Source organism: Paucidesulfovibrio gracilis DSM 16080 (assembly GCF_900167125.1).
Classification (GTDB): Bacteria; Desulfobacterota; Desulfovibrionia; order Desulfovibrionales; family Desulfovibrionaceae; genus Paucidesulfovibrio; species Paucidesulfovibrio gracilis.
On record NZ_FUYC01000007.1, the window covers coordinates 1 to 56,732 of the forward strand.

General features: G+C 57.5%; 57 protein-coding genes and 1 tRNA gene (1 of these 58 running past the window's edge). 22 read left to right on the forward strand and 36 right to left on the reverse strand.

The features are described 5' to 3' along the window. Window positions 1–75 (reverse strand) — tRNA-Gly (locus B5D49_RS08640). Between the two features lie 208 nt (window positions 76–283). Between B5D49_RS08640 and dksA the strand changes: the two genes are divergently transcribed. Then, window positions 284–646 (forward strand): RNA polymerase-binding protein DksA, encoded by a 363-nt coding sequence (dksA, locus tag B5D49_RS08645; RefSeq protein WP_078717296.1) that lies wholly within the window; start codon window positions 284–286, stop codon window positions 644–646. A 21-nt stretch (window positions 647–667) separates the two neighbouring features. Further along, on the forward strand, window positions 668–2,206 hold the full coding sequence (locus tag B5D49_RS08650) for an NFACT RNA binding domain-containing protein (RefSeq protein ID WP_078717297.1): 1,539 nt from the start codon (window positions 668–670) through the stop codon (window positions 2,204–2,206). Window positions 2,207–2,212: 6 nt separating this feature from the next. On the opposite strand, the gene B5D49_RS08655 is transcribed toward B5D49_RS08650, so the two are convergent. Next, complete coding sequence (locus B5D49_RS08655) at window positions 2,213–3,316, reverse strand: AI-2E family transporter (RefSeq protein WP_078717298.1); 1,104 nt, start codon at window positions 3,314–3,316, stop codon at window positions 2,213–2,215. A 24-nt stretch (window positions 3,317–3,340) separates the two neighbouring features. Continuing rightward, on the reverse strand, window positions 3,341–3,550 hold the full coding sequence (locus tag B5D49_RS08660; RefSeq protein WP_078717299.1) for a hypothetical protein: 210 nt from the start codon (window positions 3,548–3,550) through the stop codon (window positions 3,341–3,343). Between the two features lie 177 nt (window positions 3,551–3,727). Here B5D49_RS08660 and B5D49_RS08665 point away from each other — a divergent pair, with 177 nt between their 5' ends. The 6 genes from B5D49_RS08665 (at window position 3,728) to B5D49_RS08690 (ending at window position 7,739) form a co-directional block, all read left to right on the forward strand. Further along, window positions 3,728–4,711, forward strand: coding sequence for a nucleoside recognition domain-containing protein (locus B5D49_RS08665; RefSeq protein WP_078717300.1), 984 nt, complete (start codon window positions 3,728–3,730; stop codon window positions 4,709–4,711). A 2-nt stretch (window positions 4,712–4,713) separates the two neighbouring features. After that, complete coding sequence (locus B5D49_RS08670) at window positions 4,714–5,106, forward strand: Rid family detoxifying hydrolase (protein ID WP_078717301.1); 393 nt, start codon at window positions 4,714–4,716, stop codon at window positions 5,104–5,106. A 221-nt stretch (window positions 5,107–5,327) separates the two neighbouring features. Continuing rightward, complete coding sequence (locus B5D49_RS08675; protein WP_078717302.1) at window positions 5,328–6,140, forward strand: 2-amino-3,7-dideoxy-D-threo-hept-6-ulosonate synthase; 813 nt, start codon at window positions 5,328–5,330, stop codon at window positions 6,138–6,140. 247 nt (window positions 6,141–6,387) lie between these two features. Continuing rightward, window positions 6,388–6,768, forward strand: coding sequence for a chemotaxis response regulator CheY (locus B5D49_RS08680; RefSeq protein ID WP_078717303.1), 381 nt, complete (start codon window positions 6,388–6,390; stop codon window positions 6,766–6,768). 233 nt (window positions 6,769–7,001) lie between these two features. After that, entirely contained in the window at window positions 7,002–7,433 is a 432-nt protein-coding gene (locus B5D49_RS08685) for a periplasmic heavy metal sensor (RefSeq protein WP_078717304.1), read from the forward strand. Window positions 7,434–7,445: 12 nt separating this feature from the next. Next, window positions 7,446–7,739 carry an SHOCT domain-containing protein gene (locus tag B5D49_RS08690; protein ID WP_078717305.1) on the forward strand — a complete coding sequence of 98 codons (294 nt, stop codon included), beginning with the start codon at window positions 7,446–7,448 and terminating at the stop codon, window positions 7,737–7,739. Between the two features lie 402 nt (window positions 7,740–8,141). Here the strand turns inward: B5D49_RS08690 and B5D49_RS08695 are convergent, their stop codons facing one another. From B5D49_RS08695 to B5D49_RS08705, 3 genes are all read right to left on the reverse strand, one after another. Then, window positions 8,142–8,495, reverse strand: a complete 354-nt coding sequence (locus B5D49_RS08695) for a hypothetical protein (protein ID WP_078717306.1) — start codon at window positions 8,493–8,495, stop codon at window positions 8,142–8,144. Between the two features lies 1 nt (window position 8,496). After that, complete coding sequence (locus B5D49_RS08700; RefSeq protein WP_078717307.1) at window positions 8,497–9,102, reverse strand: hypothetical protein; 606 nt, start codon at window positions 9,100–9,102, stop codon at window positions 8,497–8,499. A gap of 83 nt (window positions 9,103–9,185) precedes the next feature. Then, window positions 9,186–10,775, reverse strand: a complete 1,590-nt coding sequence (locus B5D49_RS08705; RefSeq protein ID WP_078717308.1) for a glycosyltransferase family 9 protein — start codon at window positions 10,773–10,775, stop codon at window positions 9,186–9,188. 372 nt (window positions 10,776–11,147) lie between these two features. On the opposite strand from B5D49_RS08705, the gene acs reads away from it, so the two are divergent. From acs to B5D49_RS08745, 8 genes are all read left to right on the forward strand, one after another. Beyond that, window positions 11,148–13,130 (forward strand): acetate--CoA ligase, encoded by a 1,983-nt coding sequence (acs, locus tag B5D49_RS08710; protein WP_078717309.1) that lies wholly within the window; start codon window positions 11,148–11,150, stop codon window positions 13,128–13,130. A 71-nt stretch (window positions 13,131–13,201) separates the two neighbouring features. Beyond that, a complete protein-coding gene (locus tag B5D49_RS08715; protein WP_078717310.1) occupies window positions 13,202–13,456 on the forward strand; it encodes a DUF4212 domain-containing protein in 255 nt (84 codons plus the stop codon). Between the two features lie 40 nt (window positions 13,457–13,496). After that, window positions 13,497–15,308: a sodium:solute symporter family protein gene (locus tag B5D49_RS08720; RefSeq protein WP_078717311.1), complete on the forward strand. Its 1,812-nt coding sequence runs from the start codon at window positions 13,497–13,499 to the stop codon at window positions 15,306–15,308. Between the two features lie 108 nt (window positions 15,309–15,416). Next, the gene (locus tag B5D49_RS08725) at window positions 15,417–17,336 is read left to right on the forward strand and encodes a putative nucleotidyltransferase substrate binding domain-containing protein (protein ID WP_078717312.1); all 1,920 of its coding nucleotides are present in this window, start codon (window positions 15,417–15,419) and stop codon (window positions 17,334–17,336) included. A gap of 70 nt (window positions 17,337–17,406) precedes the next feature. Continuing rightward, entirely contained in the window at window positions 17,407–18,132 is a 726-nt protein-coding gene (locus B5D49_RS08730; protein ID WP_078717313.1) for a 3'-5' exonuclease, read from the forward strand. Between the two features lie 14 nt (window positions 18,133–18,146). Beyond that, window positions 18,147–18,524, forward strand: a complete 378-nt coding sequence (locus B5D49_RS08735) for a hypothetical protein (protein WP_078717314.1) — start codon at window positions 18,147–18,149, stop codon at window positions 18,522–18,524. Window positions 18,525–18,606: 82 nt separating this feature from the next. Beyond that, window positions 18,607–18,957, forward strand: a complete 351-nt coding sequence (locus B5D49_RS08740; RefSeq protein WP_078717315.1) for a hypothetical protein — start codon at window positions 18,607–18,609, stop codon at window positions 18,955–18,957. 78 nt (window positions 18,958–19,035) lie between these two features. Further along, entirely contained in the window at window positions 19,036–21,609 is a 2,574-nt protein-coding gene (locus tag B5D49_RS08745; RefSeq protein WP_078717316.1) for a TIGR03960 family B12-binding radical SAM protein, read from the forward strand. An 83-nt stretch (window positions 21,610–21,692) separates the two neighbouring features. Here the strand turns inward: B5D49_RS08745 and B5D49_RS08750 are convergent, their stop codons facing one another. From B5D49_RS08750 to B5D49_RS08765, 4 genes are all read right to left on the reverse strand, one after another. Next, the gene (locus B5D49_RS08750) at window positions 21,693–22,100 is read right to left on the reverse strand and encodes a hypothetical protein (protein ID WP_078717317.1); all 408 of its coding nucleotides are present in this window, start codon (window positions 22,098–22,100) and stop codon (window positions 21,693–21,695) included. Beyond that, window positions 22,100–23,800 (reverse strand): FAD-dependent oxidoreductase, encoded by a 1,701-nt coding sequence (locus tag B5D49_RS08755; RefSeq protein WP_078717389.1) that lies wholly within the window; start codon window positions 23,798–23,800, stop codon window positions 22,100–22,102. The genes B5D49_RS08750 and B5D49_RS08755 overlap by 1 nt, the downstream gene beginning before the upstream one ends. Before the next feature lie 178 nt (window positions 23,801–23,978). Continuing rightward, window positions 23,979–25,163, reverse strand: coding sequence for an aminotransferase-like domain-containing protein (locus B5D49_RS08760; RefSeq protein ID WP_078717318.1), 1,185 nt, complete (start codon window positions 25,161–25,163; stop codon window positions 23,979–23,981). A 231-nt stretch (window positions 25,164–25,394) separates the two neighbouring features. Further along, window positions 25,395–25,739: a DVU0772 family protein gene (locus B5D49_RS08765; RefSeq protein WP_078717319.1), complete on the reverse strand. Its 345-nt coding sequence runs from the start codon at window positions 25,737–25,739 to the stop codon at window positions 25,395–25,397. Window positions 25,740–25,822: 83 nt separating this feature from the next. On the opposite strand from B5D49_RS08765, the gene B5D49_RS08770 reads away from it, so the two are divergent. Further along, the gene (locus B5D49_RS08770) at window positions 25,823–26,584 is read left to right on the forward strand and encodes an SAM-dependent methyltransferase (protein ID WP_078717320.1); all 762 of its coding nucleotides are present in this window, start codon (window positions 25,823–25,825) and stop codon (window positions 26,582–26,584) included. A gap of 393 nt (window positions 26,585–26,977) precedes the next feature. On the opposite strand, the gene B5D49_RS14960 is transcribed toward B5D49_RS08770, so the two are convergent. From B5D49_RS14960 to B5D49_RS08795, 6 genes are all read right to left on the reverse strand, one after another. Continuing rightward, entirely contained in the window at window positions 26,978–27,148 is a 171-nt protein-coding gene (locus tag B5D49_RS14960) for a hypothetical protein (protein ID WP_200806784.1), read from the reverse strand. 90 nt (window positions 27,149–27,238) lie between these two features. After that, entirely contained in the window at window positions 27,239–27,790 is a 552-nt protein-coding gene (locus tag B5D49_RS08775) for a Fe-S-containing hydro-lyase (RefSeq protein ID WP_078717321.1), read from the reverse strand. Then, on the reverse strand, window positions 27,790–28,626 hold the full coding sequence (locus B5D49_RS08780; RefSeq protein ID WP_078717322.1) for a fumarate hydratase: 837 nt from the start codon (window positions 28,624–28,626) through the stop codon (window positions 27,790–27,792). Before B5D49_RS08780 ends, B5D49_RS08775 begins: the two co-directional genes overlap by 1 nt. A gap of 15 nt (window positions 28,627–28,641) precedes the next feature. Beyond that, complete coding sequence (locus B5D49_RS08785) at window positions 28,642–29,391, reverse strand: fumarate reductase iron-sulfur subunit (protein ID WP_078717323.1); 750 nt, start codon at window positions 29,389–29,391, stop codon at window positions 28,642–28,644. Continuing rightward, entirely contained in the window at window positions 29,392–31,311 is a 1,920-nt protein-coding gene (locus B5D49_RS08790; RefSeq protein ID WP_078717324.1) for a fumarate reductase flavoprotein subunit, read from the reverse strand. It abuts the gene before it with no gap. Between the two features lie 10 nt (window positions 31,312–31,321). Beyond that, window positions 31,322–31,978: a succinate dehydrogenase/fumarate reductase transmembrane subunit gene (locus tag B5D49_RS08795; RefSeq protein ID WP_078717325.1), complete on the reverse strand. Its 657-nt coding sequence runs from the start codon at window positions 31,976–31,978 to the stop codon at window positions 31,322–31,324. Window positions 31,979–32,183: 205 nt separating this feature from the next. Between B5D49_RS08795 and B5D49_RS08800 the strand changes: the two genes are divergently transcribed. Both B5D49_RS08800 and B5D49_RS08805 read left to right on the forward strand, forming a co-directional pair. After that, entirely contained in the window at window positions 32,184–34,859 is a 2,676-nt protein-coding gene (locus B5D49_RS08800) for a M16 family metallopeptidase (RefSeq protein ID WP_078717326.1), read from the forward strand. A gap of 127 nt (window positions 34,860–34,986) precedes the next feature. Beyond that, complete coding sequence (locus B5D49_RS08805) at window positions 34,987–35,322, forward strand: hypothetical protein (RefSeq protein WP_078717327.1); 336 nt, start codon at window positions 34,987–34,989, stop codon at window positions 35,320–35,322. 19 nt (window positions 35,323–35,341) lie between these two features. Here the strand turns inward: B5D49_RS08805 and B5D49_RS08810 are convergent, their stop codons facing one another. The 7 genes from B5D49_RS08810 to aroL form a co-directional block, all read right to left on the reverse strand. Further along, window positions 35,342–36,835, reverse strand: a complete 1,494-nt coding sequence (locus B5D49_RS08810; protein ID WP_078717328.1) for a sensor histidine kinase — start codon at window positions 36,833–36,835, stop codon at window positions 35,342–35,344. Continuing rightward, a complete protein-coding gene (locus B5D49_RS08815) occupies window positions 36,835–37,536 on the reverse strand; it encodes a cobalamin B12-binding domain-containing protein (RefSeq protein WP_159447183.1) in 702 nt (233 codons plus the stop codon). The genes B5D49_RS08810 and B5D49_RS08815 overlap by 1 nt, the downstream gene beginning before the upstream one ends. Next, entirely contained in the window at window positions 37,526–38,026 is a 501-nt protein-coding gene (locus B5D49_RS14865; RefSeq protein ID WP_159447184.1) for a hypothetical protein, read from the reverse strand. The genes B5D49_RS08815 and B5D49_RS14865 overlap by 11 nt, the downstream gene beginning before the upstream one ends. A gap of 62 nt (window positions 38,027–38,088) precedes the next feature. Next, window positions 38,089–39,156: a chorismate synthase gene (gene aroC / locus B5D49_RS08820; RefSeq protein ID WP_078717330.1), complete on the reverse strand. Its 1,068-nt coding sequence runs from the start codon at window positions 39,154–39,156 to the stop codon at window positions 38,089–38,091. 4 nt (window positions 39,157–39,160) lie between these two features. Further along, window positions 39,161–39,817, reverse strand: coding sequence for a potassium channel family protein (locus B5D49_RS08825; RefSeq protein ID WP_078717331.1), 657 nt, complete (start codon window positions 39,815–39,817; stop codon window positions 39,161–39,163). 39 nt (window positions 39,818–39,856) lie between these two features. Next, complete coding sequence (locus tag B5D49_RS08830; protein ID WP_078717332.1) at window positions 39,857–41,221, reverse strand: TrkH family potassium uptake protein; 1,365 nt, start codon at window positions 41,219–41,221, stop codon at window positions 39,857–39,859. Window positions 41,222–41,252: 31 nt separating this feature from the next. Then, window positions 41,253–41,771 carry a shikimate kinase AroL gene (gene aroL / locus B5D49_RS08835; RefSeq protein WP_078717333.1) on the reverse strand — a complete coding sequence of 173 codons (519 nt, stop codon included), beginning with the start codon at window positions 41,769–41,771 and terminating at the stop codon, window positions 41,253–41,255. A gap of 128 nt (window positions 41,772–41,899) precedes the next feature. On the opposite strand from aroL, the gene B5D49_RS08840 reads away from it, so the two are divergent. Further along, a complete protein-coding gene (locus B5D49_RS08840) occupies window positions 41,900–42,910 on the forward strand; it encodes a DUF933 domain-containing protein (protein ID WP_078717334.1) in 1,011 nt (336 codons plus the stop codon). 229 nt (window positions 42,911–43,139) lie between these two features. Here the strand turns inward: B5D49_RS08840 and B5D49_RS08845 are convergent, their stop codons facing one another. After that, window positions 43,140–44,036 carry a LysR family transcriptional regulator gene (locus B5D49_RS08845; protein ID WP_078717335.1) on the reverse strand — a complete coding sequence of 299 codons (897 nt, stop codon included), beginning with the start codon at window positions 44,034–44,036 and terminating at the stop codon, window positions 43,140–43,142. Between the two features lie 173 nt (window positions 44,037–44,209). On the opposite strand from B5D49_RS08845, the gene B5D49_RS08850 reads away from it, so the two are divergent. Together B5D49_RS08850 and B5D49_RS08855 are read left to right on the forward strand one after the other, a co-directional pair. Next, on the forward strand, window positions 44,210–45,055 hold the full coding sequence (locus tag B5D49_RS08850; protein WP_078717336.1) for a glycine betaine ABC transporter substrate-binding protein: 846 nt from the start codon (window positions 44,210–44,212) through the stop codon (window positions 45,053–45,055). A 387-nt stretch (window positions 45,056–45,442) separates the two neighbouring features. Beyond that, window positions 45,443–45,652 (forward strand): ferredoxin, encoded by a 210-nt coding sequence (locus B5D49_RS08855; RefSeq protein ID WP_078717337.1) that lies wholly within the window; start codon window positions 45,443–45,445, stop codon window positions 45,650–45,652. A 181-nt stretch (window positions 45,653–45,833) separates the two neighbouring features. Here the strand turns inward: B5D49_RS08855 and B5D49_RS08860 are convergent, their stop codons facing one another. The 12 genes from B5D49_RS08860 to B5D49_RS08915 all read right to left on the reverse strand — a co-directional run. Further along, complete coding sequence (locus B5D49_RS08860; RefSeq protein ID WP_078717338.1) at window positions 45,834–46,412, reverse strand: type I restriction enzyme HsdR N-terminal domain-containing protein; 579 nt, start codon at window positions 46,410–46,412, stop codon at window positions 45,834–45,836. Between the two features lie 113 nt (window positions 46,413–46,525). After that, window positions 46,526–47,953: an NADH-quinone oxidoreductase subunit N gene (locus tag B5D49_RS08865; RefSeq protein WP_078717339.1), complete on the reverse strand. Its 1,428-nt coding sequence runs from the start codon at window positions 47,951–47,953 to the stop codon at window positions 46,526–46,528. A gap of 12 nt (window positions 47,954–47,965) precedes the next feature. Beyond that, window positions 47,966–49,504 carry a complex I subunit 4 family protein gene (locus B5D49_RS08870; protein WP_078717340.1) on the reverse strand — a complete coding sequence of 513 codons (1,539 nt, stop codon included), beginning with the start codon at window positions 49,502–49,504 and terminating at the stop codon, window positions 47,966–47,968. 26 nt (window positions 49,505–49,530) lie between these two features. After that, window positions 49,531–51,318, reverse strand: a complete 1,788-nt coding sequence (locus B5D49_RS08875; protein ID WP_200806785.1) for a Na(+)/H(+) antiporter subunit D — start codon at window positions 51,316–51,318, stop codon at window positions 49,531–49,533. Then, on the reverse strand, window positions 51,302–51,571 hold the full coding sequence (locus tag B5D49_RS08880; RefSeq protein ID WP_078717341.1) for a hypothetical protein: 270 nt from the start codon (window positions 51,569–51,571) through the stop codon (window positions 51,302–51,304). Before B5D49_RS08880 ends, B5D49_RS08875 begins: the two co-directional genes overlap by 17 nt. 10 nt (window positions 51,572–51,581) lie before the next feature. Next, complete coding sequence (locus tag B5D49_RS08885; protein WP_078717342.1) at window positions 51,582–53,072, reverse strand: monovalent cation/H+ antiporter subunit D family protein; 1,491 nt, start codon at window positions 53,070–53,072, stop codon at window positions 51,582–51,584. A 2-nt stretch (window positions 53,073–53,074) separates the two neighbouring features. Next, a complete protein-coding gene (nuoK, locus tag B5D49_RS08890) occupies window positions 53,075–53,383 on the reverse strand; it encodes an NADH-quinone oxidoreductase subunit NuoK (protein WP_078717343.1) in 309 nt (102 codons plus the stop codon). Then, a complete protein-coding gene (locus tag B5D49_RS08895; protein WP_078717344.1) occupies window positions 53,380–53,889 on the reverse strand; it encodes an NADH-quinone oxidoreductase subunit J family protein in 510 nt (169 codons plus the stop codon). The genes nuoK and B5D49_RS08895 overlap by 4 nt, the downstream gene beginning before the upstream one ends. 5 nt (window positions 53,890–53,894) lie before the next feature. Beyond that, entirely contained in the window at window positions 53,895–54,485 is a 591-nt protein-coding gene (locus B5D49_RS08900; protein ID WP_078717345.1) for a 4Fe-4S binding protein, read from the reverse strand. Between the two features lie 17 nt (window positions 54,486–54,502). After that, window positions 54,503–55,474: an NADH-quinone oxidoreductase subunit NuoH gene (gene nuoH / locus B5D49_RS08905; protein WP_078717346.1), complete on the reverse strand. Its 972-nt coding sequence runs from the start codon at window positions 55,472–55,474 to the stop codon at window positions 54,503–54,505. A 9-nt stretch (window positions 55,475–55,483) separates the two neighbouring features. Next, window positions 55,484–56,656 carry an NADH-quinone oxidoreductase subunit D gene (locus B5D49_RS08910; RefSeq protein ID WP_078717347.1) on the reverse strand — a complete coding sequence of 391 codons (1,173 nt, stop codon included), beginning with the start codon at window positions 56,654–56,656 and terminating at the stop codon, window positions 55,484–55,486. Window positions 56,657–56,676: 20 nt separating this feature from the next. Then, on the reverse strand, window positions 56,677–56,732 hold the 3' portion of the coding sequence (locus B5D49_RS08915; RefSeq protein ID WP_078717348.1) for an NADH-quinone oxidoreductase subunit C. 478 nt of this gene lie beyond the right edge of the window; 56 of the gene's 534 nt are visible here — the last part of the coding sequence; its start codon lies off the right edge, out of view — the gene reads right to left on this strand; it ends in the stop codon at window positions 56,677–56,679.

A 56,732-nucleotide genomic window follows, 5' to 3' on the forward strand; every position in this document is an offset into this window, starting at 1 on the left:
TGGAGCGGGAAACGGGATTTGAACCCGCGACTTCAACCTTGGCAAGGTTGCACTCTACCACTGAGTTATTCCCGCTCAGTGAAGGGACACTCTGTTTACTCGCGCCGCCCTTACCTGTCAACCCTTTCATTTCACTTTTTTCTAGAATAAAAATATCCGGTATCATTCATCATATTCTAGAGCTTTACTTTTGACATTTTTCTGTTATATCCACACACTTCATTCATTCTCGGTGTGGTGTACGCACCAGAACAGCGAATCATCCCCGCAGGAGTAGTCTCAGATGGATGCCAAAGATATCAAGTATTTCCGCGAAGTGCTCGAAGGTCTGCTCAATGACATCATGCAAAAAAGCCAAGAGACCATTGAGGATATGACCGAGTCCGGGGAGATCTATGCCGACCCCGCGGACAGAGCCACAGCCGAATCTGACCGCGCCTTCACTCTGCGCATTCGCGATCGCGAACGCAAACTTGTGCGCAAGGTCCAGCAGGCGTTGCAGCGTATTGATGACGGCGAATTCGGGCTGTGTTCCGAATGCGGCGAGGAAATAGGCACGGCACGGCTCAAGGCGCGCCCCATGACCACCCTCTGCATCCAATGCAAAAGTAAACAGGAAGAGGACGAAAAAGTACGGGGCGACTAGCAGTCAACTCGCGGCAAAACAATGGAAGCCAACTTTTTTCGCCACCTGGTCCAGGAGGCCGGGGAGGTGCTCCTCGGGCGACGGATCGAAAAAATCCAAGCCCCTGACGAGAATGTGTGGACCGTCCGCCTGGACGGTCCGCTTGCGACAAGACACCTTCTCTTTCGTCCCGCCAAGCATGGGGGGCTGTTCTTCTTTTCCGAACAAAAACCGGCCAACCCGCTGGCTCCGCCCGCCCGCGTTATGTGGCTGCGAAAGCGCATCCAAGGGCGACGCATCATTGCATGCCATTCGGACTGGTCCCGCTTGCGGCTGGCTCTTGAGTTGACGCCGTCCCGCCGCCAAGGAGCCGCCCGATTCGTATTGCTGGACCTGCGCACAGGCATCCGGCTGTCTGACGAACTGCCTGCAGATTTTTCGGACCGCATTTCCTGGCCAGACCTCAAATCAATTCAGAATGATCCCAACATCTGGCGGGGGCACCCCCAGATATCGCCACCATTACGCCGTCGTCTCACGGCTCTGGATGAGGAGGATGCCAGGGAGCTGTACGAACTGGTTACCTGCGCGCAACGACCGGTCCGATTTTACGTTCCACAATATGCCGATGGTCCGGGCATGCCGTTGATTTGGCCTGTTTCCGGTCAAAACCAAACTTTTCCTTCTGCTCTCAAAGCAGCCCAGGCCTGGGGTGTTCCCACGCTTTTTCCCGAGCTTGAAGCCCGGGTCGAACGGCCGGAACAGGTCCAGCGCAAACGCCGAACAAAGAAAATTCTTCGTGCTCTGGAGAAACTCGACCAGGAAAAAGCACGGTTGCAACGTCTTATGGATTTGCGCCAACAGGGAGAGATCATCAAGGCCAACATGCATCTGCTGGCGGAGTATCACCCGGAGACCAGCCCCCTGCCGAAACAAATGAAGCTGTCACACCCGGAACACGGCGAGGCAGTACTTGATTTTGATCCACGACGTTCGCCTTCAGAAAACATGGAGCAATGCTTTCGGCTGGCGGACAAAGGCGAACGGGGCTTCGTGCATCTGGCCCGACGCCGCAACGAGCTGGGCCGGGAGCTGGCCCGAGTGGAGCAGGGAAACATTTCCGCCCAGGATGCCCCGCCGTCTGCCAAAGAAGCAACGGCCCCCGCTCCGTTACCGAAAAAATGGCAACAGCTTGCCGTCCACCTCTTCACCACCTCGGACGGCTTTACCGTGGCGCGCGGCAAAAACAAAAAAGCCAACCACGAGATGCTCTCAAAGGCGGCAAGTCCCTTTGACTACTGGTTCCATGCCGCCAACGGTCCCAGTTCCCATGTCATTCTGAAACGGGATCATCCTGGGCAGGATGTACCCCGCCGGTCTCTTGAGGAGGCTGCGGCGCTCTGTTCGCTAAAAAGCGCCTTCAAGGCCGACGGCAAAGTGGAGATCATGTTCGCCCTTGTTAAGGACGTGCGCAAGGTCAAGGGCTGGGCGCATGGGCAGGTCAGCGTACAGCAGGTTCAGGGGACGGTAATCGCCAGACCGGATCAGGAACTGGAGACCCGACTCGCCCGACGAGAATAATTCGGTTCAGCAGTCCTCGCCCCGATTCTGCAACGCCTCATGGTACTCCTCACCGTAGATTTGCAGCATGACCATGACAAAGGAAAGGATCAACGGTCCATAAAGTATTCCTTTGAAACCGAACACGGACACGGCGCCGAGAATGGCGAGGAAGATGTAGAACGGCGAGACCTTTTGTGCCCCCCGCAACAAAAGGGGCCGTAAAAACGTATCGATGTTGACGACCAGACCAATGCACCAGAGGAACAGGAACAAAGACCAGCCCCACTCCCCGTTCACGGCAAGATAGATGACCGCGGGCCACCAGATCAGGCTGGCACCCACCACGGGAATAAGCGCGGCAAAGGCCATCATGGTTCCCCAGAACAAACCGGGAAAGCCCACCGCAGCAAAGCCGATCCCCCCGGCAAGACCTTGCAGGGCCGCCACAAAAAGGCTGCCCAGAAGCACACTCCGCGAAACCCGTTGCAGACTGTCGATGATGATATCTTCCTGGTATCGCTTCAGCGGACAGAGGTACTTGAGCCGTTGAACCATATTGGGTCCATCCAGCAGGAAAAAAAAGATCATCCCCACCAGCAGCAGAAATTTAAGCAGCAACCCGGCCGCGTCCCGCAGCAGCCCCCGGCTCATATCCAAAAGGTATTGGGCGAATTGTTCGGAATAGCCGAGCAGCTTTTCATCCAGATTAAGTTGCTCGACCTTCACGAACGGAAGATGCACCTTGACCCATTCCAGATAGCCGGCCATGGCACCGTCCCCGATCCACCGATCGAAATCCGTTGTCACGGCCCATTCGCGAATGGCACGCAAGGACTCTGCCCCCTGGACCGCCAATCCGAAAAGAAGGAAAAAAAGCGGCACAACAATCAATAGAGCAATGCCGCACGTGGTCAATCCGGCAGCAATGGTACGCCGATACCCGACCCGAGGCACCAGTCGTATATATAAAGGATAGGTAATGATGGACAACACGGCTGCAAACACGAAAGTGTGCAGGAAAGGAGAAAAAATCCGATAGGTCAAAAAAAGAGCGAAAAGAAGCAGCACCCCTAAAAAGGATGTATAAATCCGGCTGCCCAAAAAAGGCGTGGCGTTTCGATCCCCCACGTTTGCATTCCTTGTTGTTGAGAATTATTCACGATCCTGTTCCCCGTCTTTTTTTTGACGGGAGTCCATCCTGTCACGAAACGTCAGGCTCGCCAGGCACCCGCAAAGCATGCCCAGCGCTACGGCCTTGGGCAGGGGGATAAGGCCGGTCCAGCCCACAATGGCTCCCAAGGAGCCACCCAAAAAAATACCCTTGACCATCACTTCCATGGTCTTCCACATGTTGCCTGCCATGGGATCCTTCCTTGCTGTAAGAAAAAGCGCGAGTTCGATGTCGTATCGGGTGGTCGTGGATTTCTTGTGTCACAAATTGCCACGCCCCACAAGAAGCGCTTCCCTTTCCGACCGAAAGCGCATAGGTTTTCCACTCGGCATTGAGACCGTCCTGAAACCAACAACCTCAAAGATATTATGCTCCACCGCATCCTTCGATCCATTGTGGAGGTATTCAAGCAAGGCACCTCCGCCTCCTTGACGTTGTTCAAGGTCATGATCCCCATCGTGTTCGCGGTGCGACTGCTCCAGGAATTCGACCTGATCCGGCTCCTGGCCGATCCCTTGGGACCGGTAATGCGGTTGGTGGGTCTGCCTCCGGAAATGGGTCTCGTCTGGGCAACCGCGCTCCTGAACAACATTTATTCCGGCATGATCGTTTTTCTCTCCCTGGTGGAGAACGCCCCGATAACCGAGGCGCAGGCCACTGTCCTGGGCGTCATGGTTCTCATCGCGCACGGTCTGCCCGTAGAATTATCCATTGCCCGCAAATCCGGACCACGGCTTTTCTTTCAAGGGCTTTCCCGCGTCGGTGGCGCTCTGCTGCTGGGGTGGCTGCTGAGCCAAATATATACCAACTTCGACCTGCTTCAGGGACCGGCCAACGTGCTCCTGCAACCGGAAGCGGGTACCGGTCCCGTTCCCTGGGGACCATGGATCCTGGATCAAGCAGTAAATCTGATTTCCATTTACGGCATCATCCTGGCTCTGGTCGGGATCATGCGCATACTTGAAGCCGTGGGCGTCATCAATCTGGCGAACCGTCTGCTCCGTCCGCTCCTGCGCATCATCGGCATCGGTCCCAAAGCTTCGGCCATTACCGTGGTAGGGCTTACCCTGGGCCTTTCCTATGGTGGTGGCCTGATCATTCACGGCGCACGCTCCGGCGAAATCGACCGTCGCGACGTCTTTTACTCCCTTACCCTCATGGGGGTCTGCCATAGTCTTGTGGAAGATACGTTCCTCTTGGTCATGCTTGGAGGACACCTCTCCGGCTTACTTTGGGGACGCCTGTTCTATTCCCTGTTTTTCGTGGCCCTGCTTGTTCAATTGGTGCGATACCTCCCCGGACGATTTTGTGATCGCTTTTTCTGGGGACCGCCCGAATCCAAAGGAGCATAACCATGTCGGAAATCCAAATGATCCACACCTCCAAAGCCCCGGCCGCCGTGGGACCGTATTCCCAAGGAACCGCATGGAACGCTTTGGTCTTTGTCAGCGGCCAGCTCGGCCTGCTGCCTGAGAGCGGCACTTTTGCCGGTGGTCCCGAAGACTTCGAATCGCAAGCACGTCAGGCACTGCGCAATATGTCCGCCATTCTGGATGCCGCTGGATCAAGCCTGGAGCAAGTGCTCAACGTGGAAGTCTTTCTGACCGACATGGGGCAATTCGCCACATTCAACGCCATCTATGAAGAATTTTTCAACACGCACAAGCCTGCACGAGCCGCCGTGGAAGTCGCTGGCCTGCCTAAAGGCGGGCTGGTCGAGGTAAAATGCACCGCCACAAAATCGTAACTTGACACACCTTTTCACCAAAGTGTAAACAATGTTTATGACGACCCGAATCCGCACGAATTTCTTTTTTGTGTTTTTCTTTTTTACGGCTTTCCGCGGCCTCGGGGTGACGTTGTAATCGATTTTCAACATATCAGATCGCCTCAAAGGGTCGCGGATCGTTCCGCGGCCTTTTTTCTTTGGCTCCGGAACACCCCGATCCCGGCGAAAAGGAGCTGACAATGCTGCTGGGAAAAGCTGTTCGAATGGAACGCATCATGAATCGGGACAATGGCCGTTTGATCGTGGTTCCCCTGGATCACGGAGTAACAGTCGGTCCGATCTATGGCTTGGTGGATCTGCGAGACACGGTCAACAAGGTAGCGGACGGAGGAGCCAACGCCGTGCTCATGCACAAAGGCCTGCCCCGTTGTTCGCACCGGGGAACAGGACGCGACATCGGATTGATCGTACATCTTTCCGCATCCACGGCACTCTCCCCCACACCCAACGCAAAAACCATGGTCGGTACCGTGGAAGACGCCATCAAACTTGGAGCCGACGCGGTAAGCATTCACGTGAACCTGGGCGACGAAAGCGAACGCTCCATGCTCTCGGATCTCGGTGCACTCTGCTCCCGGGCCGGAGACTGGGGAATGCCCGTACTGGCCATGCTCTATGCTCGCGGTCCCAAGGTAAAAGATGAATACGCCCCGGATGTCGTGGCCCACTGCGCCCGGGTGGGAATGGAGCTTGGAGCCGACATCGTCAAGGTCAACTACACGGGTGATCCGGAATCATTCCAACGCGTCACCGAAGGATGCTGCGTTCCCGTGGTCATTGCTGGCGGCCCCAAAGTCGACAGCAACTACGACCTGGTCCGCATGGTTCATGACTCGGTCCAGGCGGGCGGAGCCGGCATTTCCGTGGGGCGAAACATCTTCCAGCACGACCATCCCGCCCGTCTGGTGCGCTCCCTGTACAAGGTCGTCCATGAGGGATGGAGCGTGGAACAGGCTCTTCCGCTCCTGGATTCTCCCGAAAGCGCACAATAAACAAACTCTTCCTTCCTGTGTCGGCAAGACCTACGGCCCGGTTGATTCACCGGGCCTTTTCGTTTACATATCAATGAATTAAATAAAGCATTATAGGATCGTCATCGGTTGACACCGTTTTTTTGTCCAGACCCATTGCATTCCTGACATTATTTAACTAAATAAGGAAGAATACTCGGGTGTCTTGCATAGACAAATGGGCACGGCGATCCGGCCTGACCGTGATCAAGCAGGGAGGACTTAGACAATGCCCGCAGATAAAAGCATGAGAATTCTGGTGGTTGATGACTTTTCCACCATGCGGAAAATCATTAAAAACATCCTGCGTCAGCTTGGATTTGAAAATGTCGTGGAAGCTGACGACGGCACCACCGCATGGGATGTTTTGAACAAGGACAACATCGACTTTGTCGTTTCGGACTGGAACATGCCCAAGATGACGGGCATTGAGCTGTTGCGCAAGGTTCGCGCCAGCGAAGAATACGCCGACACCCCCTTCCTGATGGTTACAGCTGAGGCCCAGCAGGAAAACATCATCGAAGCGGTGCAGGCCAAGGTTTCCAACTATATTGTCAAACCCTTCACTCCGGAAACCATGAGTGAAAAAATCGACAAGATCTTCGGCTGACTGATTCTCGTTTTATCGCCAAAGACCAAATGGGGAGTGTTTCGGCACTTCCCTTTTTTTGTTGCACATCCCTATTCACAAAACTGCACTTTTCTGCACATTTTACTCTTTTTTTCTGCACATCTCGCGTGACCTAAAACATAATAACCCGATTTTATTACTTTTCATTTTTAGGCACGATCCCTGCTATATGGTTTGTGTACTGCAACCAACCAGTGCAACAGGACCATTGCATGAATACCTCACCCCTTCTGCTTACAGCCACGCTTTTGGCACTGCTTTGCGCGGCTGCGGCCCAGGCGCAGGATAACCAAGGTTCTGCGCCATGGGCCGCCCTCTTGGGGCTGCGCGAAACACCATGCGTAGGGAAAATGCTGCCAACAAAGCAGCGCAAGGAATTCATGCAACTCAAACGAGAACACGAAGATCTGCGACGGAAATTGGGACGGGAACTCTACACACGCCAACTGGAATACGATGTGTATTCGCGCTCCCGCCAGCGGCAAAAGGATCTGGACGAACTGGCCGATGAAATGCAGCGATTGCGGCAAAAACTGGTACATGAGGACCAACGCTTTTGCTCGGTGGTGCAGGAACGGTTCGGCCTGGATATCTCCAAGAATCTGCACTGCGTTCCCATGGACGCCATTTCCGCTGAAAAATAAGGAGAATGCCACATGCCCTTCGGGGAACCACTTATGCACCACGCCAATTGCTCGTCGTTTACCGACGCCATATTTCATGGGTTTTCAGGACACCAAGGCTGGTTTCAGGGCTTTCACTTCCCGTTCGGAATGCTTGGACTGATTTTGCTGGTGGCGGGTACCATTTGGCTGCTTACCCGGAGGCGGGAATCCGTGTGCCAGGAAGCTCCGGATGTTTCGGCACTGGAGCTACTCCAACGCCGCTACGCTTCCGGGCATATTGATCGGGAAGAGTACCTCCGTCGTCGTACTGACCTGAATTCCTAACGTATTTCTCTCCCCTCCTCACTCTACCGGGACGCGGCGATTGCTGCCCCCTCGCCGCGTCCCGGCATACACGGAGAAACGCCCCAAAGCTGTATCTGCTTTGGGGCGTTTCTCCGTATCAGTCTTTTCGATACAAAAAAAATTCGTTGCTCCCCATGGGGAACTTTCCATGCCGACATCCGGGAACCCGACGCAACGGCAAGTTACCAACCGGACCGGCCCATCCTCGCCTTTTGCGGGTCAGCCGCCCCTGAAGTAGCAGCTATCGCTTGACGTTCCAGGCTACGTAAACACCCGGCCTGCCACGACAGCAGCACTCTCAGGGAGCGCACGAACAGCACCATTCGCGAAAGGCACCAATGTTCCGGTATGAAACCGTCCTCACTCCGACGGAACCGTTCGTTACCCCATCCGGTTTACGAAACGGGGCATACCGGCTCCAGGATGGCGGCGTTGGGAACCATACGCAACGGAGCGCTTACGCTTACCCTGAAGCTGCTGCAACTCCTGCCGCACGTCTTCACGCTGGCGCCGCGCCTCGCCGACGATACCCTGGTGCAAATCCTGTAGACGTTGCAGCGCCTCAAGCATCCGCTTCTCCACACTCTCATCGCGCAGCCGCCAACTTTCCGCCACAAGGAATTCCCTCCTGCGGGCAAGCTCAGCCGCTCCATCGAGATCTCCCTCCCGAAGCAGGCGCATCTCTTCCTGGGCCGTACAGGTAGCCTGTTCCAAAAGCTCCAAAGCGGAGCTCATCTCAGGCCTCCCCGCCAACCTGGATTTCGGTGCGAATGGTCTCGACCACGCCTTCCCACTTGGAAACTGCGGGCAAAAATTCGTATTCCAGCAAGTCGGCCAAAAGAACCCAGTCCTCATTCGAAAGAACTTCCGTCATTTCGGTGAAAAGGACGGAAAGCTGTTTGCTGGCTGCGAGAAAATCGGGCTGACTGCTGAGACCGAACTCTTCGCGCAGGGTTCCGACCATGGCCAGAAAACTGCGGACCACATCAAGCAGATCCTGATAGGTCTCCAAGGCCTCGGCATCGTCGGCCTGACGGAACAATTCCGCCACCTCGCGCCCGCCCTTACTCATAAGCTGGATAACCTTGTGCAGTTCCTGCGTGATGTCCACGGCCATTTCCGCAACGGGTACGCTACGGATTTCCACCTTCTCAATCTCCTCGGACTCGATGTCTTCAGCTTGATGCGGGTAGATTTCGGAAAACGGCTGACCATTCAGGAACACATCGGTGACGACACGGTTCTGGAGCGCGTCGTTTTCCATCAGGCTTTCCAACACCTGCTCCAGATTTTCAAAATCGTTCAGGGCCACTGCGGACTGCTGGCCATCGATTACGATCATGGGGATTCTCCTTTCCCTTGTCGGTGAACTGCAAATTTTGCCTCAGGGCAATACGGCCTAAAGCAATACAAAAACCATGCCGCTCACGACAATTCCGACAGAAACCCTTCCATAAGCGCCCGATGCCGCCTTGTGAGGGACACGAGATGATCCAACGCATCCCCTTTGGATTGCAGTTCAAAATGCCACAACATACCCAGAACCTCCAATTCCGGCTCCCGAGCAAGCGTAGATTGGACCCTCTGGCAGGTGGCCAGCACTTTATTTTGAACAGCCCGCACCGGTCGCGTAGCAAGCACCTGGGATTGCTGCTCCAACAAAAATAATAAATCGCGGGCTTCGGAAAACGCCGCTGTCAGGCGTTCCGCTTGTTCGGAACACAGCCCGCCACAAGGTTCAGCCGTTTTCTCTCCTGGACTGGGCAGAGACGCGTCGTCAAAAAAGCGACGATACAAGCGACGCTGCATGCCGATCCAGCGGGTTCGGTCCTCATGCGCATGTCCGGAAAGCGATTCCAAATCCATAAACCCGTCATCCCCGCGAACACTCCGCCAAACCCTTGCCCCCGCGGGAATCGCCTGCTCCACGCCTCCGGAAAAAAACTCTGCAACCGCCGCTCTGTATACAATCTCCGGCGACACGCTTTGCCGACACCGGTGCCGTTCCTTGCAGGAGGAACCAAAGGCACAGGGGTGGCAGGATATATCCGGCTCAAAGCAGAGACTGCCTTCGCGATACGGCCCGGTGTCAAACGGTTGAGCCGTGGCAAGAAACACCGCGGCAACAGGCGTTCCCAAACCTGCGGCCAGATGCATGGTTCCCGTATCGTTCGTCACGAGCAGTTCAAGCCGCGGAAGCACGCCCGCCAGTTGTGTGAGCGAGGTTCGCCCCACCAAATTGATCACAGATCCGGCAAATCCGGAAACAAACCGTTCGGCCAAGGTTGTTTCCGCATCACTGCCGAGCAACACCGGCGTCAATTTTTGATGCTTGGCAAAGAAATGCGCCGTCCGCAAAAACGCATCCACAGGCCAACGCCGTTGATCCTCGCTCGCACCGAGTTGGATTCCAAGGAAACGGCTTTCACCGTGCTCCTCCTGGCTATGCAGGAGCGCCGTAACATCCGCTTCCAGTCGTTCGCCCTCCCCTCCCTGGGGAAGCTTGAGCGAAAAGCGGCTGCTGCGACTCCCCACGCCCGCCACGCAGCGAAACAAGTCCACCACATTAAAGGGGCTGGCACCCCGATGGCCGGAGGCCAGCTGTAAAAAAGCGGCCCAGGACGATGAGTCCGCGTTGAATCCGTATTCATCCACGCTGAACCCGCGCACCGCATCCGGCGATCGATTTGGAGACAACGCCCGGGCCAGCAGCCTGGCCGGAAGGGACGGCGTCAGGTTCACGATTCGGTCGGGAGCATACTCTCGCTGCACCCAACGACGCAATTGATCGAAATCACGGACCGCCCCCCGCCAATCCTTCTGCAGTGCGGCCAGCAAGCGCGCCCCAGGGAAAGATCCCAACCAGTCCACGCCGTCGAGCAATGCTCCGGCATGCGCAAAATTATCAAGACAAAGCAGCCCGACACGATCTCCCGCATCGGTCAAGCCGGAAACAACAGGCTGGGTCTGGATAAGGTCGCCGAATCGGGTCAGGTTGAGTACGAGCACATTCATATTCCATGCATACCCTGAACAGGACGGACACGCCAGTGTTGCGAACACGGACACCATTGCCACACCCGATCCCCTGGAGTGCCTGCGCTGTTTTCCCCCTCCGGGGATGGAAAGCCGTTTGCCGCTCCCGCTCTGTTCGCGTATATGAAAGAATGATCCCGCTTTAACGGACGCAGGGAATCATGAACGGTTTGTTCCTCCCGCTGAACGGCAACGCCTCGTTTCTCGCCCCGTCCATCCCGCCCATCCGCACCGTTCACCGAAAAGGAGATGCGCTTCGGCGCCCGGGCTTGCTATGAATAGCCTCACAGACAAGCCCATCACCCTTCCAAGGGACACTTTTTTGAACATTGACGAGGAGGAATCACCGCCATGACCGATGAAAAAATTGAAAGCCTGAGTAAAGAATCCCGTCTGTTCCTGCCGCCGACCAATCCCACGGCCGCTGTCGGAAGTCAGGAGGAGTACGAAAGGATTTATCGGCGCTCCATCGACGACATGGAGGGGTTCTGGGCGGAACGCGCCGACGAGCTGCTTTCCTGGGAAAAAAAATGGGATAACGTGCTGGAATGGGATTTCGACGTTCCGGAAATCAAATGGTTCTCGGGTGGGAAGCTCAACGTGGCCTACAACTGCCTGGACCGGCACCTGGAAAACGGCCGTCGAAACAAAGCCGCGCTTATCTGGCAGGGTGAGCAGGACCAGGACGTGAAGGTCTACACCTATCAGATGCTGCACGACGAGGTCTGCCGATTCGCCAATGTGCTGAAGAAAAAGGGCATCAAAAAAGGGGACCGCGTTTCCATCTACCTGCCCATGATTCCGGAACTTGCCGTGGCCATGCTGGCCTGTGCCCGCATCGGAGCGCCCCACTCCATCGTGTTCGCTGGCTTTTCCGCCAATGCCCTGCGTGACCGCATCAATGACTGCGGTTCCAAAGTCCACATCACAGGCACCGCCGTGAACCGTGCCGGACGACAGATTCCGCTGAAACCCAACACGGATGAAGCGCTCAAGGAATGCCCGGGCGTGGAACAGGTCGTGGTCGTGGATTCCGCCCCCGGCTATCAGGCCGACATGGTGGAGGGCCGCGACGTCTGGTGGCACGAGGAAATGGCTGAGGACGACGTGCACGGCGGTTGCCCTTGTGAGAGCATGGAATCGGAAGATCCGCTGTTCATCCTCTATACCTCCGGTTCAACGGGCAAACCCAAGGGCGTGTTTCACACCCAGGCCGGCTACCTGACGTATACCGCCCACACCTGCCAATGGGTCTTTGACCTCAAGGACGACGATGTGCATTGGTGCACAGCGGATATCGGTTGGGTCACGGGCCACTCCTACATCGTGTACGGGCCTCTGGCCTTGGGAGCCACATCCCTGATGTTCGAGGGCGTTCCCACGTATCCCAACCCGGACCGGTACTGGCAAATCTGCCAGAAATTCAAGGTCAACATCTTTTATACCGCCCCCACGGTCATCCGAGCGCTCATGCGCGAAGGCGACCAGTGGACCCAAAATCACGATCTTTCCAACCTGCGTGTGCTGGGTACGGTGGGCGAGCCGATCAACCCCGAAGCCTGGATGTGGTATTACAAACAGATCGGCAATTCCAAGCTGCCCATCGTGGATACCTGGTGGCAAACGGAAACGGGAGGACACGTCATCTCCGGCCTGCCCTACGCCACCCCCATGAAACCAGGTGCCGCTTCCACACCGCTGCCCGGCATTGACGCAGCCATCATCGACAAGGACGGCAAGGAAGTCGGTCCCGACGAAGGCGGCTTTTTGGTGATCCGCAAGCCCTGGCCCGGAATGCTGCGCGGTGTTTGGGGCAACCAGGAACGCTTCAAGGCAACCTATTTCGCCGGGTTCCCCGGTACCTACGAATCCGGCGACGGCGCCCGTCGGGACGAAGACGGCTATTTCTGGATCATGGGCCGCGTGGACGACGTGATCAACGTCTCCGGCCATCGCCTCGGCACAGCGGAAATCGAATCCGCCCTGGTGGCGCATCCCGCTGTGTCCGAAGCGGCCGTGGTGGGCATGCCGCACGAAGTCAAAGGCCAGTCCATCTATGCTTACGTGACCCTGAAAGGGGACGAGGACGAATCCGATGAACTGCGCAAAGAACTGGTGACCCATGTGCGCAAGGAGATCGGCCCGCTGGCCGCTCCTGAAATCATGCAGTTTGCACCCGGACTGCCCAAAACCCGCTCCGGCAAAATCATGCGCCGCATCCTGCGCAAAATCGCTGAGGGTGACACATCCAACCTGGGCGACACTTCCACTCTGGCCGATCCCGGCGTGGTTCAGGATCTCATCGAAGGCAATGCGGACCTGACCGAAAAATAATCCGCAACGCATACAGGGGACACGGCCCCGCCACGGCGGGGCCATAACCACAACCCCACAAGGGAGGGAAAATGACACAGGAAAAAATGCAACAGTATTGGAGAACCAACCTGCGCTACATGGTCGTTCTTCTCGCAATCTGGGCGCTTGTCTCCTACGTGTGCGGCATTTTGCTCGTGGAACAGCTCAACACCATCCAGCTCGGAGGGTTCCCCCTGGGGTTCTGGTTCGCTCAGCAAGGCTCCATCTACGTATTCGTCGTGCTCATCTTCGCCTACTACGTGCTGATGCGCCGTTTGGACCGCAAGTTCGACGTTCACGAATAAAAGCGAGTGGGTACACACGTAAATCAACAAGGAGCCTCGCATGAATAGCATACAAATCTGGACATACGTTATGGTCGGGCTGACGTTCGGCATCTACCTGACCATTGCCTGGCTTTCCCGCGTGAAAGACGCCAAGGGATTCTACGTTGCGGGCGGCGGCGTGCCGCCCATGGCCAACGGCCTGGCCACTGCTGCGGATTGGATGAGCGCCGCCTCATTCATCTCCATGGCTGGACTGATCTCCTTCATGGGATACAACGGAAGCGTGTACCTCATGGGCTGGACCGGCGGCTATGTGTTGCTGGCTCTGCTGCTGGCCCCCTACCTGCGTAAATTCGGCAAATTCACGGTGCCGGACTTCGTGGGGGACCGCTACTATTCCAACACGGCCCGCGTTGTGGCCCTGATCTGTGCCATCTTTGTTTCCCTGACGTACGTCGCGGGACAAATGCGCGGCGTGGGCGTGGTCTTTTCCCGCTTCCTGGAAGTGGACGTGAACACCGGCGTGTTCATCGGCATGGGCATCGTGTTTTTCTATGCGGCCCTGGGCGGCATGAAAGGCATCACCTGGACCCAGGTGGCCCAATACTGCGTGCTCATCCTGGCGTTCCTGATCCCGGCCGTGGCCATCTCCATGAAGATCACCGGCTCCCCCATCCCCCAGATCGGGTTCGGCGGCGTCATTGCCTCTGGACCGGACACCGGGCAACACCTGCTCAGCAAACTGAATGAAATCGGCGTGGCCCTGGGCTTTGGTGGGTATACTTCGCCCTTTGCGAACCTGTCCATGCTCAACGTGTTCTGCATTACCATGGCCCTGATGGTGGGTACTGCGGGTCTGCCCCACGTGATCATCCGGTTCTACACCGTTCCCAGCGTGCGTGCGGCGCGGCTCTCGGCCGGCTACGCCCTGCTGTTCATCGCCATTCTTTACACCACGGCGCCCGCGGTTGCCTCCTTTGCCCGCTACAACATGGTCCAGACCCTGAAGGAAGTCGACTACAAGGCGGAGCAGGCGACCCCTCTGCCGGATTGGTTCCAAAACTGGACGGCCACGGGATTGGTTGCCTGGGTGGATAAAAACAACGACGGTAAAGTGCAGTACCTTGGTCCGGCCAAGGGCGGCGGTGCAGCCATCGAAGGCAAGCCCGTGCTGGCCGAAACCGGAACCGACCAATACGGTCTGCCCGTCCTTGCCAATGCTCCCACCACCAACGCCAACGAACTGTATGTGGACCGCGACATCATGGTGCTGGCCAACCCGGAAATCGCCCAATTGCCCGCATGGGTCATCGCTCTGGTGGCGGCGGGCGGGCTGGCCGCGGCCCTGTCCACGGCTTCGGGCCTGTTGCTTGTCATTGCCTCGGCTATCTCGCATGACCTCTATTATCGGATCATCAACCGTCAGGCCTCCGAAAAACAGCGCCTGCTGGTGGGCCGGGTCATGATCGGCGTGGCCGTGTGCATCGCCGGATACTTCGGCATCAACCCGCCCGGGTTTGTGGCCCAGGTGGTTGCTCTGGCCTTTGGCCTGGGCGCGGCTTCCTTCTTCCCGGTCATCGTCCTGGGCATCTTCTGGAAACGTACCACCCGGGAAGGAGCCATCGCCGGAATGGTCGCAGGCATCGGATTCACCATGCTCTACATCATCCAATGCACACCGGCCTTCATGGGTATGGAACCCTGGCTGCTGGGCATCAAGTCAACAGGCATCGGCACGGTGGGCATGCTTCTGAACTTTGTGGTGACCTTCACGGTCTCCCTGATGACCCCGCCACCCCCGGCGGAAATCCAGGAACTGGTGGAGAGCGTGCGCATTCCACGCGGAGCGGGCGCGGCCACAGACCACTGATCACTCCGAAGACACTCCAGGGGAAGCCCCACCGGGCTTCCCCTTTTCCCGATGCCGGGGTATGGAGAAACAGGGAACATCCCGGCATGCAACCCAGGGGGGAAAATCATGGCCACCCTGCCCGGCGAACAGCCGTCCGTCATCATCGATTTTCTGGGACGCACGCTGCCCTTCAGCCTGCTGCGGCACACGGACCTGGAAAAACTGGCTGCCCACTGTACCGTGGATTTCCAGACAGCCGGAACCCGCCTCCTGATCCGCAATGAAACCCACCCCCGTGAACTCCTGGTGGTGCAAAAAGGCGGCGTCAAGCTGACGGTTCCAGGTCCGGACCAGAAGGAAGCTCTTCTGGATTACCGCGGTGAAGGGGGATGTGTCGGCGAATTAGACCTGCTGCAAAATCGCCCCGCACAAATGGACGCCACCACCGTGGAAGACACCTTTTTTCTGGCCATCCGCAAAGACGCGTTCCTCGAACTGATCAAGACACAACCCTTGGTCACCGAATATTTTTTACGGGATTTTTCCGAAACCTTTCTGCCCCGCGCCTTCTCGGAAATGCGGGAACGACATGCAGCCCTGACCTGCGACAGCGGACTCTATCTCTTCAGCACTCGGCTGGGAGATATGACCGGCCGCCCTCCGGTGGGAACCAAATTCGGCGAGTCCATCCAAATGGCAGCCTGGAAAATGTCCAAACATCACGTCGGGTCACTCCTGGTCCGCGAGCCATCCGGTGAAGTGGCGGGCATCGTCACGGACAAGGATCTGCGCAAGGCCGTGGCATTGGGGATGGATTACGGCGCCCCTATCGAAACCATCATGTCCACGCCTGTTGAGAGCATGGACGAAGGCGAAGTCTGTTTCGACGCCCTGCTGCGCATGATGACCCGACAAATCCACCATCTTGTCATTACCCGCGATCAACAGGTTACCGGGGTGGTCACCTCCCATGACATCATGGTGTTGCAGGGCAAGTCCCCCATGTCCCTGTTCCGCGACATCCAGGCCCAGGAGGATGTACAGGGTCTGCACTCCATCACGGACCGCATCCCACAAGTGCTGCGGACGCTGGTGGAGGAAGGGGCTAAGGCCGGACACATCACGCGCATGATTACGGTGATCAACGATCTGGTGCTGGAAAAATTGCTCACCCTGCTGCTGCGCGAAATGGGACCGCCCCCACTGCCGTTTTGCTGGCTGCTGCTGGGCAGCGAAGGACGGCGTGAGCAGACCGTGGCCACGGACCAGGACAACGCCCTGGTATACAAAGACCCCAATGACGACATCCTGCAACGGGCTGCGGATGTGTATTTCAGCGCCTTTGCGCAAAGGGCCATCGACGAACTGGTCCGCTGCGGGTTCCCGCCCTGTCCGGGCGAGATCATGGCTTCCAACCCCAAATGGCGTCAGCCGCTGTCCGCATGGCGCAATCATTTTGAACGTTGGATCATGATGCCCAACCCGGAAGAAGTCCTCCACGCCACAATCTTTTTCGATTTTCGCGCGGCATTCGGCGATCGAGATCTTGCCCTGACCCTGCGGGAGCATGTGGCACGACATGCACCACGACAAGACGTTTTTTTGCGTCATCTGGCCGCGGATTGCCTGACAACCCGCCCGCCCTTGTCTTTTTTCCGTAATTTCGTGGTGGAGAAAAGCGGTGAGCATAAAAACCGGGTCGACATCAAACAACGCGGACTGGTGCCGTTCGTGGATTTCGCCCGAGTGCTGGCCCTGCGCCATGGCCTGGCGGAAACCAACACCCTGGCCCGGCTGCGCCGTCTGCGCGAACAAGGACACATTCCTGAAGAACTGGCCCGTGACGCTGCCGACGCCTTTGAATTCCTGCTCCAACTGCGGCTTGTCCACCAGCTCGGCCAAGTCGAGGAAGGACGTCCGCCGGACAACCACATTGCCCCGCAAGAGCTTTCCGAGCTGGAACGTCAGACCCTCAAAGAGGCCTTCGGGGTCATCGGCCGCCTGCAAAGCCACCTGCGCAACATTTTCCGGCTGGAATTGGGGTAAGGGTATGACAGACAAAAAAGCACGACTCCAGGCAAAACCCCAGTCCCGTATAAACGATCCATCGTCAACCATGCGGCAACGTTTCCTGCAGCGGCTGCGGCTACCTGGTCTGCACCGGGAAACCGACCTGCCCCAGCTGCTTCAAATGCGGAAGCACTTTCGCAATCTGGATCAAAAACGATCCCTTGCCGACTACACATTTTGCGTTGTGGATACGGAATTGACCGGGCTTTCTCCCCGACGGGACGAAATCGTTTCCATCGGGGCGGTTCGCATCCGCGGACTGCGTATTGCCCCAAAGGACACTTTTTTCACGCTGGTGCAGCCCCGCATGGACCTGCCCAAACGTTCCACCCTGGTACACCGCATCACTCCAACCGAAGTGGCTCATGCCCCCCGCCTGCGGACCGTGCTGCCGAGGTTCATTGATTTCTGCGACAATAGCCTTATCGTGGGACATCATGTAGGCCTGGACATGAGCTTTTTGAACCGTGCCCTGAAACGCATCCACGGCTTACCGCTGAACACGCCCTGTCTGGACACCATGCGGCTGGCCCGGGCCTACGAGGAGCAACTTTGGGAAGGCTTCTATGATCAGTTCAAAATGAACGTTTCCTACCATCTGCCGGATCTGGCCGAAGCGTTCGGGCTTCCGGCCTTTACCGCCCACCATGCCCTGGCCGACGCGTTCCAAACCGCGTACCTTTTCCTCTTCCTGGTGCGAAAATTGTCCGGCGGCCGACTCAAGACGCTTCAGGATCTGCATAACGCGGCAAAACCACGACGGTTTCTCTAGGAGGTTCCACCACCATGAAGACGTATTTCGTCCTGCTCTGCGTCTTATTCTTCTCCAGCGGACTCTTGCGGATCTGGAACATTATCCAGGGGGTTCCCGCGCTGCTGGCGGTTTCCCACGCTTCAGACCTGATCCTCTTCGCCCTGTGCCTGCGGGTATGCTTCGGCGTGGCCTGGAACCGACGCTACTTTCATCCGCCCCAGGTCCGTTTGATCTACTGGGGAACCATGCTGCTGGGTATCGTTTCCACCACCTTGCGAGGATTGGGACCACGAGCGGGCCTGCCTTTTGAGCCGGCATCCTTGCCCGATCTGTTGCTCTGGCTTCTGACGTTTATCCTGTTTGCAGCTCCGGCCGTTCTCCTGGACCACAGTCTACGTCGCAACGGATGATTCTCCACGGTTACGGGCAGCGCGGTTGACAGGGGGGAGGCGAATCCCTATCTGTTACACCACGACAAACAAGGAGACGTTCATGGCTTACGACATCCGACTGGTAAAGCTGATCACCGGCGACCTCGTCGTCGGAAAATGGAGCGAGGACGGAAAGAGCATCACCGATCCCGCCATCCTGCAAACCGTTCCCTCCCAGCAGGGCGTGCAGATGATGCTTCTGCCCTTCGGCTATCCCTTTGAGACCGAAATGGGCGGCGAACTTTCCACCGAGCACGTGCTGTACGAATACAAGACCTTCCCGGAAGAGCTGAAAACCCGCTACATGGAAGCCAGCAGCAATCTGACGCTGTCCTCGCCGGGCGACCTGCACAACCTGGAACAAATGGTTTCTCCCGGTGGCGGCGGACTGTCCGACCTGCTCAAAAAATAACGATCCCACATCGCAAGCCCGGGGGACGGCAGACCGGCGCCACCAAGCATCGGTCCGCGCGTCCCCCTTTTTTTACCTATGAAACATCTGCTCCCCCTGCTGCCCAAACCGAGCCGATACCTTGGTTCGGAATGGGGTTCGGTCCGCAAAACCGATGCGGAAACCCGCGTCCGTGCTGCGCTGGCATTTCCCGACCTCTATGAGGTGGGCATGTCCTACATGGGACAACGCATCCTCTATGAAGCCGTGAACCGCTGTCCGGGCTTGGCCGCCGAACGGGTCTATACTCCCTGCGTGGACGCCGCCGCCATCCTCCGCGAGCACGAAACCCCTCTGGCCACCATGGAAAGCGACATTCCTCTGGCCAGCCTGGATGCCGTGGCCTTCAGCCTGACGCATGAACTCTGCTACACCAACGTACTCTTCATGCTCGATCTGGCCGGAATTCCCCTGCGGGCGGATCAACGGGACGACTCCCACCCCCTCATCGTGGCGGGGGGCGGCGCCTGCTTCAACGCCGAACCTCTGGCGGATTTTCTGGACCTGATGGTTCTGGGGGATGGCGAGGAGATCCTGCCGGATCTGCTTCAACGGTTGGCCCAGGCCAAAGAGGCGGGTACGGACAAAAACACCTTTCTTCGCTCCCTGGCCGGACTCCCCGGCTACTACGTGCCGTGGCTCTTTCAAGGCAACGACGCCGAGGCACCCACGCCCCTGCAACCCGGATACGAATCCGTGGAAAAAGCCCTGGTCACCGACCTGGACAGCACGCCTTTTCCAACCCAAACCCCGGTTCCATTCGGCGCGGTCCATGACCGGTTGACCCTGGAAATCGCCCGGGGCTGTACGCGGGGATGCCGGTTCTGCCAAGCCGGAATTCTCTATCGTCCGGTCCGCGAGCGCAGCCTGAACACCCTGGAAAGCCTGCTGCAACGTGGCTTGGCTGAAACAGGGTGGGAGGAGACCTCGTTTCTTTCCCTTTCCACCGGGGATTACTCCGCACTGGACAGCCTCTTTGCCGAAACCTTTGACCGTTGCGCCGCTGAACAGGTCGCCATTTCCCTGCCTTCGCTCCGGGTGGGATCCCTTTCCCCCACTATCATGCAGCGAATGGCCAGCATCCGCCGTACCGGCGCCACCATTGCCCCGGAAGCGGGCAGTCAGCGTCTGCGCGATGTGATCAATAAAGGGGTGGACGAGGAAGGGCTACTCGAGCATGTCCGCCAACTTTTTGAAAATGGCTGGCAATCCGTCAAACTCTATTTCATGATCGGCCTGCCCACCGAAACCAAGGAAGACCTGGACGCCATTCTGGAGCTGTGCCGTAGCGTCCGCAGTGCAGCCGGGACCGATGTGAAACGGCTTCAAGTCACGGCCGCGGTTTCGCCCTTCGTCCCCAAGCCGCACACCCCGTTCCAGTGGGAACGCCAAATCTCCCTGGAGGAGATGCATGAACGTCTGGCCTACCTCCGCGACCTGTTCCGCCGGGAAAAGCGGCTGACCCTCAAGCATCATATTCCGGAAATGAGCTATCTTGAAGGTATTTTTTCCAGGGGTGACCGCCGGCTGGGTCCGGTGCTGGAAACCGCGTACCGCAAGGGCGCGCTCTTTTCGAGCTGGAAGGATCACCTTCGCCTGGAACAGTATCTTGAATCGCTGAGGGAACACGGCCTGGACCCGGAACCATTCCTGGCGGAGCGGGATACGGGCGCCACATTGCCCTGGGAGCATCTGCATACCGGAGTCAGCAAGCGCTTTCTGCTCACGGAGCGTCGCCGCGCCCTGGGTGAAAAAATCACGCCCGACTGTCGCTATAATACCTGCCGGAATTGTGGTGTATGCAACCATCAAGGCCGTCGGACCGAACTGGAAAACCAGGCCGGAAAAGACATTCAGCCCAGAATGGTCTTTCATGAACGGGATCAGCAGCGACACCACGAGGCCATTCCAACCACAGTGACGGACCATGACGACCTTTCCGCCAAAGGAACCCATGTACGCCTCTGGATGCACAAGACCGGTCCCGCCTCCTACCTGAGTCAGCTGGAGCTTCAAGCCGTATTCGAACGGGCTTTCCGGCGGGCAAACATCCCTCTGAGTTTTTCCGCGGGATTTCACCCGATGCCACGGCTCTCCTTTGGCCGCGCGCTGCCCGTTGGGGTGGAAAGCCTGGCCGAATGGGTCAACGTCTACATCCGGCGGCCCATGGTCCCCAAAGACATCTTTCAGGGATTACTGGGCCAGCTGCCGGGCGGCATGCACGTGACTCGTGTGGAACCGCTGGACATGGGACGCAAACAGGCTCAACCGGAATACGAGGTCTGGAGCGTTGTGTTTCAGGGAGAGGATGCCGAAAAACGTCAGGCCTTGTGGCTGGATTTGGAAAACCGTGAAGAGATCATGGTGGAACGGAAAAACCGCAAAGGCATCAAACGCACCAATGTACGCCCCCTGATGCTCTGGTCTGTTCCGGAAGTGGAACTCCAGACCGGGGAGTATGGGGTTCGCATTGGATTCGACTGGTCCGGCGGCTACGCCAACCCGTTGACCATGCTGCGCTGCCTGGAGCCGGAAATGGACATTACCATTGCGCCGGGGAAGACCCGTTTGATCAAGCTTGAGCAAAGCTTCAGCCAGCCACCCAAGCCGTAGACGCTCCCTTGCCGTGCATTGAAAAAGCCCCCGCCGCATTCCGCGACAGGGGCTTTTCATTTCTTACGGAAAGGCTGACGCGGTTATTCCTCCACGGTCACCTGCACCAGCTTGTAGGTTTCCAGCGGGCCGCCCTCACGATCACGGATGCGCACTTCGACCACGCCCCGCCCGGCACGTAGCGGCATAAATACATACCTGGCACGGAAATCCTCTTCCAGCACCGAATCCAAACGAAGCAAAGCCGGGTCAAACGCCACTCCGGCGAATACGTATCCCGACAGTTTGGGATCCCGCATATCCAGCGTCAGAGGAACGCCGACATACGCGGTTTCCTCAAAGGTCTGCTCGCCGTCCACGGTCAACTCCGTAGGACCGGGATCCCCTCCGACCCAACTCGGCATGATGGAACAGCCTTGCGCGGCAAGCAGTCCCAAAATCAAAAGAAACGGAAACTTCCGACGCAATGCCCGTTTACAACCATGCAGCATCAAAGCTCCAATCCCCATTTTTTCAAACCAGCCATGCCGCCCTGGAGGTTGAACACTTCAGCGAATCCTTGATCCATAAGCGTAATCTGGGCCTCGTAGGATCTGGCTCCGGTGTTGCAAATCAGCATGATGCGCTTATCCCGCGGCACTTCGGCCAACCGCTGCGCCAACTGCCCCTGAGGAATGTTGTGCCATTTTTCCAACCGTTCCACATACGCCCCGGCGTCGGCCTCCTCTCGGCAATCCAGGAAAAAGCACTCGCCCTGGTCCGACTCCCAGCACTCGGCGAATTCGTCGGGCATGACCCCGACGTTGCGACCATCCAGCACGTTGTCGGCCACGTTGCCCAGGGAGTTGAGCACGTCCATGGCGGAGGCGAACGGCGGAGAATAGGCCAATTCCATATTGGACAGGTCATCCACTGTGGGCTTGTGCGGCAGGAGCGCGGCCACGGCATTGATCCGGCCCACCATGGCGTCCCCGGTTCCGGCGAATCCCTGAATACCGAGTACGCGACGGGTACCTTTTTCCACCACTAGTTCCAGGGTCATCAATTCCTTGGTGGGATAAAAATGGGCGCGGTCCAGCTGAATTTGAAAGACGCTCACCGCGTCAAAACCGGCTCGCTTGGCCGCTGCCAAAGAAAGCCCCGTTCCAGCTGCCGACGTCTCGAACAACTTGACCACAAAGGATCCAACGGCCCCGGGAAAAGTCTTGCCGCGGCCAGCCAGGTTGTCACCGATGACACGGCCCTGGCGGTTGGACATGGACCCCAGTGGCAAAAAGAACGGCTGCTCCGTGACCAAATGCTTGACCACCACGCAATCGCCGCCAGCGTAGATATCCGGATCCGTGGTGCGCATTTCTTCGTCCACCACTATGCCGCCCCGCTCATGACAATCCAGCCCGCATTCCCTTGCCAGGGCGTCGCCCGGAACCACGCCCGTGGCCATAACCACGAGGTCGGCTTCCAGTTCTCCAGCGGAGCTAACCACCTTGGTGACGCGTTCCGTTCCTTGAATCTCCTGCACGGTGTGGCCGAGCAAAAACTCTACGCCGTTCTCCTCCATATGCTTTTGAGCCATATGCGCGAGGGAGGGGCTGACCAGGCCGGGAAGGATCTGATCCGTAATTTCCACCACGGTTGTTTCCACGCCCCACATGTCAGCCAACGCCTCGGCCATTTCCAATCCAATGAACCCGGCACCGACGATCACGGCCTTGGACACCTCGCCCTTGGTGACAGCGGCGCGGATATCCTCGGCGTCATGCAAATCGGAAACCATGTGAACCCCGGGGAGGTCCGCACCGGGCAGTGGCAACTTTCTGGGGGAACTACCCGTGGCGATAACAAGCTTGTCGTACGGCAAATATTCCTGCTCGCCGCTATCGAGCCGCTGCACAAGCACACGTTTGTTTTCCCGGTCAATGGACAGCGCACGTGTACGAGGCTGCATATCCACCCCCTTGACGTCGCGGAAGAATTCCACGTCGCGGGTCATATGAAAGCTGGTGTTGCGCAGTTCCTTCACTTCCGAGACATCGCCGGACACATAGTAGGGAATGCCGCATCCACCGTAGGAAAAACAGTCGTTCTGGTCGATCATGGTCACAGTGGAGCCGGGTTCGAGCCGTTTGAAACGGCAGGCGGTTTTCGGCCCCAGGGCCACCGCGCCGATGATGAGTACGTGTTGGGACATAATCTTGAACCTCGCGGTTTTGTCGGAAAAGGATGAAGGCTTATAGCCGCTGGTTCGACCCGATGCAAGCCAGGCCGCCATGCGGCAGGATCAATCGCTCCTGGAGACAACGGAACCGATGAAAAGGCGTCCTCCTTTCCATCGGCTCCGATTGTATAATGACATGCGAAATGGCCGCCTACTGCAAGAATTCCTGCAACGCTTTGCCCAGACGGGCTACGCCTTCGCGGATCATCTCCTCCGACGCATTGGAAAAATTCAGCCGCAGCGTGTTTTCCCCTTCACCCGGATCTACGTAGAACGGTTTGCCCGGGACAAAAGCCACCTTACAGGCAACGGCCTTATCCATGAGCTGCATGGAAGAACAGCCTTGCGGCAGCGTCACCCACAGGAACATACCGCCTTCCGGTTCGGAAATGGTCACGCCTTCAGGAAAATGCTCCCGAATAGCCTCCACCATGACGTTACGCTGGTGGCCATAGCGTTCCCGTATCATGGCGATATGCGCGTCCATGTCAAAATGCTGCAACAACTCTACCATGATGCGCTGCGTCAGGGATGGGGTATGCAGGTCGGACGCCTGTTTTACGCGAATAAGCGCATCGCGCACATCGCCCCGTGCCACGATCCAGCCCAGACGGAATCCCGGCGTGGCGATTTTGGAAAATGACCCCATAAGGATGGATTGCCCCTCGGCAAAGGTATAGACCGAGGGCAGATGCTCTCCTTTGAAGCGCAGCTCGCCGTAGGGATCGTCCTCCACAAACAGCAGCCCCCGCCGCAGGCAAAGCTCAGCCACGGCGCGGCGCTTTTCCAAGGAATAGGACAGTCCCGAGGGATTCTGGAAGTTGGGTACCGCGTAGAAAAGCTTGGCCGGAGCCTCGTCCAGCAACGCTTCCAATGCATCAAGATCCGGACCATCCTCTAACAGCGGAATGGTGCGGAACTGAGGCTCAAACACGGAAAAGGACTGGATGGCCCCCAGGTACGCGGGACGCTCCAACACCACGGTGTCGCCCTGATCCAGAAAGACTTTGGCGACCATGTCCACACACTGCTGGGATCCGGTTGTGATCAGGATATCATCCGGATCAAGCTTCAACCCCATACGTTGATCATAGCGCTCTGCGATCCAGGCCCGCAATTCGGGATCACCCTCGGTAGGGGCGTATTGCAAGGCGCTCACGGGAGCATTGGTCAAGGCACGCTGGGCGGCCTCGGCGATGGCCTTTGACGGAAAGCATTCGGGATTGGGCAGTCCACCGGCAAAGGAAATGATGGAGGGATCCGCCGTAACCTTCAGAATTTCACGGATAAACGAACGGTGCACCTTGCCCATTCGTTTGGCAAACGTTTCCTGCATGTTTTCAACTCCTTGAATCGCGACACGCTACTCCGCCGCCCCACGGAACGCAAGCATGGACTCAAAGAGACGGACTGATTCGCGGCGTCCCACGCTGCGCCCATGGAATGCACCCACGACTCGTCAAAACAGCCGAAGGCGACGGAGGTTCTGACATAAGCGTGCAAAACAAAAGGGCCGGGAAACCCCGGCCCTAAGCGAAGAGAGGAGGAGACGAGAAAATGAGGGGTATTATGGCTCCAGCTCGGTTCGAAGCCAGGAGCGCACTTCCTCTGTGGGCGCATACACGCCCTTGTGTCCACCAACATGCTTGTGGAACGAGTCCGCCACTTCCGTGGGGAGTTCCCTGGTCCATAGCTCCCGGGCCTCTTCAGAGTTCCGTCGGATCAAAATGGCCCGGGGACGATCTTCCCAATTGTACACCACAAAGTAATTGGTATAGTCATCCTTGGACCGGACCGGCTGAAATCGACCATGCCAAGAGTTGTTGCCCCATTCAAGATACAGGGTCACGGCATCCTCAGGGGTCATGTTCCAGTCGATTTCCAGATTGCGATAGTTTTTCAGGCTTGCCATGTGTTTCTCCTGCTGTTTCAAGAATGATAACTTTTACTATTAAGTTGTCAAGCTCTTTTTTGTTTTCTAAAAGGTAGCAATCAATGTCCTCACTTCCATTGCTCATTGACTTTCATAAGGATGGCCAACGTCTGGGACCAGGCGGAAGCGCTGCCTCACGACACGCCCTTCAGCTAGGAAAAGTTCCAACCGATCAACCACTGCGCATCGCAGACATCGGATGTGGAACAGGAGCCTTGAGTCTGCAATTGGCGCAGGAAACGCGTGCCCATATCACCGCTGTGGATTTTATACCGGATTTTCTCGAAACCCTTCGCCGACGAGCCAAACGCCAGGGGGTGGAGAACCGGATCCATACTTTGTCGGCCTCAATGGACGAGCTGCCGTTCAACAGCGAGCAATTCGACGTAATCTGGTCCGAAGGGGCGGTGTACAATATGGGGTTTGAACGGGGGATAAGCTACTGGCGTCAATTCCTGAAGCCCGGCGGCAAGCTGGTCGTTTCGGAGCTGAGCTGGCTGACTCCTGCACGGCCCAAGGAAATCCAAACGTATTGGGAGGCCGAATATCCCGAGGTGGATACGGCTCCCGCCAAACTTACTGTTCTGGAACGCAACGGATATGCCCCATTGGGGTACTTCCCACTCCCGGAATCATGTTGGGAAAATTACTTCGCCCCCATGCGAGAACGTTTTCCGGACTTTTTGCAAGAGCACGATCACAGCGCAGAAGCCCTGGCCCTTGTGCAGGCGGAACAGCAGGAGATGGATCTGTATGCCCGGTTCCGTTCCTTCTTCGGATATGGAGTCTACATTGCCCAACGTTTCGACAGTACGAACGAATGACCGGGAGATCGGCAAAATTCGGCTGCCCAAAACGCTCACGCTACGTCAGAACACCTCCCGGCGTGCAGTGTTGCAGACTTTTTCCGGCCACACTTCTAGAGCGTCCAACAAACTGATACCATGTACAAAAGTATGATCAACGATGAACAACAGTAAACAACATGCCAAACAAAAAAAGTGGTTCGCCCTGCCCGGACAGGGCGAACCATGCGGAAATATCAACACGAAGAGAATGATCCGGGATGATGCTGCAGAAAGAACAAGGAAGACGTGGCGGCGGCGGATCAGGCGAAAGAACGCGGCTCAGTATCGAAGGCGGTGCTGCTGAGAGGCCGGGGGAATGAGCGCGGGGAGGCTGCTGGAACAGGAACGCAAAGCAGAAATACGCGTGGTCTATTCCTTTTCAGGCGACCAGTTGGGGTCACGATACTTGCCGGGATTGTAAATCCGCCAATCCTGACCATCGTCATACTTTTCATCGGCACCGGGGTACGGAACGTACACCCGACCCTCATGATTTTTTTCCTGGCTGTTGTCGCGAATATTATTGAAAATATTTTCCATGAGTATTCACCCCTAAGGCAAGGATTTCAAGGCCTTTCCACCAAAGGAAAGGGACCGGCGGACCAAGCCGCCGGCCCCTCAATGCACCAATTACCCGTCGGGGTCAAGCTTCGGTTTCACGTATAATTCACCCCCGTGGCAGTCATTGACCACCAGCAGCGGGAAATCCTTCACTTTCATGGCGCGAACAGCTTCCGGTCCCAATTCATCAAAGGCAATCACCTTGGATTGTTCGATACATTGGGAAAGCAAAGCGCCGGCACCACCTGTGGCTCCGAAATACACGGCCTTGTGTTCCTTGAGGGCATTCTTCACCGCGTCATTCCGTTTGCCCTTGCCTATGGAAGCCTTAAGGCCCAGGCTATGCAGCCGAGGCGCGTAGGTATCCATGCGATAACTCGTAGTCGGACCGGCCGCCCCAATGGCCCGCCCGGGAGGCGCGGGAGTGGGACCGACGTAGTAGACCACAGCCCCTTCCAAAGGAAACGGCGGCGTTTCGCCCTTGTCGAGCAGGTCCACGATTTTCTTGTGTGCGGCGTCGCGGGCCGAATAAATGACACCGGAAAGGCGCACCACATCACCCGCTTTAAGCTGTACGACGTCTTCGTCCGTAAGTGGCGTTTGCAAGTTGTATTCGCTCATTACAAAACCACCTCCTCATGCCGGGCCGAATGACACTGGATGTTCACGGCAACGGGCAGACTGGCAATATGGCAAGGTTCCAGCGCAATCTTCACGGCCAGGCAGGTGGTCTTGCCGCCCATGCCCATGGGACCGATGCCCAACGCGTTGATCTCGTCCAGAAGTTCCTGTTCCATAGCCGCCACCTCGGGGTCGGGATGCACGTCGTCCAAGGCACGAGCCAAGGCCCGCTTGGATATCTTGGCCGCATGGTCAAACGTGCCGCCCACGCCCAGGCCGATAATGGTGGGCGGGCAAGGATTGGGACCAGCCTCGGCCACACGCTGGACCACGAATTTCTTAATACCCTCCCATCCCTGGGCCGGAGCCAGCATGGTCACGCGGGACATGTTTTCACTTCCCCCGCCTTTGGCCATGAAGGTAATCTTGAGTTTGTCCCCAGGGACCACATCCGTATGGATGATGGAAGGCGTATTGTCGCCGGTGTTTTTACGGGTCAGGGGGTTACAGGCTGAATTGCGCAAGAAGCCTTTTTTGTAGCCCTGGCGAACCCCTTCATCAATGGCTTCGGCCAAATTGCCGTCCACCACGACCTCCTGCCCCAATTCCACAAAAAAAACCGCCAGCCCCGTATCCTGGCAAAGCGCCAAACCCGTATTTTTTGCGAGATCCGCATTTTCCAGCAATTGCCGGAAAATTTCCCGGGCCGACGGCGACTCCTCGCGCTCAAATGCAGCTTCCAAAGCACGTCGCACATCATCGGGCAAATTGACGTTGGCGGAAACACACATCCGGGCCACGGCCTCGGTTATCTCCGCCGGTTGAATCGTTCGCATGCTCATTCCTCCGCCCTATTTGCAGCTCTTGCAGGAAAACAAGCTCTTGATGGCCGTGATGCCCATCTTGCGCCGCAAAAACGCGAGCTGATCCTGCAGGGGCAGGTGTTTGGGACAGACATCCTCGCAGGCCAACAATCCCATGCAGCCGAAGATGCCTTCATCGTTACCGATGATCTCGTAGTATTCCTTGTCCGTGCGTTGGTCGCGCGGATCAATGACAAAACGGGCCACGCGGTTCAGGGAAACCGCGCCCAGAAAATCGTCGCGCAAGCGGGCTGTGCCGCAAGCCGACACACAGCAGCCGCATTCCACGCAACGATCCAGCTCGTAGATGGACTCGGCCACCTCGTTCTCCATGCGCTCTTCCTCGGCGGACGGATCAAATTCTTTGTTCGTATGAATCCAGGATTCCACTTTATTATACATCTCGCGGAACCAGGAGCCAGTATCCACGGAAAGATCACCCACCAGCTGGAACACGGGCAACGGCAGAAGCGTTATCTCGCTGGGAAGATCTTTTGTTTTGGTGTGGCAGGCCAATCCGGGCCGCCCATTGATGACCATGCCGCAAGAGCCGCAAATTCCCGCGCGACAGCAAAAATCGAACTGCAATGAGCTGTCCTTTTCCTCGCGGATGCGGTTCAGGGCGATGAACAAGGTCATGGAGTCGGTTTCCTCCAACACGAACTCGTCCATGTGCGGCGTGGACTCCGAATTTTGGGGATTATACCGGAAGATGTTGAACTTCAGCAGTCTGGCCATTTATTTATCCCCCTTCGCATCGGCGGACTCTCCGCCATCCTTGCCTTTGTCGTCGGCGGCGTCCGCCCCTTTCGCGGAATCGGCCTCGGTCTCCTGACCGTCCATGGGAATGATGTCCATCTTTCCGTAACCGCGATAGCCCGGCGGAATTTCAAAGGTGGAGGTTGCCGGTTCATACTCAAGGGAAGGCAGGTCATCGTCAGGGTTTTTCCAATACGCCAATGTCCGCTTGAGCCAATCCCGATCGTTGCGTGCGGTATAATCCTCACGGTTATGCGAACCGCGGGATTCGGTACGCTCCAGTGCGCCATAGGCCACCATAAGGGCCATTTTCACCTGTCCCTCGATCTTCAGCGCGGCCGACAGTTCCGGGTTGGCTCCAAGACCGTCCGAGGCAAGCCCCACCTTGCGGGCGCGTTCCAACGTATCCTGCAATTCCTGCACGCACACGTTGAGGTCGGCGTCGTTACGGAAAATGTTAGCACCGCGATTCAGCGAATCCTGCATGGCGGCCCGCACCTTGTACACATTTTCCCGACCGTTGCTCCCGGCGATCAGCGCATCGATACGCGAACGCTCATGGGCCACGGCCTCGTCAATAACCGCAGAGTTGAAGCTGACTTCGGCTCCACGCACGTATTCCACGATCTTCCGGCCGACAATACCGCCGGCAACCACGGTCTCCGCCAGGGAATTTCCACCCAAGCGGTTGAAGCCGTGCATGTCCCAACACGCGGCTTCGCCCGCAGCGAACAACCCGCGGAGTCCGTATGCGGCGCCGTCCTTATCGGTACGCACGCCGCCCATGGAATAATGCTGCGTGGGACGCACCGGGATGAGCTGATGGATAGGATTAATCCCCAAAAAGCCAGTACAGATTTCATACACTTCACGGAGCTTTCCGGTGATGTGTTTTTCACCCAGGTGACGGATGTCCAGCCAGAGATGATCCCCGTAGGGACTTTTCACGCCCTTGCCTTCACGAATGTGGTGGGTCATCCAGCGGGAGACCACGTCGCGGGAAGCCAGCTCGGCCTTTTCCGGCTCATAGATGTGCATGAAGCGCTCTTCGTTCACATCCAGCAGAGTACCGCCGTCCCCCCGGCATCCCTCGGTAACGAGGATATCGGTGGGCACAATGCCCGTGGGATGAAACTGCACGGCCTCCATGTTGCCCATGGGAACCACGCCGGTGTTCAGGGCCGTAATGTGTCCGCCGCCATCGCAAACCACCGCGTTGGTGGTATTGGGGTAAATACGGCCAAACCCGCCGGAGGCGATCATCGTGGCCTTGGCAAGATAGACCCGCAACTCACCGGTCTTCAAGCAGCGAACCACGGCGCCGTAGCAGGTTTCTCCGTCATGAATCAGGGCAATGGCCTCGGTTTTATCGTGAACTTCCACACCGAGCTGGGCGCAGCGGTTGTCCACCGTAAACAACACGGAATGGCCGGTGCCGTCGGAAACGTAGCAGGTTCGCCATTTGGCTGTCCCGCCGAAAGCACGGGCCGTGATCAGCCCGCGATTTTCCTCTTTTTCAACTTTTTCAAATTCCTTGCCGCCCTTAAAGTACTTGCTGCGTCCCGGAACCACGCGGTTCCAGGGTACGCCCCAGTGCGCCAGACGTCGCATTTCAATGGGGGCGGTTTCCGCAAACAAGCGGGCCACTTCCTGGTCACAGCCCCAGTCGGACCCCTTGACCGTATCTTCGAAATGCACGTCCGGACAGTCGCCCTCACCCATGGCGGAATTACCGAGCGCCGCCTGCATGCCTCCCTGCGCTGCCGAGGAATGCGACCGTCTCGCCGGAACCAAACTCAAGCATATGGCCGAGAAACCGGCCTGTCCCGCTTCAATGGCAGCGCGTTCTCCGGCAAGTCCCGCGCCGATGACCAGTACGTCCGTATAAATGGTCTGCATGGCGTCCCTCCTAGGCCAGAGCGTTGATGAACCAGAACCGAATCAGGGTCGCCAGTCCGATACAGATAAACACGAGGGTCAGGATGTTCTCACCCCGGTGCAGTCCAGCACGGCCGTCAGCCTTGATCACGCCCCATTTCACGGCGATGCGGTACAGCCCCACGCCCACGTGCATTTCCACCATGGGCAACAGCACGAGGTAGAACCCCGTCCAGAATCCACCCTGGATGCGCGCTGCGGACTTGGCCGCGGTAATGGGCAGGTCCGTCAGCACTACCCACATGTGGATGGATCCCATGATCAAAATAATCATGGCCGTAACCGCCTGCACGATCCACAGCCACGTATCCTTGTGACTCATCATTTTGGCATGGGAAAAAATAATCTTCATGCCCTCGAAACGAAACGGCAGCTTGCGCGCGGCCAAAAGGAAATGAAAAAGGAAAAGCAAAAAGATCAGCGGTCCGCCGACCTGGGCCATACCCGTGCTTTCAAAAAATTCAGCAATAGCGTTCATTACGCCCGGTCCGATAAGGACACTCGCCACCAAAATCATGTGCGCCCACATGAACAGGATCAAGCCGACGCCGGACAACATCTGGCAAACATCCAGAATGCCGTCCCACTTCGACGTTCTGCCAGCGATAATGCTGGTTTCAACGGTCATCACACCCTCCGGGAAAGAAGTGGACTGATCATATAAAAGCCTCCAAGCGGAAAGGTTTACTTGTACCTTTGTGAATCTTTTGTCAATATGCGCTATTGAAAACCGTTATCCGTTCCCGGCTTGACACCGCTGGAAACGCCCGAGTACACCCCTCGACAACGCCGAAAAAGAATCTAACTATGGGAGAAAAAGGAGTGCATACCGCATGTATCGAACCATACTGCTGCTGGGGTTGTTGCTCATGACTTCAGCCTGCGCAGGCAAAACGCAACCGATCTCCACCCCGGCTCAAAACGGATTCGACTTCACCCAGGCCGTGTCCCAGGCCGAAGCCCCCATGGTGACCCGCCTTGAAAACGGGCTGACCGTGCTCGTCAAAGAGGACGACCGTTTTCCCCTGACCACGGTCCGGCTTTACGTCCACGCCGGGTCCGCCTATGAACGCCCGGACCAGGCAGGCATCAGCCATCTGCTTGAGCACATGGTGTTCAAGGGATCGGCCAACCGCGCTCCAGGAGAAACCGCCCGGATGATCGAATCCGTGGGCGGCAGCCTCAATGCGGGGACCAGCTGGGACTATACCGTATATTATGTTGAAGTGCCGGATCAGGAGTGGAAGCTCGGACTGGAAACTGTGCGCGAAATGGCCTTCCACGCCAACATTGATCCCAACGAACTGGAACCGGAAAAGGAAGTCGTTCTGGCGGAATTGGAACGAGGTGAAGACGCTCCCGGTTCAAAACTCTTCAAGGCGCTTCAATCCATGGTCTGGCCCGGTACCAGCTATGAATGGCCCATCATCGGCTACCGCGACACGGTATCCTCGTTCACAGCCGAGGATATCAAGGAGTATATCGCCCAGCTTTACCAGCCTCAATCCATGCTCTTGGTGGTCACCGGCAAGGTGGACACGGAGCAGGTTCTGGACGAAGTGAGCCGAGCCTTTGGGGAATATAAAAACACCCAGAGTGTACCTGAAGTAACGGCAGCTCCATTGCCCGCTCCCAACGGTCCACAAATCCAGGTTGTTCCCGGAAAATGGAACAAGGTATATCTCGGACTGGGCTTTCCCATTCCGGACCTGGGTTCTGCCCAGGCCACGGGGCTTGAGGTGCTCGGCCAGGCTTTGGGAGGTGGCGACACTTCGCCCCTCTACCGTACCTTCAAATATCAAAAGCGACTCGTGGACGACATCAGCACCTACGCCCTGACCCTGGACCGGGTGGGCATGTTCTATATTTCCGCGACACTGGATGCGGAAAACCTTGACGAATTCTGGACCGAGCTGCTGGACTACTTTGCGGAACTGGACGCTTCGGCCCTGACGGATCGGGAATTGGAGCGCGCGAAGCTTAACCTCGCGGATTCCCTGTTCCTGACAAAAGAGACGCTTTCCGGCCTGGCTTCCAAGCTCGGTGCCTTCCAATTCTTCTACGGCGGACAAAACGCGGAAGCCTACTATCTTCATGAACTGGCTCGCGTGGACCGTGCAGAATTGGGAGAACTCATGGCCGAGTATCTGCGCCCGGAACGACTTTCCGGTGCGTTGCTCACGCCGGAGGGCACGGAGATCAACGCCCGGGCCATGACCAACGCCGTGAACGCCCACTGGCCCCGCCAGATTGAGCAACAGGCAGCCGAGGATGCGCCGAAACAAGGCAACGTCCGCGAAATCGCCTTGCCCGGAGGCAGCACCCTGGTCCTCCTGCCGGACCACACTCTCCCCTACACGGCCTTATCCCTGTATTGGCCAGGCGGTGACGGTTCCCTGGATCCCACGGAACAAGGTTTGGCCACGCTTACGGCCAAAGCCCTGACCAGAGGAACCCCGGACATGACCGCCACCCAGATCGAGGATTACCTCTCGGACAGAGCGGCCAGCGCCGCAGCCATGGCCGGGCGCGACACCTTCGCCTTCAACGCCAAATATCCGGCGTGGTTTGCCGGAGACGTTTTGCCGGTCTTTGAAAAAATGCTCACGGCTCCTACATGGCCTCTTAAGGAAATCGACCGGGCCAAGCAGGACCAGGTCGCCAGCATCAAACTGCGGGAAGACAAGCCACTCGCCACGGCCTTCCGGCATATCTTCCCCTTCCTGTTCCAGGATGGCCCTTATGCCTTTCTCCATGCAGGAGAGGTGGAACAGGTGGACGCCTTCAGTCCGGCACAGATCGAACGTTTCTGGGAACGTCAGTCACAGATGCCGTTCGTCATGGCCGTATGCGGCACCTTTGACGCCAAGGGGATCGAGGCCTTTGCCTCCCGCCTGGCCACGGAGTTGACCCGCCCAGGCAACGAATACACGTATGTTCGCCCTGCCTGGAACACGGAAAAAGTATCCGAGATGCATCTCCCGGACCGCAATCAGGCCCACCTGCTGACCATCTTCCCTGTACCGGGTACGGAAAACCTGGAGGCCAGCGCGGGACTGACGCTGTTGCGTGCCGCGCTCTCCGGCCAAAGCGGACTGCTTTTCCGCGACCTGCGGGACAAGGAGGGACTCGGCTACACTGTGACCGCCCTGCTCTGGCAGGCGCCTAAAACCGGCTTCATGGCATTTTACATCGGTACGGAGCCGGAAAAGCTCCAACAGGCCGAAGAAGGCTTTGAACGCACGGTGCGTATGCTGCATGATGCGCCCCTTCCGAACGACGAGCTGGAACGGGCCAAAAACGTCCTCACCGGCGAATACTACCAGGACCACCAGACCTTGCTCTCCCGTAGCCGCCAAGCTGCCAATCTGTTGGTGCAGGGACTGGACAGGGACATGGAAAAAGAACTCATTGATCTGGCCCAGACCCTGAAGCCGTCGGACCTACGCGAGCTGGCCCGGAAATACCTGCTCTGGGACGAGGCCTACAACCTTACGGTCAAACCCTGAGCGTACGCACCGCATTCCAAGCTGCGGGGGGCGCGTCCTCCCGCAGCTTGCACCAAGCCATGCGCTTGCGCATCGCCCCGCTCCCAGGCTACAACACTTCATCCTCATCGTATGGCAGGAGAACGATATGCCTCTCATCTTCGGCGCACCCAAAAAAAATCCCCACGCCCAGGACGACCGCCAGGATCGGCGAATCGCCATGGCGCGGGAACACTATCTCGCGGGTAAGGTCAGAGTCGTCACCACGGATGAAATGCCGAATCGACAAATCCAGGGCACCTTTGGGCTGTTGGTCTGCCGATCCTTCAGCTTTGACAATGCATTTTACGGTCTTGTGGCGCAAGCACTGGACGTAAACGCGGATGCGGTGCTGGCCTATCGTGAATCCGTATCCTTCCACCCCGAAGGGGACCGCTACTACTCCTGCTACGGAACGGCCGTCCGCCTCAAGTCGGAAAAATAACCCTCAAGCGGAGAAGGCTTCACGCGCCATCGGCGGGTGCGTCTTCCACTCCCCACGGAAGGCGGACGCTGACCACCGTCCCTGTTTGATCGTCAGTCCGCATGATCACGTCCCCTCCCAGGGTCTTTGCGATCAGCCTGGCTGAGTAGGTTCCGATCCCGGTACCAGAGCGTTTCCCCAAAGTGACGTACTTTTCAAAAAAGCGGTGGCGTATCTCTTCAGGCACCGCGCCCTGATTGGCAATATCGATACAAACCTGCGTCCGTCCTGCCGTCATATCAACTTCGACGGATCCGTCGTCAGGCGAGGCTTCCACCGCGTTGGCCACCAGATTGGCGAGCATCGAATAACACAGCGTTTCCTCGGCCCGAATCACCAGGGCATCACCGGATTGCACGGCGGTACCGTTGAGTCGTACATGGGTCTGCACTCCCCGCGCCCGGAGCATAGGTCGCTTGTCGTCCAGAGTCCGGAACACGATGGGAATCAAATCAACATCTTCGTTATGGAACGTATAGTTCCCCTGCTCCATTTTATAGAGATCAAGGGACATGTTGACCATCTTCAGAACGCGGTATCCCGCGTTTTCAATCATGCCAAGCTGCTGCCGCAGCTCCGGAGTAAGCCCCTCATCCTCCCTTGACATGGCCGCCAGGCTGATGATGCCGCTGAGCGGGGACTTGATGTCATGGTGTGTGATCCGCTCCATATCTTCCCGCACCATCTCCAGCTTGCGCCGTTCGCTCACATCCCGCATGGAGACCAGATACGCAGGTTCACCCTCCCAATCCAGTGTGGAAACACGCAATTCCAGCGTCACGTTATCCCCTTCCGTGAGCATGCAAATCTCCCGAGGCTCATCCCCACATTCGTGAATCATGGGCAGCCATCGCTTACCCAACTCCGGACAGCCGTCGAACAAGCAGACCGCCACAGGATTGGAAAACAAGACCTTGCCTTGCCGATCCACAACAAACACGGCATCGGGTATGGAGTTGAGCACGCGGCGCAAGCGTTGTTCCTGGCGTTCCACTTCCTGATTTTTCAGCGTCAATTCACGGCGCGCATTGACCAGCTCATTGTTCAGCTGCATGAAGTCCGTCAGCATACGATCTTCCTCTTCATGCCCATTGCCTTTTCGCTGCTGTGCATCGCGCAACAGCGCGGCCTGCTCATTGAGCATGGCTAGCAGATCGTCATAGAGCGTAAAGAGGTTGTCCGGAGAGCGGGACACGATGCAGAACAACGAATCCGAGGAACGCAGTCCGAAAAACGTCATGGGGGTGGCACCGTTCCCGGTCAACACGTTCATTTCCCAGGAAAGAGCCGCACCATGCGCGTTCAACGTATTCAAAAATGAATGGAATTTTGGTTGGGATCCAAGATCAAGCAGCGAAAAAAACGACGCGGGGCGGTTGTGGAACAACCCCAGCCCATCGGCCAGGACGCGTTCAACATGCCCATACGAATCGCACTGAAAGACCGCCCCGGCGGCTAAGGCACGTTCCTGCATCACTTCGGCGACTCCAGGAGCCTGTACGCCGCGGCCACGGCTTCCTCGGCATTGCGTGCAGAGGCATCCGCTCCTACCTGCTCCACCAGGCCAGGATTAAGCAAAAACGGCAGGCCGCCGACCATCACCTGAACGGACGCTCCGACCTGGGAATCCCGCACGCAGCGCACCAAACGGCGCACCAAATGCACATTGGACGTCAGCGATACCGATATCCCGAGCAACACCGCTTCACGCTGCTCCAGGGCTTCCACAACGGCCTGATCCGGGCTGTTGGCTCCCAGGTAATAGGTATGCCAGCCCTCCATTTCGAAAAAATCGCAAACCATACGCATGCCCAGTTCATGCAACTCCCCGCCCACGCAACAGCCCACCATGCTTTTGCCGATCTTGGGCGCCGAGGCGATGTTCGGGAATAATTGGGACATGATCAACTGGGTAGCCGCCGTACAGTAATGCTCGGTGGCTACGGAAATGACATTGGCCTGCCAGAGCCGGCCCACTTCGTAGAGCACGGGCTGAAAGACGTTCAGATATACATCGCGTACGCTCATGCCGTCATCGTGAACGGCCCGCAGTATACGTTCTGAGGCACGGAGCCGTTCCCCGGCCATGAGCAATTGGAAGTAGGTTTCCGCAAGGCCTTCCAGTCGTATGTCCGTGAATGAGGCTTCCGACATCCGCACGGCGCTACCCTCCATGCGCGTCTCCCGGAGTACCGGAATGCAAGGTCCAAAAGTCCGAATCCTTTGGAAGAGCCGCAAAATCATCAAGGTGATCAAGCATCCACCGATAAAACGGCTCGATCTCACCATATGTTTCCCGACGCAATCGACGCTCGAACAATTGCAGACTTTCCCGCAGCATCACACGCCAATACTCCAGCTGCACCCCACGCGCCATGTAGGTCTGCAACACCCAGCCCACGGTCTCGGTCAACACCTGGGGATCGTACAGTTGAAACACCGAACTCATGAACTCAAAATGGTTGACGTGGTTGGTACGCATCAATTCCCGAAGCGCATCGGGATAACAGTCGGACCGGCGGGGATGACTGTCCATGATGTTGGACACTTCCTCAGCAAGGCCGGTCTTGGCGGAATCGAACTCCGCAGCGGCTTCCGGTCCCGGCTGTTGCAATTGTTTCGCGTGCCGCAGCAACACATCCTTGGTCATGCTTTCCTTGCACATACTTCTCATTTTACTATCTATACGATGTTCCCGGCTAGGCCGCAACCACCAATCCCAAAGACTCAGCGTTGGCGGGCAAGACGTCGATCCAGCAAGATCAAATCCGCCAGCACCAGGGAAACCATGGCGCGCAGCACAGGTACGATGCGTGGGATGGCGGAAATATCGTGTCGTCCGCCAATGCGAATAGTCGCCTCTTTTCCGGCGCTGTTCACAGTGCGCTGCTCCAGAGCAATGGAAGGGATCGGCTTCACAGCCACCCTGGCCAGCACATCCTGCCCCGAGGCGATGCCGCCCAATACGCCTCCGGATTTATTGCTCGCGAACCCTTTGGACGTCATGGGGTCATTGTTCTGGGAACCCAGGAGACGAGCCGCGGCAAATCCTTCGCCGATTTCCACGCCCTTTACGGCGCCCACGCTCATCAATGCCCCGGCCAGGCGCGCATCCAGCTTCCCGAATACAGGTTCGCCCAACCCGGGCGGGACGCCCTGGGCGCGGATCTCAACCACCCCGCCCAGCGTGTCGCCCTGGCGCTTCACGTCGCGGATGCGCTGCTCCCATTGTTCCGCGGTTTGCGGACCCGGCGCAAAAAACGGCATCTCCCGGGTTGTGTCCCAGTCCACTTCACCGGCCACCGGCGGCAGGCCTCCAAGCTCCACAGTGCGGGCCTGAACGGAAATACCTTCCAGCGCGAGCAGTTGAGCAGCCACAGCGCCCCCGGCAACGCGGGATACGGTTTCCCGCCCGGAAGAACGGCCGCCTCCACGGTAATCGCGCACCCCGAATTTTGCATGAAACCCGAAATCCGCATGCCCGGGACGAAACACGTCCTTGATGTCCGAATAGTCCCTGGAGCGCTGATCCTGATTGGCAACGTGAAAGGCAATGGGCGTCCCCGTGGTCACCCCCTCAAACACGCCGGAAAGCAACCGCACGGCATCCGCCTCCTGACGTGCGGTGGAGGCCGGTCCCTTTCCGGGGCGACGCAGATCCAAATCCGCCTGGATCATCGCCTCATTCAGCGGCACCCCGGCGGGACAACCATCAATGACCCCGCCAAGTCCGGGACCGTGGGATTCTCCATAGGTCGTCAACCGAAACAATTCACCAAACACATTCCCGCTCATATGCTCACCCCGTCACTTTGATCACATCTTCGGCATTGCCCAGCACCACCAGCACGTCCCCATCGTGCAGGGTCATGTCTGGCCCTGGTACGAAACTAAACTGTCGGTCTTCCTTGTGCTTCCAGGCCACGACCTGTACGCGGTAATCCGTGGGCAGCCGCAGGTCACGCAATGTGCGGCCGCCCCAGTGCTCCACCTCCACCTCACGGACAAGCACCCCTTTGCCCAGGGCCAGATAGTCCAGCAACCCCGGCACAGCGAGCCGGTGGGCAAGTTGCCGCGCCACAAATTGCTCAGGAAAGACAACAAAATCAACGCCGAGCCGCTTGAGCACCTTTTCATGCTCAGGACTGACAGCCTTGACCCAAATATTGTTCACACCCAATTCCTGTAGATTGAGCGCCACCAGAATGCTGGCTTCCATGGACCGGCCAATGGAAACGACCACATAATCCAAATCCTTGAATCCAAGTTGCTCCAAAGCCTTTGGGTCCGTGCCGTCGGCCTGGAAAACCTGGGTCAGCACTTCCTGCGCGTGTCGCACATGGGCTTCGCTGATGTCCACGCCCACTACGTCGTGGCCCAGTTCCGCCAGTGCCTCGCCAAGGGAATATCCAAACTTGCCCAGGCCGATGATGCCCACTTCAATTCGTTTTCCCATATCCTCTCCCTTGCCGTCATGTCACGGCAGCCCGTCGGTCTAGCCCAGTGGAACATCCTTTTCCGGCAGGCGGTATCGCGGTTCCTCCTGCCAGGCAACCAAGGCGGAGAGCAGCCAAATCGGCCCAAGCCGCCCCACCAGCATTAACGTCATGACCAATAGCTTACCGACCACGGAAAGGTTCGCCGTCATGCCGGTACTCAACCCAGCGGTTCCAAAGGCCGAGGTCGCCTCAAAAAGAGTTTCCAGGAGAAGCCCACGCGCCTCGGCATGCGGCACGTCTCCCCCTTGCACGATGTTAAGTACCAGCGTGGCCGTACAAATCAGCATAGCGGCCACAGCGACCAAAGTAAAAGCGCGTCCCATGGTCAGCCGGTCCACGGCAAAACGTCCCACCTTGACCTGCTGCCCCCCCCGGAACTGGGCCTTCAAAAACGCCCACATGACCCTGGCCGTTGTCGTTTTGACGCCTCCGGCACAAGATCCGGGTGATCCCCCCACAAACATCAGTCCGATCATGACCAGCAGGGACACGTTCGTCATATTGCCAACTTCTAGCGAATTGAACCCGGCGGTGCGGCAGGAAACCGATTGAAACAGAGCGGCAAGCCCGATTTCGCTCCAGGAAGCTTCCCAGACTCCTCCCAGCATCTCGGCAAAAAAAATCGCCACGGTTCCGGCCAACACCAGAAACAAACTGGTGGAAAGCACCATGCGTGAATGCCAGGTCAGCCGCGGCCGAAGAGACTCCGGCCGGGGACTCCAGCGCCCACGCAACACACGGACGCAATCATGGATCACAAAAAAACCAAGTCCCCCCACTGTAATTAAAAAAATGAACACCAAATTTACCGGCAGATTACCGCGCCAGCTGGTCAGACTGTCCGCTTCCAGGGAAAAGCCCGCGTTGCAAAACGCGGATACCGAATGAAACACCGCGCTCCAAACGGAGAATCCCTGTGTATCCAGCAGAAACAAGGCCGACGCCCCCATGGCCTCCAGTGCCAGGGTTCCCAGCACGACCAAGAGGATAAAACGACGCAGACTGAACGAAGGGTCATGCAGCAGTGTTTTCCCTACAGCGGTCCTATCCGCAAGGGAAACCCGACGCCCCAGGAGAAAAAAAATCAGGCTGGAATAGGTCATAACGCCTAGACCGCCCAATTGAATGAGACAGAGGAGAATGCCTTGACCGGCAAAACTGAAGCTCGTTCCGGTATCCACGACCACAAGACCGGTGACGCAGACAGCGGACGTGGAGGTAAACAGAGCATCCAGCCAACTCAAGGGCGCGTTTCCAGGCTGCTGGGCAAAGTCGAAATGCAGGATCGCTCCGCCCAGGGAAATGGCTCCGAGAAACGACCAAATAGGAAGCCAGAACGGTGAAAACAATTTGGATCGCATCTTGGCCTCGTACGCTTGACGACGAAAAACCTCAACCCATCGAGGAAGAAAGGAAATCCTGCACCACACGCACCTGCTGCGCCAATGTGCCGTGTTCCACTGTCAAAGAAGCGCAGGAACAATACAAAGGCTCGCGTTCCCCGAGAACCTCCCGCACCTCTTCGACAAGCCCGCGTCCCGTGAGTGAAGGACGCTGCCCTGATTTGGGATCGTTCTCCAGACGCCGAATCAGTTCTTCTTCCGGCACGCGCAGATACACGACCACCCCTTGCTGCAATATATCACGATTTGTCCGGCTGAGTACAATCCCGCCCCCGCATGCCACAATATGGGGAGGCTGATCCGCTGCATCCCGCAGGGCTTGGGACTCGGCCCGACGAAACGCTGCCCACCCATTTTGTTCAACATATTTTTCCACCACCATCCCGATTCGCTCCACCACGATCGCATCCGTATCCGTAAACCCTTCGTTCAGCTCACGGGCCAATTCCCGCCCGAGAGTGGTCTTCCCGCTGGCACGGGCGCCAATTAAAAAAACATGTTGTTCCATGGGTTCCCCTTGTTTTTCAAGCCGTTGCCCGGCTCGGGCCACATCCGGCCCCAGGGCTTTGCATCCGTGCAGGAATCATGTAGAACCGCCCTGCTTTCGCAAATCGCATCAGTACGAGGTTTCCACACATGAAGACCGCAATATTCGGTTTCGCGGGCGCGGGCAAGACCGACCTGTTCGCCGCCCTTGCCGGTCCCGCCGCATTGGCGGGCAATCGTGCCATGGTCAAGGTGCCCGAGCCGAGGCTCGATCCGCTCATTACCCTGTTCGAGGCCCGCAAGGTCACCTACAGCGAGATCGAATACCTCGACATCCCCGGTGGGGGTGGCAAGGGCGAAGGACTTGGTGAGCGAGTGCTCAATGAGGTCCGTTCCTACGACTGCCTTCTCGGGGTTCTGGACGCTTTTTCCGGACTCAACGACCCGCACAAGCAGTGGCAGGCCATTGAAGCGGACATGATGGTCTCGGACATGGCCGTCATTGAAAAAAAGCTGGAGCGCATGGTTCTGGACAAAAAAAAGAACGCGCCCGGCTATGACGCCGCCCAGGAAGCCCTGCTCAAGCGGGCCATGGAATGCCTGGAGAACGAAACGCCCCTGCGTGAAGACCAGGACTTGGCGCATGCTCCGGAATTGCGCGGATTTGCCTTCCTTTCGGCCAAACCCGTGCTCTACATTTGGAATGGCGGAGAAGCGGATTTCGCGGCCCTGGAATTGCCGGAAGAACGCCCCGGCCAGAATCATATCGCCGTGGCCGCCAAGTTGGAGCGCGAACTTGCCGAAGTGGAAGACCCGGAAGAGCGTCAGATGTTCCTTGACGATCTGGGTATCAAGGAAACAGCTCTCGACAAAGTCATTGCCAAAACTTACGACCTGCTGGGACTCATCTCCTTTCTCACGGCCGGAGAAAAAGAAGTCCGAGCCTGGCCCGTTCGCAAGGGTGCCAAGGCTCCCGAAGCCGCAGGCGTGATCCACTCGGATTTTGAAAAGGGATTCATCCGTGCCGAGGTCATCGGATATGACGATTTCCTCACGCATGGGACGTTCAAAGCTTGCAAAGACAAAGGCCTGGCCCGGCTTGAAGGCAAGGAATACGTGGTCAAGGACGGAGACATCATCGAATTTCGGTTCAATGTATAGGCGGATTTTTGAGGGGACATCTGCTGCCTTGATGCGCTACTGACAGATTTTTGCGTAGCAGGCCACACAGCGATCACGACGTTTTGGATCGCTTGCCCGCCGGGTCTCTTCGAACAGCCTGTGCTGCGCCCCCCCTGCGGTCCGTCATTTCGTCCCTGTACACATCAACCTTCCCCCTCTCTTTTCATCGAAATATACAAACGGTCCGCGCCCCGAGGTGTGGACCGTTTTATTGTTCAGTGGTCGGTTCGCCCCCCCGCCAGCCGGCCGGATCGCCCAATATTCTATGCACGGCCTCAGCCAGCCCGCGCACATGAGCCGGAGCACCGGCATCCCCTCCGTGCAGCGTGATGTCGATGCTTGGCAAATCCGGCAAGCCACTGTCAGAGTCCAGTACCTCCATATCACTTGAAACCGTATTTTCCGAAACGACCGTCACGGCCAGTCCAGCCGATACAGTGGCCCTGATTCCCGAAAGGCTTCGGCTCACGCTCACGACGCGATACGGACGACGCTGGCGGCGCAATCGCTCCAAAGCGGCATCGCGAAACGCGCAATATCCGGGTGGAAACATGGCGAGAGGAAGCGGATCGGCCAAATGTGCACGTCCGCCGCACGCTGAAGCCCAGACCAGCCGTTCGCGTCGAACAACTTCCCCTCCCCGGCTCCGGGGTTGCCGGGTGACCAAAGCCAAATCCAACTCCCCCCCCAGGAATTTGGGCATCAGGTCCACGCTAAGCTCACAGCAGACTTCAACCTGCACATCCGGCCATTGCCGACTGTAATGCTCCAATACTCTCGGCAGGAAAAAGCTGGCATAATCATCCGGCAGGCCCAAACGCACCGCGCCCAAACTTCTTCCCGTGCGCAACGCATCCACTGCGGCGTCGTTGAGCGCCAAAACCTCCCGGGCATAGGCGAGCAAGGTCTCCCCCGCTTCGGTAAGATCCACATGTCGGCTGTCACGCTCAAACAATCGTTGTTCCACTTGTTTTTCCAAGCGTTTGACCTGCCCGCTCACGGCGGCCTGCGTGCGGCACAACTGCCGTGCGGCTTTAGTAAAACTGCGGCATTCCACCACGGTCACCAGCGTCCGCAACAACTCCGTATCCAGATGTATTTGCATCCCTGTATCAATTCCTACCCATTACGTTTTGTTATGACTGCCATTACGGTTTACCGTTTGCCGCAAATCGTCGTTTCGAGGTAGACAGCTCGTTTGAATCGGATCAATGGGTAGCAATACCCTTGGAAATCACGCCAAGCAAGCCCTGTCGCAGGGCCAAAAGGAGAACGTTCATGCGCATCAAGCAGATCTTGGCAGCTTTGGTTGCCGTAACCTGCCTCTGCCTCCCTCTCTCTGCCAATGCCGACCAGGACAAAATCAAACTCGCGTATGTTGAATGGGCTGAAACCGTTGCCAGCACCAACGTGATCAAACTGGTTCTGGAACAGGCCGGATACGAAGTTGAAATCATTCCCGTCAGCGCCGCCGTCATGTGGACCAGCGCCGCTACCGGTGATGTGGACGGATTCACCGGCGGCTGGCTGCCCAAGACCCAGGGCCAGTACCTGAAGCGCCTGAAGGATCAGGTGAATCTTCTCGGTCCGAACTTGGAAGGCGCCCGCATCGGTTTGGCCGTGCCCACTTACGTGGAGCTTGACAGCATTGCCGATCTCAAAGACAACGCCGACATGTTCGAAGGCCGTATCATCGGCATCGACCCCGGTGCCGGCATCATGGTCAACGCGGAGAATGCTGTTGAAGACTATGAGCTGGATGATTTTGAATTGATGGAAGGCTCCGGTGCCACCATGACCGCCGTGCTGAAAAACCGCATTGAAGAAAACAAAGCCGTGGTCGTCACCGCCTGGAGTCCGCATTGGAAGTTCTCTCGCTGGGATCTCAAGTACCTTAAGGATCCCAAGAAGTCTTTTGGTGGTGAGGAATACATCGCTTCCGTTGCCCGCCTGGGCCTGGAAGACGACGCTCCCCACGCCTTCAGCATTCTGGACAACTTCCACTGGACCATGGACGAATGCCAGCAAGTCATGCTTTGGGGCCGTGAATCCAGCCCGGCTGAAGCCGCAGCCCGCTGGGTCAAGGAAAATCCCGATCGCGTGGCCGAATGGCTCGCTCAATAAAAAAAGGGATACCTTGTCCTCTTCGCGCTCGGGCATGCCGATACCCGTGCGCCCCTTTCCCCTCCCCGTTTACCTCGGGGAGGGGTTTGATTTTCCCGGCCCTTATTCTTTGACCCGACGTGGAAACATCCAGTGCCACCTGTTCATCACCAATTTATTTCAACCCCGATTTCATCCTTCGCCCGTTCCGATTATTCCACAAAATCCCTCCTGTGCAGTCGAAAACCTGCTCCGCCCCCCCTATTCCGGGATGCTGACAGGTTCACGAAGTGGCCTGGCAACGACTTCATGCCCATCCACCAACACAATAAATGAGTAGGCACCTCTTCCGCACGACTTGCCGAGAGAGAAAGTCGGACTTATTTCCTTAATGTCAGGAGGAATAAAATGAACGAAGCGAACAGAAAACGGCCCTTGAGTCTTGACCTTGGTCCTTGCCACGGCTGCATGGGCTGCGTGGAGATGTGTCCTGAAATTGTCGGCTGGGATGATGAGACGGAGCGCCCTTATCTGAAACGACAGGAAGCTACGGAAGAAGAAATCCGGGACGCCATGGCTTGCTGCCCAAAAGACTGCTTTGAGTTCACCGATGAATAAACACAAACGGCGCATGCATCAGTAGCATGCGCCGTTCCAATTGTTCCGATCATCCGTTTTGCAGGAGGTTATGCGCTGATTTGCCTCCACCGACAGCAATCCCCGGCTAAGAAGACCCAAACCCAGCGCACCCCGCAGCCCTCTGCCGCGCTGCTTCCGCGAGATGCAGGGCAGCGGTGCATTATTTCATTTCCCCTTCCTTGCTGAATGGCCCGCCACACTCGGCGGAACAACAACTATCCAAGAGGAAGCCGTTATAGGCGTGAAAAATGCGGATCAACTTGATTCGTTCTTCTTCCGTGACTGGCTGCGGCTTTGCTTCTTCAACATGGTTCAATAAATCCTCCCAGTGAGGAATAGCCGCCATTCCCTCCCGGATCACCTCCCGGGTGGCCGGATCAAGCAACAGCGCCTCTTTAGAATCGGTGACCACCGCCAGGGCGGCGGGGCCATTTTCCACCAGACGCGCCGCAATGGCAGTTTCCCGCTCAAAGCTACTCACACTGCCCGAACAGAATATTACGACGAGCATCGGTCGTTCCGCGTCATCATAGACTACCAAGTCTAGGTTGCGTCGGAAGGTTTCCCCGTCCACCACATAGGCGAACGGAACTTTTGCCTTGATCTGCTCACGCGGATAGCCCCGCTCTTCCACCAGCAAGCGGGCCAAGGCCTGCCGGAACTCCTCGTATGTGGTTTCCTCGATTTCCTCGCCTGTGAGAAAATCCCGCAATGTATTTCCAAGGCTGACTTCATGCATGATGGCTCCTTTGTCCCTGTTTGCCTGCAAATCGTACCATGGGCCAAAGAAAAGGGGAACTTCCTTGGAAGTCCCCCATTTTGGTTCCGATGCTGGGCAGTCAGCCTGGAGAGCTAGGGCATCATTGCCTTGCCCGCCTGAATCGCCACGTTGAACACAGGTCCGGGGATAACTCCCAGGATGAACACCACGGCGGCCAGCATTCCGGCCCCGGCAACGCTGAAGGGGCTGTTGTCCGGCAAAGGAAGCTCTTCTTCGGCATCGTTGGTGTACGCGTGGCGCACCATGTTCAGATAGTAGTAGATGGCTATGGCGCTGTTAGCGGCCAACAAGATGACCAACCAGTTGTACCCGTTGTTCCATGCGGCAGTGATCAGGAAGAACTTGCCCATGAATCCCATGGTCGGGGGCAACCCCACCAAGGCAAACGCACCAATGGCCAGAGAAAAAGCAAGGCCAGGCGAACGCTTGTGCAGACCGTTCAAATCCTTCAACCGCAGGTTACGGCCATCAACAGCAATGCGGCTGACAACCCAGAAACAAAGCAGGTTCATGAGGATGTACGTCAGGGCATAGAACGCCGCAGCCGAAATCCCGGCCGCGGTTCCGGCCACAAGCCCGACCATGATGTACCCGGCGTGGGCAACGGAGGAAAATCCGAGCAAACGCTTGATGTCGGTCTGGGCCAATGCCGCAAAGTTACCGTAGGTCATGGAAATGCCGCCGAGCACAGCCATGATGGTCATGATTTCCATTCCAGGCTCGAACAGGGCAGCCAACCGGATGAGTACCACGATGGCGCCGAGCTTTGGCAGCGTAGCGGCATACGCGGTGGTCTCGTTGCTGGCTCCCTGGTAAAGGTCCGGGCACCAAAAATGGAAGGGGAACAAGGCCAGCTTGAAGAACATGCCGCCCATGAACATGGTCAGACCCGCAACAGCCATGGGGTTGGTCGCGAAGTTCCAATCCACCTTGGCCAGCTCACTGATATAGCTGGTGTGCGCTCCGGCCAGTACATACGAAAACCCGAACAGGGCGATGGCCGTGGCCACGGCGCCGAACAGAATGTACTTGATGCCCGCTTCCGCAGCTCCTTTGTCGTGGGCGCGAAGCGGGATCATGGCGTACACGCAATAGGACGAAAGCTCCATGGCCAAATAAATGGTGATCAATTCCACCGAAGAGGCGATGATCATCAGCCCGAAAGCGGACAACGCCATGAGCAGGTAATAATCCGGCCGCTTGTCGTCATCCAGCGTCTGGTTGCGAGTGGCGTTCAGTACGGTCACAAAGAAGCCGAATGCGATGGCCCCCTTGAAGAACAACGACATGAAGTCCACTTTGTAGACGCCGTAGAACATGAGTCCATGCGGCGACCAGAAGGAGATGATGGTAACAAGGGTTCCAAGGCCAGCCGCAAACGGCAGCCATTTTTCAACAGGCGGCTCCCAGTCCCTGCTGCCGAGACTGAACACGAACAATACCGCGATGACCAGCAGCAGGTACAATTCCGGGACAATAGCTATCAGGTTGAAATTCACGTTCGCAACTCCCTAGTTCTTCACCGCTTCCGCGTCACCAAAGAGATCGCGGGCGGCCAGTTGCAACGGTTGTTCCTCTTCCACCTGCACCAACTGGGACCTCTCCCCAAAGTCGTCCAAGAGCTTTTCGATGGACGGATCAATGATCTTGAAGAAGATGCCGGGCTGCAAGCCGATGTAGAGCACAAACACTGCGGGAACGGTCAGGTAGACCCATTCGCGGGAGTTGAGATCCCGCCACTTGGCGGCCGTTGTCGGACGCCCCCAGGCCATTTTCAGCGACACGCGGAACATGTACGCCGCCGCGATCAAGGCTCCAGGCACCACCAGGGCACCAAGCCAGACGTTCTCGCTGAACGCTCCCACAAAGACGAGCAGTTCCCCGACGAACCCGTTGGTTCCCGGGAAGCCAAAGGAGGCCAGTGCAAACAGCCCCCAGAAGAACATGTAGGCAGGCAGATACTTGCCCAACCCCATGTTGTCGGTAATTTCACGGCTGTGACTCCGTTCGTACACCGCACCGATCATCATGAAGAGACCGCCGGTGACGATGCCGTGGTTGAGCATCTGGAAAAGCGCTCCTTCAACGCCTCGGACGTTGAAGAGGAAGATGCCCAACGTTACGAAACCCATATGCCCCACAGAGGAGTAGGCCACCAACTTTTTGATGTCCGACTGCCCCAGAGCCACCGCGCCTCCATACAAAATCGAGGCCACGGAGATGCCGATCATCAGCGGCGCGAAGTATTCGCTGGCCGCCGGAGTAAGCGGCAGACAGAAGCGCAGGAATCCATACGTACCCATCTTCAGCAGCACTGCCGCCAGAATGACGGAGCCGGCAGCTGGAGCCTGCACGTGTGCCGCAGGCAACCAAGTATGGAAGGGGAACATGGGAACCTTGATGGCAAAGGCCAGCGCCAGCGCCAGGAAGCACCAGAACTGGAACTTAAAGCTGAAGGTCATGGTCATGAGTTCCGGAATGGAGAAGGTTCCACCCGCAATGCGGAAGGCAACCACCGCCACCAGCAACATGCACGACCCGGCCAGGGTATAGAGGAAGAACTTAATTGACGCGTAGCGCCGTTGATCCCCACCCCAGACGGCAATGAGCAGATACATGGGTACCAGCATGGCCTCCCAGAATACGTAAAACAGGACCAGATCAAGCGCGGAAAACACGCCGATACAGGCACTGGTCATAAACAGGAGGCAGAAGTGGAATTCCTTGATCCGTTTACCAATGTACGTCCAAGAGCACATCACGCAAAGCGGCAGGACAGCGAGCGTCAACAGCACCATGAGATAACTGATGCCGTCAATGCCGAGGTGGTATTCCAACCCCCACTCGCTCACCCAGGGAATCCGCTCCACGAACTGGAACTCTGATGAGAAGTTGAACCAATAAAGCGGGATGGCCAGGATCAATTCCATGATGGAAACGATCATGGTGTACATCCTCGCGGCAACTTCGCCGCGAATGACGAACAGACCCGCCGCCGCCAAAAGCGGGAACACTATCAATGTGGTCAGAACCGGGTAGCCGAAGTCCAAAGCGCGTCTCCGTTTTTTTTTCCGATCTAGGCCAAGTACCAGACCAGAGCGAACACACACAGCGCCAGGATGGCGGCCAACCCCAGGTAATCCTGCAGGCGGCCCGTCTGCACCTTGGCACCGAGCTTGCCGACGTTCATGACCGTATAGGCCGAACCGTCTACAACGGTGTCGATTCCTTTGCGATCAAACCAAGCGGAGCCTCTGGCGAGTCCCATCAGACCAGCCAGCCCGCCCACGCGGTAGGCCTTGGTCCAGCGATCATCGATCCACGCCAGGGGACGGCAAACCAGCCACATCACCAACTTCCCGATAAGACGGTAGAAGTAGTCGAAATCCAGGTTGAGCTGCTTGTGCGGGGTAATGACCTTGCGGCAGTAGTAGAAAGCCAGGCCAGAGAATCCAAGCAGGAGCAGGGATTGCAGCACATGCCAGGTCGTCCAGGGAACGTACATGTGTTCCACTTCAAAGGGCAGATAGGCGTACAGCATCTGCGGATACACGCCCTGCGCGATACACAACGCCCCGCCGATTGTCATGGCCGTATACATATTCCAGGGGATGGGCCGCAGCTTGCGGTCGCTCTTGGGCTTGCCGCCCCAGAACGCAAAGTACGGAAGTTTGATGCCCACTGAAATGAACGTCCCCACGGCCGCAATCTCCATGCCCAATGCAAGCCAGGTACGATGCGCCTCGGCCGCTCCAGTGATGGTCATGGTTTTGGAGATGAAGCCGTTGAACAATGGCCAGCCCGAGATGGACAAGGCCGCTATCATGTAAAGGACCATCACCCATGGAAGCCGTCCGACCAGACCGCCCAACTCATCGAGCTTCTGCGTTCCAGCGGAATAGAGCAGACAGCCGACACCCATGAAGAGCAACCCCTTATAGAGGATATGGGCGTAGGCATGAGCGCAGGCGCCGTTGAGCGTCATGGCGGTGCCGATACCGATACCCGCCACCATGTATCCCACCTGGGAAACAATATGATAGGAAAGAATCCTTCGAGCGTTGTTTTCCATGCAGGCGTACAGCACGCCGTAGACAGCCATAACCGTACCAGCCACTGCCAACACCTCCCAGCCTGCGAATCCGCGACAAAGCACGTACACAGCAGTCTTGGTGGTGAAGGCACTCATGAACACAGAACCCGTCACGGTGCCGCGAGGATACGCGTCAGGCAGCCATGCGTGCAGCGGAACAACAGCGGCGTTAACGCAGAAACCGGCGAGAATCAGCCAATGGTAAAATTTGGCTGTGGCCGGGTTGATGTACTCAAAGGCAAAGGTTCCCGTGGCATTGTACTGAAACAGCAGTCCCGCCAGCAGGAAGAGTCCGCCAATGGTATGGTAGAGGAAATACCGGAATCCTGCCCGGGTTGAGGCGTCGTTTCGCGCCAACCAAATCAGGAACGTGGAGCCGATGCTCATCAGTTCCCAGAAGACGAACAAGGTCAGGTAGTCCCCGGAAAAGACACAGCCCAAACCGCCCGCCACGTAAAGCGCGGCAGAGGCATGCTGGAACTTGTCGTCCACATGCAGGGCGTAGGTGAAGCCGATCAGCGAGACAATGGAGAACACCTGGGCGAAGATGATGGACAATTTGTCCACCCGGCCCAGGACAAGGGTCTCGCCCATCCAGTTCAACGTGCCGTAGACACCCGGCTCCATGGCAAACACCGAATAAATGGCCAGCAGCGGCGGCAAAAGCAGCAGCCAACGCCAGTATTTGGAGTCACCCTTAAAAAAGGGCAGCGCCAGGGCCAGGGTCAAAAACCCCAACGAAGGATGGATGAAACTAGTCGCCTGAATCATAGAATTCCTCGTCCCGAGCGATAAAAGGCTGAACGATTTTCTTCATGACGATGACCATGCCCAGACCGAAAAGCAGTCCGAAGCCGGCCCAGAACCCCGTATATTTATCCAGCCCGAAGTGGGGATGGTGCGGAGTCCAGATGAAGTTGAGGGCCACGAGGACCGCGAGGATCGCATACATCGCGATCAGCAGCGTGCTCCCTTTTTCCCGCAGCTTCTCAAAGAAAGCGCCGAGTGGTGTGAGTTCCGCCATTTGCAGCCCCCTAGAAGATGCCGTTGCCGAGCACCTTGATGAAGTTCAGGAACGTCTCCGGGAACAGACCCAGGAAGACCGAAATCAACGCCGTGACAAACAACGGAATGACCATGGTCTTGGACGGTTCGGAATACTGTCCCACATTGGCCTCGGGCGCAGGCTTAAAGAAGAAGGCCCGCACCAGGATGGGAACAAAGTACCCGGCGTTGAGTGCCGTAGACAGCAGCAATGCAACCAAAAGGATGGTCTGATGGGCGTCGAGCGCCCCGTTGACCAGATACCATTTGGAAACAAAGCCGCAGACCGGCGGCATACCGATCATGGACAGGGAGGCGATACCAAATGCTGTGAAAGTCCACGGCATACGCCAGCCGTATCCGTTCATTTTGCTGATCTTCTTATTATGTGTGGCCACATAGATGGCGCCGGCACAGAAGAACAAGGTAATCTTTGAAAAGGCATGGTGCGGGATGTGCATCACACCGCCCTGCACAGCCATGGGGGTAAGCATACAAACACCGACCACCACGTAGCTGAGCTGGGAAACCGTGGAATAGGCAAGTCTGGCCTTCAGGTCGTCCTTGGTAAGGGCAATGAGGGAGGCCACCACAATGGTGAAGGCCGCCACATACGCCGTGGGGATTCCCAAAAAGAGCTTGTCCATGGTTTCCAGACCGAACCCCGAAAGGATCACCCGGCACACCGAGAACACACCGGCCTTAACAACGGCCACCGCGTGCAGCAACGCCGAAACAGGCGTGGGCGCGACCATGGCCGAGGGAAGCCAGTTGTGGAACGGCATGAGCGCCGCCTTGGCCAGACCGGCGATGTACAGAACATAGGTAACGGTCACGAGGATCGGATTCTCGGCCACTACCTCGGCGGAGAAAATGCCTGTGACGATATCGCCAAGCTGGAAGTCCAGCGTGCCGCACAACACGTATGTCAGCACCATGGCGGGCAGCAGGAAGAGCTTGGACGTACCCATCAAGTAGACCAAGTATTTCCGTGCGCCGTTGAAGGCCTCCTCGTCCTCGTGGTGCGCGACCAGAGGATACGTGAAAACCGTAATGACCTCATAGAAGAGGTACAGCGTGAAGATGTTGGCCGAGAAACTCACTCCCATGGCGCCGAAAATCGCGATGGCGAAACAGAAGTAATATCTCGTTTGCGCATGTTCGTTCAGGCCGCGCATGTAGCCGACGTTGTAGCTCGTGGCAAACATCCAGAGGAAGGAAGCCACCAGCGCGAAGATGATGCCCAGACCGTCCACACAGAAGCTGACGGAGATACCGGGCATGATGGTAAACAATTTATAATAAGGAATCTGGCCGCTGAGCACTGCCGGTACGAACGAGAGGTTCAACAGGAAGGTCACGGCGCCAGCGATCAGGGAGACCGCTTCACGCTTGTAGATATCCTTCCTGAAGAGCCAGATGAAGTACGGCGCGAGCAGTGTCACCGCCAGGGGCAGAAGCAGGCGTGCGCTCTCATTCATAGCTAATCCTTCAGCGTGGAAACTTCACGGGTTTTCGTGGTGCCGAATCGTTTGGCAACCACTACGATGATGGACAGCACCAGCGTGGCTTCGGCCGCGGCCAAACCCATGACCAGAAGCGTGCCCAACTGTCCCAGAACCGCGTCGGTTTCGGTAAGCTGCGCGGCCGCCACAATGGACAGCCCGGCACCGTTGAGCATCAGCTCTACGGCAATCAGCATACCGACCAGACTTCGGCGCTGTGCAATCCCAAAGAGCCCCAGGCAGAGCAGCAGGAGCGCAACCAGTTGATACAACGTGAGCGGACTCATTTCTTCCCCCTCTTCTCCCAAGCCAGCAGCACGGCTCCCGACATGGCCACCAGCAGCACCACGGAGATCAGCTCAAAAGCCAGGAAATAGGAGCTGAGCAGCCCCTCTCCGAGTTGCTGGATAGAGACCTCCGCGGGCATCAACGAACTTGCCGGCGGCCGATTCATGATCAGCCACGCCAAGACGCCCCCCACGGACATGACCGCGCCCAGTGCGTACAGATGTTGCCGCACCGGAGCGGGTTCGCTCTCATCGCCATGCCCGTGCGCATCCGTGAGCATGACCGCGAAGAAAATCAACACGGCCACTGCGCCGACATAAATCAGCAGTTGCATGAACGCCATAAACGGGGTTCCGAGCAACATATACATACCGGCAACGCCAATGAGCGTACTGATCAGACCGATCAAGGCACGCACAAGACTGCTGCTGCCGACCGCCACGATCCCGCCCCCGAGAATGATGAGGGCGTAGACCCAAAATGCGATTTTAGCCATCAGTTCCATAGTGCCTACGCCTCACTCTTTGCCGCGCTTGCCGTGTCCGCCGCGGAAGCGCCGGGGACGGCTTTTGCGGATTGTTCAGCCTGACGCTGAAGCCGTTGCAGCAGGTCGAACTTAAAGTCGTCCCTGCTGGTTCCCACCAGATAGATATTGTTGGAATACCGCAACGACCCCACCGGGCAATTCTCAATGCACGTCCCGCACAAGCTGCACAGGCTGTAATCGTACATGAATTTGGCAGGTTCCTTGGGAGCCTTGGGCTTTTTGACCTTTTCCCCACGCTCCTCGGCTTCCTTCATGGCCTGCTCTTCTTCGGGAGTCGGCTTGGGAGCCTTGGCCTTGACCACCGTAAGGCATCCGCTGGGGCAGTTGGTCACACACATCATGCAGGCGATACATTTGGCCTTGAGCGGATCCTTGGGCTTGGGCACCAGTTCCACATGCCCGCCAAACGTCTGCTCCACGTCCTCGTCCACGGTTTCACGGGGATAATGCACCGTGACCGTGGGCTGCACAAAGTACTTGCCCGTGACCCGCAAGCCCACAAACAGGCTCCAGAGATCCTTGACGCTTTGAATAACTTCTTTCACTGCACTCATTTGTTTTCCGCCCTCCCCTAGAACACCTTCATGAAGAAAGCGGTTGCCAAAAGGTTCACCGTCCCCAGCGGCAACAGCCACTTCCAGTTGATGTTCAGCAACTGGACAAAGGTCACGCGGGGATATGTCCAGCGGATCCAGATGATGAACAGCAAAATCGCGTAGGCCTTGGGCAGGAACCACCACCAGCCGTCCGATCCGAACGGTCCCTGGTAGCCGCCCAGGAAAAGCACGGTGGCCACACTGGCGACCACAACCATGTACGCGTACTCGGCCATGAAGAAGAGTCCGAAGCCCATGCTCGAGAATTCCGTATGGAACCCGGCCGTAAGCTCGGATTCTGCTTCGGGAAGGTCGAACGGCGCACGGTTTGTTTCGCCCACGGCGCTAATGATGAAGATGATGAAGGCCAATGGCTGCCAGACCACATTCCATTGCCAGGGCCATGCGCCCTGCCCTTCGGTGATCGCCACAAAATCCAGTGTGCCGGTCATGAAGGCCACGGCCAGCACGGACAGCAGCAACGGAATTTCATAGGCCACGGACTGCGCCACGGCACGGGCCGCACCGAGCAGGCCGTATTTGTTGTTGGAGGCCCAGCCCGCCAGGAGCAGGGCCAGAACGTTGAATCCGGCAAAGGCCAGGATCAAAAGCATGCCCAGATTGATCTGCATGCCTGTGAGGATCGGCCCGTACGGCAACACCAGGAACAGCAACAACACCGGGAACATGGACAGCAAGGGCGCCATCCAGAACAAGATGGGATCTGCTCCGTTGGGCATGACAAGCTGCTTACACATCAGCTTGATGCCGTCCACGAGCGGCTGCAGGATACCCTGCGGGCCAACCTCGAAGGGGCCGGGCCGACGCTGGATGAACCCGGCGCCTTTGCGTTCGAAATAGACCAACACCAAGGCGTTCAGGCCGACCCAGGCCATGATCGCAATCAAGGCGATGATCATATGCAAGAGTTGGGGATGAATGCTCATTCTCGCTCCCTACCTGTCGATTTCCGGAATGATCAGGTCCAGACTGCCCAGGACCGCCACGGCGTCCGCCAGCAACATTCCCCGGCACGCCTCGGCAAAACAACTCAAGTTGGAGAAGCCCGGAGCGCGCAGCTTGATGCGATATGGAACCTTGCTGCCGTCGCTGACAACGTAGACACCGACCTTGCCCCGGCCGCCTTCCACCGCGAAGTAGGCCTCACCGGCAGGCATCTTGGCCTGCGGCTTGGGTGCGCCCTTGACCAGGTGCGGCCCTTCGGCACCGGGAAGCTGTTCCAGAGCCTGCTCAATGATGCGGCAACTCTGTTCCATTTCCTCCATGCGGACCAAGTAGCGCCCCATGGAACAGGCCGTTGTCTCGGTAGGCACCTTAAAGTCGAAGCGGTCGTACACGCCGAACGGTTCGCTTACGCGCAGGTCGTAGGCCAGACCCGCACCGCGGGCAACGGGACCGGTAGCGCCGTAGCGGGCCACCATGTCCTTGTCCATGATACCGATGTCTTCCACACGTTTGCGCAGAATGATGTTGTCCGTGACCAGATCCTTGTACATGGGCAGGCGTTCACGGAACCGGGCAATGAATGCCTTGGTTCCTTCAAGGAACGTTTCGTCCAGGTCGCAGGCAACGCCGCCAAGACGGAAGTAGGAATAGGTCAGGCGGGAGGCTGTCGGCCGCTGAAGCAAATCCAGCAGATGTTCACGATCATCGAACGCGTACATGATGGGCGTGAACGCGCCCAGGTCCAGAATGTAGGCGCCCCACCAGAGCAGATGCGAGGTGAGGCGGTTCATTTCATTGGTGATGACGCGGATGTATTCGGCCCGTTCAGGCACTTCGATCCCGGCGAGTTTTTCAACCGCACCGCAATAGGCCCAGTTCCAAGCCAGGGGATGACCGTAGTCCACACGGCCCATATTGGGCATGAACTGTCCCCAGGTTTTGGTCTCGCCCATTTTCTCGTGCATCCTGTGCAAATAGCCGAACACGGGTTCAGCGCGCAGGATGTACTCGCCATCCAGTTCGAGGACCACGCGCAACACTCCGTGCGTGGAGGGATGCTGTGGTCCCAAGTTCAAAATGAGGGAATCGGGCCGGGCTTCTTTGGCGAAATTCCTGGTATAGAAATCGCCGCCGACCTGTTCCAGATTGGGATAACGTGTCATAGCTCAATCCTTCCCGTTGCCTAGCCTTCGGCCGGTGCTTCTTCGGCGGGTTCGTCCGCGAACAGCGCCTCAACAG

Coding starts and splice junctions, on each gene's coding strand:
- dksA (WP_078717296.1), top strand. CDS start 284: ATGGATGCCAAAGATATCAAGTATTTCCGCGAAGTGCTCGAAGGTCTG.
- B5D49_RS08650 (WP_078717297.1), top strand. CDS start 668: ATGGAAGCCAACTTTTTTCGCCACCTGGTCCAGGAGGCCGGGGAGGTG.
- B5D49_RS08660 (WP_078717299.1), bottom strand. CDS start 3,550: ATGGCAGGCAACATGTGGAAGACCATGGAAGTGATGGTCAAGGGTATT.
- B5D49_RS08665 (WP_078717300.1), top strand. CDS start 3,728: ATGCTCCACCGCATCCTTCGATCCATTGTGGAGGTATTCAAGCAAGGC.
- B5D49_RS08670 (WP_078717301.1), top strand. CDS start 4,714: ATGTCGGAAATCCAAATGATCCACACCTCCAAAGCCCCGGCCGCCGTG.
- B5D49_RS08675 (WP_078717302.1), top strand. CDS start 5,328: ATGCTGCTGGGAAAAGCTGTTCGAATGGAACGCATCATGAATCGGGAC.
- B5D49_RS08680 (WP_078717303.1), top strand. CDS start 6,388: ATGCCCGCAGATAAAAGCATGAGAATTCTGGTGGTTGATGACTTTTCC.
- B5D49_RS08685 (WP_078717304.1), top strand. CDS start 7,002: ATGAATACCTCACCCCTTCTGCTTACAGCCACGCTTTTGGCACTGCTT.
- B5D49_RS08690 (WP_078717305.1), top strand. CDS start 7,446: ATGCCCTTCGGGGAACCACTTATGCACCACGCCAATTGCTCGTCGTTT.
- B5D49_RS08695 (WP_078717306.1), bottom strand. CDS start 8,495: ATGAGCTCCGCTTTGGAGCTTTTGGAACAGGCTACCTGTACGGCCCAG.
- B5D49_RS08700 (WP_078717307.1), bottom strand. CDS start 9,102: ATGATCGTAATCGATGGCCAGCAGTCCGCAGTGGCCCTGAACGATTTT.
- B5D49_RS08705 (WP_078717308.1), bottom strand. CDS start 10,775: ATGAATGTGCTCGTACTCAACCTGACCCGATTCGGCGACCTTATCCAG.
- acs (WP_078717309.1), top strand. CDS start 11,148: ATGACCGATGAAAAAATTGAAAGCCTGAGTAAAGAATCCCGTCTGTTC.
- B5D49_RS08715 (WP_078717310.1), top strand. CDS start 13,202: ATGACACAGGAAAAAATGCAACAGTATTGGAGAACCAACCTGCGCTAC.
- B5D49_RS08720 (WP_078717311.1), top strand. CDS start 13,497: ATGAATAGCATACAAATCTGGACATACGTTATGGTCGGGCTGACGTTC.
- B5D49_RS08725 (WP_078717312.1), top strand. CDS start 15,417: ATGGCCACCCTGCCCGGCGAACAGCCGTCCGTCATCATCGATTTTCTG.
- B5D49_RS08730 (WP_078717313.1), top strand. CDS start 17,407: ATGCGGCAACGTTTCCTGCAGCGGCTGCGGCTACCTGGTCTGCACCGG.
- B5D49_RS08735 (WP_078717314.1), top strand. CDS start 18,147: ATGAAGACGTATTTCGTCCTGCTCTGCGTCTTATTCTTCTCCAGCGGA.
- B5D49_RS08740 (WP_078717315.1), top strand. CDS start 18,607: ATGGCTTACGACATCCGACTGGTAAAGCTGATCACCGGCGACCTCGTC.
- B5D49_RS08745 (WP_078717316.1), top strand. CDS start 19,036: ATGAAACATCTGCTCCCCCTGCTGCCCAAACCGAGCCGATACCTTGGT.
- B5D49_RS08750 (WP_078717317.1), bottom strand. CDS start 22,100: ATGCTGCATGGTTGTAAACGGGCATTGCGTCGGAAGTTTCCGTTTCTT.
- B5D49_RS08755 (WP_078717389.1), bottom strand. CDS start 23,800: ATGTCCCAACACGTACTCATCATCGGCGCGGTGGCCCTGGGGCCGAAA.
- B5D49_RS08760 (WP_078717318.1), bottom strand. CDS start 25,163: ATGCAGGAAACGTTTGCCAAACGAATGGGCAAGGTGCACCGTTCGTTT.
- B5D49_RS08765 (WP_078717319.1), bottom strand. CDS start 25,739: ATGGCAAGCCTGAAAAACTATCGCAATCTGGAAATCGACTGGAACATG.
- B5D49_RS08770 (WP_078717320.1), top strand. CDS start 25,823: ATGTCCTCACTTCCATTGCTCATTGACTTTCATAAGGATGGCCAACGT.
- B5D49_RS14960 (WP_200806784.1), bottom strand. CDS start 27,148: ATGGAAAATATTTTCAATAATATTCGCGACAACAGCCAGGAAAAAAAT.
- B5D49_RS08775 (WP_078717321.1), bottom strand. CDS start 27,790: ATGAGCGAATACAACTTGCAAACGCCACTTACGGACGAAGACGTCGTA.
- B5D49_RS08780 (WP_078717322.1), bottom strand. CDS start 28,626: ATGCGAACGATTCAACCGGCGGAGATAACCGAGGCCGTGGCCCGGATG.
- B5D49_RS08785 (WP_078717323.1), bottom strand. CDS start 29,391: ATGGCCAGACTGCTGAAGTTCAACATCTTCCGGTATAATCCCCAAAAT.
- B5D49_RS08790 (WP_078717324.1), bottom strand. CDS start 31,311: ATGCAGACCATTTATACGGACGTACTGGTCATCGGCGCGGGACTTGCC.
- B5D49_RS08795 (WP_078717325.1), bottom strand. CDS start 31,978: ATGACCGTTGAAACCAGCATTATCGCTGGCAGAACGTCGAAGTGGGAC.
- B5D49_RS08800 (WP_078717326.1), top strand. CDS start 32,184: ATGTATCGAACCATACTGCTGCTGGGGTTGTTGCTCATGACTTCAGCC.
- B5D49_RS08805 (WP_078717327.1), top strand. CDS start 34,987: ATGCCTCTCATCTTCGGCGCACCCAAAAAAAATCCCCACGCCCAGGAC.
- B5D49_RS08810 (WP_078717328.1), bottom strand. CDS start 36,835: ATGCAGGAACGTGCCTTAGCCGCCGGGGCGGTCTTTCAGTGCGATTCG.
- B5D49_RS08815 (WP_159447183.1), bottom strand. CDS start 37,536: ATGGAGGGTAGCGCCGTGCGGATGTCGGAAGCCTCATTCACGGACATA.
- B5D49_RS14865 (WP_159447184.1), bottom strand. CDS start 38,026: ATGTGCAAGGAAAGCATGACCAAGGATGTGTTGCTGCGGCACGCGAAA.
- aroC (WP_078717330.1), bottom strand. CDS start 39,156: ATGAGCGGGAATGTGTTTGGTGAATTGTTTCGGTTGACGACCTATGGA.
- B5D49_RS08825 (WP_078717331.1), bottom strand. CDS start 39,817: ATGGGAAAACGAATTGAAGTGGGCATCATCGGCCTGGGCAAGTTTGGA.
- B5D49_RS08830 (WP_078717332.1), bottom strand. CDS start 41,221: ATGCGATCCAAATTGTTTTCACCGTTCTGGCTTCCTATTTGGTCGTTT.
- aroL (WP_078717333.1), bottom strand. CDS start 41,771: ATGGAACAACATGTTTTTTTAATTGGCGCCCGTGCCAGCGGGAAGACC.
- B5D49_RS08840 (WP_078717334.1), top strand. CDS start 41,900: ATGAAGACCGCAATATTCGGTTTCGCGGGCGCGGGCAAGACCGACCTG.
- B5D49_RS08845 (WP_078717335.1), bottom strand. CDS start 44,036: ATGCAAATACATCTGGATACGGAGTTGTTGCGGACGCTGGTGACCGTG.
- B5D49_RS08850 (WP_078717336.1), top strand. CDS start 44,210: ATGCGCATCAAGCAGATCTTGGCAGCTTTGGTTGCCGTAACCTGCCTC.
- B5D49_RS08855 (WP_078717337.1), top strand. CDS start 45,443: ATGAACGAAGCGAACAGAAAACGGCCCTTGAGTCTTGACCTTGGTCCT.
- B5D49_RS08860 (WP_078717338.1), bottom strand. CDS start 46,412: ATGCATGAAGTCAGCCTTGGAAATACATTGCGGGATTTTCTCACAGGC.
- B5D49_RS08875 (WP_200806785.1), bottom strand. CDS start 51,318: ATGATTCAGGCGACTAGTTTCATCCATCCTTCGTTGGGGTTTTTGACC.
- B5D49_RS08880 (WP_078717341.1), bottom strand. CDS start 51,571: ATGGCGGAACTCACACCACTCGGCGCTTTCTTTGAGAAGCTGCGGGAA.
- B5D49_RS08885 (WP_078717342.1), bottom strand. CDS start 53,072: ATGAATGAGAGCGCACGCCTGCTTCTGCCCCTGGCGGTGACACTGCTC.
- nuoK (WP_078717343.1), bottom strand. CDS start 53,383: ATGAGTCCGCTCACGTTGTATCAACTGGTTGCGCTCCTGCTGCTCTGC.
- B5D49_RS08895 (WP_078717344.1), bottom strand. CDS start 53,889: ATGGAACTGATGGCTAAAATCGCATTTTGGGTCTACGCCCTCATCATT.
- B5D49_RS08900 (WP_078717345.1), bottom strand. CDS start 54,485: ATGAGTGCAGTGAAAGAAGTTATTCAAAGCGTCAAGGATCTCTGGAGC.
- nuoH (WP_078717346.1), bottom strand. CDS start 55,474: ATGAGCATTCATCCCCAACTCTTGCATATGATCATCGCCTTGATTGCG.
- B5D49_RS08910 (WP_078717347.1), bottom strand. CDS start 56,656: ATGACACGTTATCCCAATCTGGAACAGGTCGGCGGCGATTTCTATACC.